Below are 55672 nucleotides of genomic sequence, written 5' to 3'. Positions count from 1 at the left end.
TGGACCTGGGCGATCCGCCGCGGAACTGGTCGTTGAATATTTCGAGTGATAGCGGGCCATTGTAGCCGGTTGCGGCGACCGCGCGCATGAAGTCGACCACCGGCAGGTCACCTTCACCCGGCATGTTCCGGAAGTGGCGGCTCCAATACAGCAGATCCATGTCGATGCGCGGAGCGTCGGCAAGCTGAACGATGAAGATGCGATCGCCCGGTATCGCGCGGATCGTCTCTACATCCACCCGTCGAGCCAGAGTGTGAAAAGAGTCGAGAATCAGCCCAACGTTCGGATGGCTGGCGCGCCTGACGATCTCCCAAGCGTCGCGATGATCGTTGATGTGCCGCCCCCAGGCGAGCGCCTCGTAACCGACCCGCAGGCCTCGTTTCGCTGCCAACTCGCCGAGCGCCTGAAAATCTTCGGCCGATCGATCTATCCCGCCAAGGGAAACGGGCGAGGCGTTGGAGCAGACAAGCATGAGGTCAGTGCCCAGTTCGCACATCAGATCGAACTTGCGGTCCGCCCGGTCGAAGGCTCGCGAACGGTGCGGTTCCGGCATTCCCTCGAAATCGCGGAAGGGCTGGAACAGGGTTATCTCGAGCCCGTGATCCCGGATCATCCGCCCGACTTCGGCGGGGCTTCCGTCATAGGCGAGGAAATCGTTCTCGAAAATCTCGATACCATCGAAACCAGCCGCGGCGATGGCAGCGAGCTTCTCGCGCAAACTGCCACTGATCGACACGGTGGCGATGGAGGTCTTCAAGGCCTTGGCTCCCTTGATCCCTCAGCAAGAAGGTCCGCCATCGCACGAACCGCGACACCATAGCCGCGCGGTCCCAACCCGGCGATGACTGCCGTCGCGACCTTAGACACGAAGGAATTGTGATAGTGGACCTCGCGCTTATGGATGTTTGAGATGTGGAGTTCGAGGATTGGGCCGGAGAACATCTTCAGTGCGTCGAGAATCGCAATCGACGTGAACGAAAAGCCCGCGGGATTGATAATGATGCCGGCTCCTTCGTCGATTGCCTCATGAATCCAATTTATGATCTCGCCTTCGACGTTCGACTGATGGAAGCGCACGGGCATGTCGCCCGCGGCGTCCATACACATGGTCTCAATCTCGGCGAGCGTCGTCGTGCCGTAGATTTCCGGCTCACGCTTGCCGAGCCGGTTCAGGTTCGGACCGTTGATCACATAGATAGGCTTTGTCACGACGGCTCCTATGCTTCGATCAGCCTTGGTAGCCCAGCAACCGGGGCAGCCAGAGCACGAGTTCTGGAAAAAAGGTGATTAGCGCCAGCGATGCGATCATGGCCCACAGGAACGGCAGCACGTCGCGGACGATGTCCTTCAGCGGCACCTCGGCGATTCTCGTCATGATGAACAGCAGCAGGCCATATGGCGGTGTCACCAGGCCCAACATGATGTTGACGACCACCATCACGCCAAAATGCACCATATCGATGCCAAGCGCGTGCGCTGTCGGAATGAGCACCGGTATCACGACCAGCAGAATGGTTGTTCCTTCCAGCACGCAGCCCAACAGCAGGAGCAGGATATTGACGAGGACGAGGAAGCCGCCAGGCGACAGATCCCAGCTTGTGAGAACGGCCTTGATGGACTCCGGGATGTTCTCGACGGTCACTACATAATTAAACACCAAGGCGCCGGCGATCAGCATGCCGATCGAGGCAGTGGTTCGCGCGCTGGCCAACACGGAACGGTAGAAGTCGGCGAAGCTGACACTGCGATAAAGCACGACGGAGATGACCAGCGCATAAGCTGCAGCGACGGCCGCGGCCTCGGTCGGCGTCGTGACGCCGGTGTAGATGCCGCCAAGCAGGACGACCGGCATCATCAGCGATGGGAAAGCACGCCAGGTGATGCCTGGCAGTTTGCGCAGCGGCGTTGGCGCCTCGACAGGAAAGTTGTTACGCCGCGCCTGATACGCCACGATCGCCATCTGCGATGCGGCCATAAGAAGGCCGGGGATGACACCGCCGAGGAACAGGTAGCCGATCGAGGCATCGGATACGAGCGCATAGATAACCATGGGAATCGACGGCGGGATGATCGGGCCGATAACAGCGGTAGCGGCCGTGAGGGCGGCGGCGTAACTCGGCGTGTATTTGCCGTCCTTGGTCATCATCATCTGCATCATCTTGCCGGTGCCGGCGGCATCGGCGATGGCTGATCCGGACATGCCCGCAAAAATGATGCTCTGGACGATGTTGACGTGAGCGAGACCGCCGCGGAATCTGCCGACCACGGCATCGCAGAAACGCAGGAGGCGCTCGGTCATGGAGCCGATATTCATCAGCTCTGCGGCCAGGATGAACAGCGGCACGGCGAGGATGATGTAGTTGTTGTACATGCCGTTCAGGAGCTGCTCGGCCGCCGTTCCCATATCGAGCCCTGCCAGCAGCAGATAGAGGATCGAGCCAGCGATCATCGAGTGCCCGATCGGCAGTCCAAGGAAAGCAAGCGCGGTGATTGCGACGAGCGAAATCGAGAATGGACTGGCAAGGTTCATACGCCGGACCCCGCCTTGGTGGGGTCGAACGCCTTTGGCGCCTTGCCGAACAGTGCCTGCCAGGAAAGCCAGAGGTAGCGGACGATTACAGCGACGACGAAGATGATGTAGATCGAGAACAGCCAGTCGAAGCGGATTTTCAGGTAGGCCGTCTTTTCCACCTTCATGAACGTCACGAAGTCGAGCACCGCGGGAAACGAGATCGCGTAGAGGACGATCAGCGAGGCCGTCGCGATGAGGAACATGATGCGGCGGAGACGCGGTGGAGCAGATGCATAGAAGAGGTCGAAGCGGATCTCCTCCTCCTCGCGCACGACGAAGGCGGCACCCCATAGGACCAGCCAGATCCACAGGATGACGCTGATTTCGTTCGTCCAGCCGATCGGCAGGTTGAGCAGGTAGCGAAAGACGATCTGCAACAGGAAGGCGGCAAACATTGCGGCCAGCATGGCGGCGAGCACGTTCTCGGCACGGCGGTATAGCCAGCGGCCAAGATTTTGGAGCGAAGGGTTCACGTGGGCTTCTCCGCCTCTGAAAGCCATTCCGGAAACCAGGATATGCGGCGGGCATTTCCTTCCCGCCGCATATCCTGCCTAAAGGCCGTTGATCTTGTCGACCATCCCGGCCGGCCAATCCTTGGCGAAATCTGACGACAGGTATTTCTCCTGAGCGTATTTGCGGAACGCGGCGATGTCGGGCTCGTAGAGCTTGAGCCCCTTGCTCTTGAACAGCTCGACCAGCTCCTTTTCGCGCGCTAGATGTTTCTGCGTGCTGAACTCGACGGCGGCGTCGGCGGCGGCCTGAAACTTCGCCTGTTTCTCGGCGCCCATGTCGTCCCACACCTTTTTCGACACGGTCAGCAGGTCGAAGCCGACCAGGTGCGAGGTCAGCACGATCTGCGACATGACCTCGTAAAACTTCATGTTTTCGACGTTCGGCAGCGGGTTATCCTGGCCATCGATCGCTCCGGTCTGCAGGCCGGTGTAGACTTCGGCATAGGCCATGGCGACCGGATTGGCCCCAAGTGCTGTACCAAGGAACTGCCAGGCGTCGCCGCCGGGCATGCGCAGCTTGATGCCCGCCATGTCGGCCGGTGTGGTGATCTTCTTGTCCGGCTTGAGGCCAATCTGCCGGGCGCCAAAATAGGTCGGCCCAAGCACGCGCACTCCGAGCTGGTCTTCAGTCATTTTCTTCATCTGTGCGCCTAAATCGCTGGCGAAGAAGGTTTTCAGGTGGGCAGCGTCGCGGAACAGGTAAGCGGCGGTTACGATCGACCATTCGGGGATCTGCTTGGAGATGTCCTGCGGCGCGATGTTGCCCATCTCAAGATTGCCGCGCTGCAGAGCCACAAGCTCGGTGCCCTGCTTGAACAGATTGCCGCCGTAGTAGCCCTCAAAGACGAAATCGTCCTTGATCGCGGCGGCGAACATTTTCATCATCTCGGCGCGAATGTCCTGTTCGGAAAACACCGCCGAAAAGCGCAGTTTCGGCTTGTCCTGTGCGAGCGCCGGAAAGGCGGCCGTTGTGGCAAGCAGGCCTGCTCCGACAAGGAACTCGCGGCGTGTGGCATTGATAGTCATGGTCTTCCTCCCTGTTACCTATACAAATCCTTTGCCGGGCGGCGCGCAATCCGGCCTTTCCCGTTAGATTGGGGGCTCGCTTCCGAAGGCGGCAAAAGCTTCCTTCATCCGTTTCACGTCAGGTCCAAGCCCGGTGAAAAGTTCAAAGGCCCGCACGGCCTGGAACACGGCCATGCCTTCGCCGCTAAGCGTGCGGCAGCCCCGCCGCCGCGCCTCCCTGAGCAGCTCCGTTTCAAGCGGGAAGTAGACGATGTCGGCGACCCAACATTCGGGCCGCAGCATATCGGCCTCGATCGGGATGCCCGGCAGCTTTGCCATTCCAACGGGCGTCGCGTTGACAATGCCGTCCGCATGGCTGGAGGCTTTGGCGAGGTCGGATACGACCACGACCTGTTGTGCACCGTCGACCGGCCGAAGCCGTGATGCCAGCGCCTCAGCCCGATCCATCTGCACATCGCTCACAAGAAGCTTTTCCACGCCACTTTCCAACAAAGCTTGGGCTACGGCGGCGCCGGCGCCTCCAGCGCCCAGGAGCAGCACCTCTGCACGCTTCTCACCGGCCATTCCGCGGCGAAAACTCTCCTTGAACCCCCACATGTCGGTGTTGTGGCCTATGCGCCGGCCGCGCCGGAACACGACGGTGTTGACCGAGCCAAGGATCTCAGCCGCCCCGGAAAGCTCGTCGAGCAGCGGGATGATTTCCTGCTTGTAGGGGAACGTGACGTTGAAGCCGGTGAAGCCGAAATGCCCGGCAAAGCTAACGAGTTCGTCCAAAGGAGGGGCAATCTCGCCCATCATCTCTGTATCGAGGAGCGTATAGACGTAGGAGAGTCCGTGGGCGCGGCCTTCCGCCTCATGCATCGCAGGCGTCCGGGAAAGCTGAATCCCATGCCCGAGCAAGCCGACCAATATGCGGCGCGAACTGGGAGACATCTCCCAATTCTCGGCAATGGTGGTGGCGGCCGTCGGGGCCAAACGATCCTCCCAAATCGAACGAAGCGAATTTTGTACCAATCAGTTAATTACGTCAACAGCTTTGTACCATTCCGTTAATTTGCGTAGAGTGAGTGCCGATGCCACGGTTGCGGAGGAGCTGACATGAGTGAAGCCATGGTACTGAACGAGAAGGCGGCGGGTGGACGCAGCGGCTGGAAGCAGGATCCCGCCGGCGTTCAGAAGAACATATTGGCGGTGGCGATGACCGAGTTTGCCGCAAACGGGCTGTCTGGCGCCCGCATCGACGAGATCGCAGCAAAAACACACACGTCGAAGCGGATGATTTACTACTACTTCGGCGACAAGGAACGGCTCTACGGCCGGGTGCTTGAGGAAGCGTATCGGCAGGTCCGAACTGGCGAGCAGGAGCTGGAGCTTGATCACCTGCCGCCGATCGAGGCGCTCAAGCGGCTAGCCGAGTTCACCTTCGATCATCACAGCCGCCATCCGGATTTCATCAGGATCGTGATGATCGAAAACATCCACCATGGCGCATACCTCGAACAGTCCGATCTAATCAGACTCTTGAATGCAGGAGCGATTCAAAAACTTGAAGCGATTTGCCGTCGCGGGCGCGCGGACGGCCTGTTCCGCGAAGATGTTTCTCCCCTCGAACTGCACTGGCACATCAGTGCGTCGAGCTTTTTCAATGTCTCGAACCGCGCCACATTCTCGCGCATTTTTGGCAGCTCGCTATACACCGAGGACGGGCAGCGTTCACTCAGAGATCATTTGGTGGAAATGGTGGTCGGTCTTGCGCTCAAACGACGCGAGCATCCAAGGCGAGGCACTCGTGGACCAGCGTGAGCCTGCCGTGGCGAGAAACAACCTCCACTGATGGCGCAACTAATTTAGCGTGGCGATGGGAAAACCCCGGCATTAGGTGACAAACGCCACCACTGCCTTCCAACTATTTGATAGGAAATGGTTTTTGGGCTGGCATTGACGACGCGCAGCACGGTGTTCCACGCACTCAATCTGAGCTTCAAGGAGATGGTGATGGCCATCTGGTTCTCGGTGAACTCGGTCAAGGGCAAGGCTGCGCTGCAGCTCTCCCGCGAGATAGGTCCGTCAAACGAAGAAGAAATCCTCGATGCGCTGTTTCGCACCGAGCAGCACAGGCAGTATCTGTCTTTCCATGTCCTCGATGGAGAAGCGGGCCGATTGGGTCGAGACATTGATCGCCGCCACGGTCCGGCCGGTGCGGTCGTCGATCGGCACGGCGATCGAGCGCAGGCCCAGTTCAAGTTCTTCGTCAACGATGGCAAAGCCGTCCGCCTTCGCCTTGTGAATGGCCTCGGCCAGCAATCGTCTTTTGACAATCGTTTTCGGTGTTCTTCTTTCGATTTTTGCTTGGTCTAGGAAGGTTTCGAGGTCATTAGGCGCCAGGCTTGAAAGCAGGACCCGTCCCATCGACGTACAATGTGCCGGCAACTTGGTGCCGACATCGAGCGACACGCTGAGGATGCGGCGGCCGGGAATCCGGGCGACATAGACGACGTCCTCACCCGACGGGATCGCCGCCGAACAGGCTTCGTTCAACTGCGCCGCGACTTCGCGCATGATGGGCGCTGCGAAGGTCCATATCGATGAGCCGCCAAGCCACGTGCGGGCGACGGTCAGCAAGCGCGGCGACAGCGAAAACAGACGGCCGGCCTGCGTCGCGTAGCCGGCGGCGGCCAGCGTCAGCAGGAAGCGGCGCGCACCGGCACGGGTCAGCCCCGCTTCCTCCGCCATCTCGGTCAGCGTCATGCCGGCCGGGTGCCGGGCCAGTATCTCCATGACCGCAAGCCCGCGTTCGAGCGAGCCGACATGGTCGCGGGAAGCGGCCTCGCCGTCCATGTGGCCTCCTGAATGGCGGCGCTGCCAGATTGACTTTGCGCCAGAACTCGTCCTAGAAAGTATCACATGTAAAACATAAGTTCGCAATACGAACTTTCGAGCTTTGGAGCCTAGGTGATGGTCAAATTCCTGTCGCTCAGTGAGGCCGTGGCGGAGAATTTGAACGATGGCGACACCGTCGCCTTCGAGGGCTTCACCCATCTGATCCCGACGGCGGCGGCGCATGAAGCAATCCGCCAGGGGTTTCGCGAGCTCACGCTGATCCGCATGACGCCGGATCTGATCTACGACCAGATGATCGGCATGGGCATGGCCAGGAAGATCGTCTTTTCCTATGTCGGCAATCCCGGCGTTGGGCTGTTGCGACGCGCCCGCGACGCCATCGAGAACGGTTTTCCGCGAGAGATCGAGATCGAGGAACACAGCCATGCCGGCATGGCCAATGCCTATGAGGCGGGTGCGGCCGGCCTGCCATGTGCCGTGTTCCGCGGCTATCGCGGCGCCGGGCTGGCGGCGGTCAACCCGAACATCAAATCGGTCACTTGCCCGTTCACCGGCGAGGTCCTTGCCGCCGTTCCCGCGATTAAGCCCGACGTCACCTTCATCCATGCGCAGAAGGCCGACAGGAAAGGCAATGTGCTGGTCGAGGGCATTATCGGCATCCAGAAGGAGGCGGTTCTGGCGGCAAAGCGCGCCGTGGTGAGTGTCGAGGAAGTGGTCGACAGTTTCGACGATCTGCATCCCAATTTGACCGTGCTGCCGAACTGGACGATCGCCGCCATCGCCGTCGTGCCGGGCGGGTCGCACCCGTCCTACACGCATGGCTACTATGTTCGCGACAACGCCGCCTATCTCGAATGGGACGACATTGCCGCCGACCGCGACCGTTTCCAGGCGTGGATGCAGAAGAACGTCATCGACAAGAGCGCCGACGATTTCGCCGCCCGCGTCGAACATTTGAGGACAGCGGCATGAGCGAAGGTCAAAATCCTCTCGGTTTCACGCCCAACGAAATGATGACGATTGCCGCCAGCCGGGCGCTGAAGAACGACGATGTCTGCTTCGTCGGCATCGGTGCGCCATCGGCCGCCTGCAACGTCGCGCGGCTAACGCATGCGCCCGACATCACGCTGATCTACGAGAGCGGCACGATCGGCACCGCTCCGCAAGTGCTGCCGCTGTCGATCGGCGACGGCGAGCTGTGCGACACCGCGGTCACCACCGTCTCGGTGCCGGAGATGTTCCGCTACTGGCTGCAGGGCGGCCGCATCTCGATCGGCTTCCTCGGTGCTGCCCAACTTGACAAGTACGGCAACATCAACACCACGGTCATCGGCGACTATTTTGCGCCCAAGACCCGGCTTCCGGGCGGTGGCGGCGCGCCGGAGATCGCCACCTCGTCGAAGGAGGTCTACATCACCATGGCGCAGAGCAGGCGCGGCATGGTCGAGAAGATCGATTTCTTTACCTCCCTCGGCCATGGCGAGGGCGGCGATCATCGAAAACGTCTCGGCATCGACACCGCAGGCCCGACGCTGCTGATCACCGACCTCGCCATCTGGAAGCCGGATCCGGCAACCAAGGAATTCACGGTGGTGTCGCTGCATCCCGGCGTCTCCCGCGAGCAGGTGCAGGCGACCTGCGGCTGGACGGTGAAATTCACTGACGCGCTCAAGGAAACGCCGTCGCCGACCGAGCTCGAACTGAAGACGTTGCGCGACCTGCAGGCCCGTACCAAGGCCGCGCATGAAGGGACCGCGAAAGGGGAGGCTGCATAGATGGCCGAGGCCTATATCTGCGACTACATCCGCACGCCGATCGGCCGCTTTGGGGGGGCGTTGTCCTCGGTCCGCGCCGACGATCTCGGGGCGATACCCCTGAGGGCGCTAGTCGAGCGCAATCCTGGCATCGACTGGGCCGCGGTCGATGACGTCATCTATGGCTGCGCCAATCAGGCCGGCGAGGACAACCGCAATGTGGCGCGCATGGCGCTGCTGCTGGCCGGTCTGCCCAAGGAGATTTCGGGCTCGACCGTCAACCGTCTCTGTGGTTCGGGCATGGATGCCGTCGTCATCGCCGCGCGCGCCATCAAGGCGGGCGAGGCGGAGCTGATGATATCAGGCGGCGTCGAATCGATGAGCCGCGCCCCTTTCGTCATGCCCAAGGCGGAGACGGCCTTTTCGCGCACTGCCGAGATCTATGACACCACGATCGGCTGGCGTTTCGTCAACCCGCTGATGAAGAAGCAGTACGGCATCGATTCGATGCCGGAGACCGGCGAGAATGTGGCGGAAGAGTTCGCCGTCTCCCGCACTGACCAGGACGCCTTTGCCGTGCGCAGCCAGGACAAGGCGGTCGCCGCGCAAGCCAATGGCCGGCTGGCGAAGGAAATCACTCCCGTAACGATCCCGCAGCGCAAGGGCGATCCGGTGGTTGTCAGCAAGGATGAGCATCCTCGCGCGGGCACGACCATTGAAGCGCTGGCGAAACTGCCGACGCCGTTCCGGCAAGGCGGCACGGTCACGGCCGGCAACGCGTCGGGCGTCAATGACGGTGCCGCGGCGCTGATCGTCGCCTCGCAAGACGCCGTGAAGAAATACGGCCTGACGCCGATCGCCCGCATCCTCGGCGGTGCGGCTGCCGGCGTGGCGCCGCGCATCATGGGCATCGGCCCTGTGCCGGCGACGCAGAAGCTGTGCGCGCGGCTCGGTCTGAAGCCGGCAGACTTCGACGTCATCGAGCTCAACGAAGCCTTTGCTTCCCAAGGCATCGCCGTGCTCCGTCAACTCGGCATTGCCGAGGACGCGGCGCACGTCAACCCGAATGGCGGCGCCATTGCGCTCGGCCATCCGCTCGGCATGTCGGGTGCGCGCATATCAGGCACTGCGGCGCTGGAACTTCGCGAACGCGGCGGCCGCTATGCGCTCGCCACCATGTGCATCGGAGTCGGCCAGGGCATCGCCGTGGCGCTGGAAAGGGTGTGAGAGCCGCTGCCTTTCAGTACGGCAGGCCGACATAATTCTCGGCCAGCGCGGTCGATGCGGCCTCAGAATGCACGAGATAGTCGAGTTCGGCTTCCTGGATCCGCTGGCCGAATTCGCCGGTTTCGGGAAAGCGGTGCAGTATGGTCGTCATCCACCAGGAAAAGCGCACCGCCTTCCAGACCCGCGCCAACGCCTTGACCGAATAGGCTTCGATGCCGATGCGCGATTTCTCGGCATAGAACTCGCGCAAACCGGCAAACAAATAGCGCACGTCGCTGGCAGCGAGGTTGAGGCCCTTGGCTCCGGTCGGCGGCACGATGTGAGCGGCGTCGCCGACCAGGAAAAGCCGGCCGAAACGCAGCGGCTCGGCAACGAAGGAACGCAGCGGCGCGATCGATTTCTCGAAGGACGGCCCGGTAACCACAGCTGCCGCCGTTTGCGCCGGCAAGCGGCGGCGCAGTTCGTCCCAGAACCGGTCGTCCGGCCAGGCGTCGACATGATCGTCAAGCGGACATTGCACATAGTAGCGGCTGCGGTGCGTCGACCGCATCGAGCACAGCGCAAAACCCCGCTCATGATTGGCGTAGACCAACTCGCGGTCGGCAGGCGGCACTTCGGCCAGCACGCCCAGCCAGCCGAACGGATACTGCCGCTCGAAGGTCTTCAGCGCGCGCTCGGGTACTGACTTGCGGCTGATACCATGATAGCCGTCGCAGCCGGCGATGAAGTCGCAGTCGATGCGGTGGGTGACGCCGTCCCTTTCGTAAGTGACGAAAGGTGCACCGCCATCGAAATCGTGGAGCGCAACGTTCGATGCTTCGTAGACGGTGGCAAGCCCCGCCGCCTCGCGCCTGTCCATCAGGTCATGCGTCACTTCGGTCTGGCCATAGACGGTGACATGCCTGCCGCCGGTCAGCGCCGCCAGATCGATGCGGTGCAGTCGGCCACCGAAGGCAAGCGAGATGCCCGCATGCGAAAGTCCCTCGGCGTGCAGCCTTGCGGCGGCGCCCGCCTCCTCGAGCAGCTCGACGGTGCCTTGTTCGAGCACGCCGGCGCGCACGCGGCCAAGGACGTGGTCGCGGCTCGAACGCTCGAGGATGACTGTCTCCACGCCGATTCCGGCCAGAAGCTGTCCAAGCAGAAGGCCGGACGGTCCCGAACCGACAACGACGACCTGGGTGCGCATTAGCGTCCGAGACTTTCGATCTGCCCGGCCAGTTCGGCGGCGAGCCGCAGCGAGGCGGCCGTCGCCACAACCATCTGCGGCAGCAGAAGCCATTCGAGTGTCCAGGCCGCTCCCGACCTTTCCAGCTCGTGCACCACCGCCTGATGTATGCCGCAGAGCTGGGTGGCGTTGAAGCGGGCAAGCGCCACCAGGGCTTCTGCCTTCACCGGATTCTGCTTGTGCGGCATGGCGGACGAGCCGCCGCCACCCGAAAGCTCGATCTCCGCGCCGTCTTGCGCCATCAACGCAATGTCTTGCCCGAACTTGCCGAGACTGCCAGCCACCAACGACAGCCAGCTGGCAAAGTCGGCCAGCGTATCGCGTTGGCTATGCCATTGCGGCGCATCGCCAAGGCCGAGCCGAGCAGCAAGTGCGGCGCGCACTGCCTGCGCCTTGTCGCCCAATCTGTCCAGCGTACCGGCGGCACCGCCGAACTGCACCGCGAGCAGGCGCCCGGATTGCTCCGATAATCTTTCCTGGTGCCGTTGCAGCGGCGCCCGCCACGCAGTTACGCGATCTGACACCTGGATGGGGATCGCTGGCTGCATCCGTGTCATTCCGGTCAGCGCCCTGCCGCCGAAGCGCTGTTCGAGCGCTGCAAACCGCACGATGTTTTCGGTCAAGAGCAGACCGAGATGCTCGACGACCGGTTTCAGCCGAAGCACCAATGCCGTGTCGATGACATCCTGGCTGGTTGCCCCGAAATGAACGGAAGCGCCGTGCGGTTCGGCGACGGCCGCTCGAATCTGGCGTACCAGTTCCGGGACCATGACGCCGTCCTTCGCCACGCCTGCACGAAGCAAGGCTGTGTCTGGCCTGAACGAGGATAGCGTCGACACGATCGCCGCTGCCGCGTCCTTCGCGATGGCTCCGCTCTCGGCTTCCGCTTCCACCAACGCGCCCTCAAAGGCCAGCATCGCAGCGATTTCCGCTTCGACTGAAAAATGTCGCGCAGTCTCCTCGTCGCCGAGAAGGCTGGAAAGCAGCGGATGGTCGAAGGGCGATATGGTCATGTCAGCTGTCGAAGAAGACTGTCTCCTTGTCGCCCTGGAGATGGACGTCGAAGACGTAAGCGTCACCCTTGCGCTCGGCGATCAGCGTCGGCACCCGGACCCGGTGCTCGATGCGCGCGAGGATCGGGTCCTGCGCATTGGCCTTGGCCTCGTCGGCAAAAAACAGCCGGGTGTGCAAGCCGATATTGATGCCGCGCGCGACGATCCAGAGACTGATATGTGGCGCCATCAGGCGCCCGTCGCCGAACGGCACACAGCCAGGCTTGATCGTCTCGAACACGCACAGGCCCGTCTCCATGTCGCTCGGGCAGCGGCCCCAGCCGACAAAGTCCGGATCGGCCGTGCCGCGCAATTCGGCCGGTGAATTGTAAAGCCCGTCTGCATCCGCCTGCCAGATCTCGACCAGTGCGTCCTTGAGCGGCGTGCCGGTGCCGTCGAGCACCCGGATCTTGAGGCCGATCCGCTCACCCCTGGTCCGCTCGTTAACCATCGACGTGCCAAGGTCGCTCGGAATTACGCCACCGATGCCGCAGAAATTGGGTGTCAGCCCAATATGCACATAGGGTCCGGCGGTCTGCGATGGACTTTCCTTGAGCCGGTCGAGCGACTGCGTCATCAATTGCCCTCCAGCCTGTTTTCGAACAGCGACGAGCGTCGCCCGCGCAGCACGATGTCGAACTTGTAGGCGCGCGCATCCATCGGGACCGTCGCCTGCATGTCGAGCGCGGCGATCAGCGTTTTTATGGCTGCCTTGTCGGGAATGCCGCGCACGATCGGGCAGTGCCAGATCAGTGGGTCGCCTTCGAAATACATCTGTGTGATCAGCCGCTGCGCGAAGCCGCGGCCGAACACCGAGAAATGGATGTGCGAGGGCCGCCAGTCATTGGGCCCGTTCGGCCAGGGATAGGGCCCAGGTTTGACAGTGCGGAACGCATAGCCCCCGTCCTCGCCGGTGATGGTGCGGCCGCAGCCGCCGAAATTCGGGTCGAGCGCCGCCAGATAACCGTCCTTCTTGTGGCGATAGCGGCCACCGGCATTGGCCTGCCAGAATTCGAGCAGAACGCCGGGAACACCACGACGGCGCTCGTCGAGCACTCGTCCGTAGACGATGATGCGCTCGCCGATAGCGCTCTCGCCCGGCCTGGCGAAATTGTGGATCAGATCATTGTCGAGCGCGCCGAGCATGGCATGTCCGAACACCGGGCCGGTGATTTCCGACAGCGTGTTGTCGAACGACAGCAACGCCTTCTGCGGCGAGCGCAGCACCGATGTCTTGTAGTCCGGCGTCAGTGCGGGCGGGTGCCATGTCCGGTCGCGCTGGAAGAAGGCGCCGGTCTCCGGCGCGCGGTTCGATCCAAGATCAGCGGTCATCGGCACCTTCGCCTCCATCCATCTCCGATAATACGTCCTTGGCGATCTTGAAGGCGCGATTGGCCGCCGGCACGCCGGCATAGATCGCGACATGCAGGAACGCTTCGCAGATGTCGTCGCGCGTAGCACCAGTGTTGGCGGTGGCGCGCACATGCAGAGCGACCTCTTCGTCGTGGCCAAGGGCGGCCAGCAGCGCCAGGGTCACGATCGAGCGCTCGCGCTTCGTCCAGCCCGGGCGCGCCCACACGGTTCCCCATGCGGCCTCGGTGATCAGATGCTGGAACGGCCCGTCGAAATCGGTGGCGGCATCCTCGGCCCGGTCGACATGCGGATCGCCGAGCACGGAGCGCCTGACCGTCAGACCGGCTCGATATCTGGTTGCGTTGTCGGGAGCTTCATCCATGAGTTTGCTTTCCGGTGGGAAGTGACGCGACAAAATCGCGGATCAGGGCGGTCAGCGCCGCGGGCTGCTCGACGCAGGGGATGTGTCCGGCATCGCGGACGATCTCGAAGCGCGCACCGGGGATAAGGTCAGCCAGCGAGCGGACGAGATCGGGAGGCGTCGAACCGTCCTGGTCGCCGACGACGCAGAGCGTGGGGACGGCGATGCGCCGCGCGATGTCGGTGAAATCCGCGTCGCGAACCGCCGCGCATGTCCCGATGTAACCGGCGAGCGCTTGCCGGGTCAGCATGTTGCGACAGCCTGCAAGTTCGGCCGAGCGTGTGGAATGGAAGCCCGGGGTGAACCACACTTTGAGCACGTCTTCGGCGACAGCCTGGATGCCTTTTGCTTCGACCGTCGCGATGCGCGCGTTCCAACTGTCAGCGGTACCGATCTTGTGGGCCGTATCGCACAGGATCAGGGCGTCGACGATTTCGGGACGCCGGGTATACAGCCCCTGCGCGATCATGCCGCCGACCGACAGGCCGCAGAGCACGACGTTCTTGAAGCTGAAATGATCGATAAGGCCGGACAGGTCGTCGACGTGATCGTCGATCGAGCGGATGCCGCTGCCAATATCGGAGAGCCCATGACCGCGCTTGTCGTAAGCAAGCATGGGCATTTCGCCGCTCAAAGCAGACCAGACCTCCTCCCAGATCCGGAAGTCGGTACCAAGCGAATTGATGAACACGATCGGATGCGCACCGCCTGTCGCCGGCCCGTGGCGATGATGCAGCGTGACGCCGCCGATGCTGACGAATGGCACGATTTCGATCCTCCATCTTCACATTGCACTAGGTGTTTGGTTCGGTAAAATGATATTTTGCGGCATTTCATTAACTCATAGGTTATGAAAACCATGACCGAAGGCCGTATCCGGCTCCGACATCTCCAGGCATTCCTCGAAGTGGCGCGTCAACGCAGTGTGGCAAGGGCGGCGGACACTCTGCACGTCAGCCCGCCGGCAGTGACCAAGACGTTGCGTGAGTTGGAAGAGGCGCTCGGCGTCGCTATCGTCGAGCGCGATGGCCGCGGTATCCGAGTGACCCGGCTGGGCGAAATCTTCCTAGGTCATGCTGGCACGGCGATCACCGCGCTGAAGCGCGGGGTCGATTCCGTCAGGCAGGACGGGGCAATCAACCGCCACCCTGTCCGCATTGGCGCGCTGCCGACGGTGTCGGCACGCGTGATGCCGCTCGCCATGAACCTGTTCCTCAAGGAGGACACAGGTGCTGCCATCAAGATCGTCACTGGCGAGAATGCGGTGCTGCTCGAACAATTGCGCGCCGGCGCGCTCGATCTCGTCGTCGGGCGGCTTGCGGCGCCGGAAAACATGACGGGATTCTTCTTCGAGCATCTCTATTCCGAACAGGTGCTGTTCGTGGTGCGGGCGGGACACCCGCTGCTCCAGCCGGGCCAGGACGTGTTCGCGCGGCTCGACGAGTTCCCGGTGCTGATGCCGACGCGGGAATCGGTCATCCGTCCCTTCGTCGATCGCTTGTTCATCACCAATGGCATGACGGCGCCGGCAACGGAGATCGAAACCGTCTCGGATTCCTTCGGCCGCGCCTTCATGCGGCAAAGCAACGCCGTCTGGATCATTTCGGCCGGCGTCATCGCCAACGAGATCAGCAGCGGCGCGTTCGTCGCCTTGCCAGTGAACACCGTCGAAACCGAGGGACCGGTCGGCCTGACGATGCGTACTGACACAACCCCCTCACGGGCCTTCACCATCCTACTCCAGACCATCCGAGAGGCGGCCAGCCAAAGCGCCTGAGCCGGTGGGGGCGCGGTTTCAGCGCGGGTGACAGACCGGCGCGGTCCAGCAGCCTGCCAGGAAACCAGTAAGGCGGGATGGGAGCGCTGCGCGCTCCAGCGATAGTGACGGCGCAGCGGCAGCGGTGAGGAAGGCGCATCGTCAACGATATCCCGGCTGTCCTGATGACGGATTAGCGAGCCCGGCAAGTCCAGGCTGCGCTCTTAAGGAGAATGGGAAGCCGGGAGCCGAACGCCACTATGTGACCGAAGCCGGAAAGAAGAACGGCATCAGGGTCACGATTGGAGAATGGTTCAGAGCCGCAGGACAGGAAAAGCCTGTCCTGCGGACGGGTGAGATTTAACCGATCAGCCGCCAGGCCGATCAAAACACAACCGAACCCAGGGAAACAACCGGCAAAAGCGCCGATTCCGCCCTTGAGTTCTTTCATTGGAGACCCGTCATGGATGAAGCTGTCTCTGCAGCGGACGCCAACCGCACGTTCTCCCTCATCCTGCGCGGTGTTCGCGAAGGGCATAGCTATGTCGTCACAAGCCACGGCCGGCCTGTAGCGCGCATCGTTCCTGCTGGTGAGCATGTGAACGTCGCCAGTGGCACGCGGGCAGCTCTCTTGGCCCGGCTTGAGACGCAGGCTGTCGTGAATGTCGGTCGCTGGACGCGCGATGAGCTGTACGAGGATGAACGGTGAAGGTTGCGTCGCGCAGATCGTTACCAAGTTGCGCGCCCTGCCTGGGCACAGATTCTGGCCCGACGATATGAGCCTGGTCGGCTCAGGCGACATCGATGCTGCGAAAATCCTGACCCCGGCACAGATTACCGATACCTATCTTCTCGCGCTCGCTAAGGCGCATACTTCGACCGCAAGCTGTAGGCGGCGGCCGTGAAGGCCGAAGTCTGCACTGCATCTGATCCCCGCAAGGTAGAGACTGCAGATTATTCACTCATATTTTGAAGCGCGTCGTGCTTGACGATTTCGATGCTGCGCAGGTTGAGCAGGCGGATGACGCCCTTGTCCTTCAGCCGGGTGAAGACCCGCGATACGGTCTCGATGGTGAGGCCGAGATAGTCGCCGATATCCATGCGCGACATCGGTAGTTCGACCTGCCGCAATCCACCTTGCCGCTCCGCCATGTCGACCAGGAATGCGGCGACGCGTTCGATGGCGTTCTGGCGGCCGAGCACCAGGAGGTGTTCCTGAGCCCTTGTCAGTCCCTTGAGCGCCAGGGGCAGCAATTGATGCGACATGTCAGCCCCGGCGGCGAAGCGGAAGACGCGCACACCGGTGGCACTGATCGCTTCGGCGAAGAAATGATGCGTGGTGCCGGCTTCGAAGCCGAAGGTCTCTCCAGCCAGATGGAAGGCGCTTATCTGCCGGCGGCCGTCGGCAAGCAGGCGGTAGACGCGGACGGCGCCGAACTCGACCTGGTAGAAGGCGCCGGCCTTTTCGCCCTGGGCATAGATTTCGGCAGCGGCGGGAAAGAAGCTGACCGGTTGCAGCGGCGCGGTGTCGAATGCCGCCGGCTGGCTCGGCTGGGCGGCATGCGAGGGCAGGGCAATCCTCGAGGTCGTGTAGGCGTGCATGGCTGTTTTCCCAATTGGTCCGTGACACAGCAATCGCGCGGATCGGCGGATCGCGAAATTCGGTTATGTCCCTACGGGAAACTACCTAGACCTCGACCGGGCGGCCCCAGGGCCGCTGATATCGGCAGGGTGATATCCGGGGCCTTCGGCAAATATACGCGCGGTGGGTCCAGCGGTTCAGGATCATGCGAAATGGGTTTGACTCAAGACAAGGAAGGCAATCGAATTTTGAGCGAGACGTCGACTTCGCAAGAAGTGTCTGGCGACTGGCTCGCATGCCCGGCGTGCGCATGGTCGAAGACCGCATGACAATCGCCTGCTAATGTATTGGACACCAAAGGGAGGTGGATCGATGATCCGCCTCCGTTTGCAGTAGTGGGAAATGTCATGAAGGCGATGGTGCTCGAAAGCGTCGGCGCTCCTTTGAAGCCGGTCGACAGGCCTGATCCCATACCCGGTGCTGGTGAGATCAGGCTGAAGATCGAGGCATGCGCGGTCTGCCGGACCGACCTGCATGTCGTTGACGGTGATCTGCCTCATCCAAAACTGCCGCTCGTCCCAGGTCATGAAATTGTTGGCATCATTGATTTGGTTGGTGAAGGCGTCGCGCGGTCCCGGCTCGGTCGGAGAGTAGGGGTGCCTTGGCTTGGGCACACTTGCGGCAGCTGTCGCTATTGCGCCGCGGGCACTGAAAACCTGTGCGATCAGCCACTGTTCACCGGCTATACACGCGATGGCGGCTTCGCCAGCCATGTTGTCGCCGACGAACGTTTTGCCTTCGATCTGGATGCGGACGCCGATCCCATATCGCTGGCGCCGCTGCTGTGCGCCGGCCTCATCGGCTGGCGGTGCCTGAAGAAGGCCGGCAACGGCAAGCTGCTCGGGATCTATGGCTTCGGCGCTGCCGCACATATCGTCGCCCAGGTCGCGATCTGGCAAGGTCGTGAGATTTTCGCGTTCACGCGTCCAGGCGATAGAGAAGCTCAAGAATTTGCACGCTCGCTCGGCGCAAAGTGGGCCGGCGGCTCGGACGAACGTCCAGCCGAACTGCTCGACGTTGCGATCATCTTCGCTCCTGTCGGCGATCTGGTGCCGACTGCGCTGCGTGCTGTGCGCAAAGGCGGCCGGGTGGTGTGCGGTGGCATTCACATGAGCGACATACCGGCGATGCCCTATGGATTGCTTTGGGGGGAACGGGAATTGGTGTCGGTTGCAAACCTTACACGCCGCGACGCGGAAGAATTCTTTCCCATTGCCAAGCGTGCGCAGGTTCGCACGCACACAAAGGCCTATCCGCTGGAACAGGCCAATCAGGCGTTGGACGATCTACGCGCCGGCAGACTCAAAGGCGCCGCGGTCCTGGTCCCGTCATTGGGCACCTAATTCGGCATCGACCCCACCGAGACCATCGGCAAAAGCGCGAAGCTACAGTGACCTGATCTTCGCCGTCTTCGTCTGCGCATGGACTTCTCAAGGAGCCCCAACAAGCATCCTGATCAGACGCCGTTCGCGCCTGCACAGTGTCAATCGGCGTGCGGTCTCCGCCGCCCCGATCGGCACGATAAGCCATCGAAATCTAAGGTGGGTGGGGTCACGCTATGGTGCCGGCTCAAACCACTATAGTTCACGGCTTGCTTTCGGCTCGGTTCCTTCAAAACCCGGACCCTGAAAGCTCACAGCTAGCCGGCGCCACAGCAAGCTCACTTTCCCGCGGCGTCCTTGGCAATCTCGTCCAGCAGATCGTTCACATCGTCGCGCCCCATGCCGTCGGGCAGCCTGCGAAAGCCGATGGTCACTTCACCTGGCTTTTCCTCAGTTTCGTAGCCGAAAAGGATGTAGGGGCAGTAAGCGATGTTGCCGATGTCGGCCTCCATGGCCCTGCGTGAAATGACTGCGGAGCAGAACTGGATGAACTCGGCGTTGCGGTAAAGCGGCTTCGCGCCGCCGACGTCTTCGGAGGTCCGTTTCAGCATTTCGCCAATACGGCCTCGGTAGTCGACGACATAGCCGCGGTTGACGACGCCGTCCTCGAGGTCGCCCATGACGTCGGTGAATTCGGCGGACACCGTGTAGGTCGTGACATCCGCCTGTGCAGCAGCGGACACGAGCCCGAACCATGCCGATGCGAGGATCGTTGCTGATTGTAGAAAGCGTTTCATCGGCGTCCTCCCTGTCCGCCGGGCATTGTGCGCCGGCAGCCTTGTAATGCTAGCGTATGTCGCACAAATATGCAAAAATCTCTATGTATATCCCGCTGGCCAGGAATCGCGAAAAAATGTCCCCCATTGCGACCAATGCTCACGCTGTCGATCGTCGGAAGTTCCTGTCTGGTGTGGCAGCAGCTTTGCTCGCAGCGCCCCTGTCCGCTCTCGCAACCAGACGGTCTTCGGCCATCGGACACATTTCGCTGGGCGATGGCGACCTCACCGTGGTCAGCGACGGGTTCATGCAGCTTCCGGTCGGCTTCTCTTTCCCAGGCGCCCCACAAGATGATCTTAAGATGCTCCTGTCGGACGCCGGCCTGTCGGCGGACACCCTGAAAAACGATTGCAACATCACTTTGCTGCGGCGTGGCGACCGGCTTGCCATCTTCGACGTCGGCGCGGGTTCGAACTTTGTGCCCACCACGGGTAAACTGCTGAAGAACCTTGCCGAGACCGGCATTGAGCCAAAGGACGTCACCGATGTTATCTTCACGCACGCTCATCCGGACCATCTCTGGGGCCTCGTAGACGAGTTCGACGAACTGGTCTTCTCCAATGCCCGGTATCAGATCAGCGCGGGCGAGTGGGATTTCTGGTCTTCACCCAAGGCAGTGGAGGTCATGCCCGAGGATCGCAAAGCCTTCGCCGTCGGCGCTCGAAACAGGTTTGCTGCGATCGAAGACGTTGTCAGCTTCTTCAAGCCGGGCGACGAGATATTTCCGGGTGTGGAAGCGGTGGACACGCAGGGCCATACGCCGGGGCACGTCTCCTTCGCCGTGCACGGTGGCACCGAGCCGGTGCTGATTGTGGGCGACGCCATCGTCAATGTCGCGATATCACTTGCACGCCCTGACTGGCCGATGGCAAGCGACCAGGACCCGCAGGCAGGAGCAAGGACGCGTTCTTGGCTTCTGGACCGTATTGCGACAGAGAAGATGCGGCTGATCGCGTTTCATTTTCCGCATCCCGCCTCTGGCCTGATCGAGCGAAAGGACAACACCTATCGCTTCGTCCCGGCATGAACGCTACTCGGCGGGCTCGCGCCTGAATTCCCGGAATGCAGCAAAGGGCGAGCCCTCTATCAGGTAGGCAAGCCCCATCCGCGCGCCAATTCCAATCGAAACGAGAACCACCGGAGCCGAGATCGCCAACGCCGAGACGGCGCTCACGCCCTGCCCAATGGTGCAGCCCATCGCGAAAACGCCGCCCACACCCATGAGAAATCCTCCGGCCAGATGGCGGCCCAATTCCCGCGCGTCGTCGCAGGCCTCCCAGCGCACATCCTTTCGTCCAAAGGCACAGGCTGCTGCTCCAAGAACCACGCCGACCACAAGTCCGACACCGTAATCGGGGAATTCGCCGGTGAAGGTAATGAGCTGGAGGATGGTGTCGGCGACCGGCACGACGAAGGAACCGGCCTCGATTTGCACGGGCTCGAAGGCGTGACGCGCGGCATAGGTTGTGGCAGCCCAGCCGAATGCAATCGCTGCGCCGATGATCGTGCCGACCGCGATACTGCCCCATTTCGATCGATACCCCCCGTCGCGGAAGACCCACCAGAGCATGCCCAGTGCGACCAACAACGCTACGAGCCAACGGACGTCGGCTCCCACGGCGGCGGAGGCGATTGATGCAAGCGACTGGCCACCAATCCCCGACATGTCGATGCCGAGGCTGTCGACGATCGGCACCCGCGCTTGCGCGATCAGACCCTTCTGCGCCGCCAGCGCCGATACACCGAGCATCGAGAGCACCACAATCGAGCGCAGACTTCCGCCTCCGGTGCGGACAAGCGCACCAAAGCCGCATGTGCCGACTAATGCCATGCCAAAGCCGAAGGCGAGCCCACCGAGCACGTAGCCGGTCCAGACGAAATCCGACGCGAGATAGAAACTCGCGCCGATATCGGCGTAACCGGCGGCAGCCAGGATCTGCGTCAGGGCAAGGGCCACTGCCGCGGCCAAAACCCAGGTTCGCAGGCCAGCACTATCGCCCGCATACCAGTGGCGTTCCAGCGCCGACATGGTGCAGAAATGCTCCCGCCGCGCGAAATAGCCCATCACCGCCCCGGCGGCGAGCCCGGCGAGCGGCAAGAACCATGGCGAGGTCGCCAGTTCCATTGTCTCCTCCCTGGCGCAATAGCCTTCCAGCTACTCCACGCCGGTAACCGAAGCGGCGCGATCGCCGCGTTGCCCCGGACTCCTCACCGGAGCGCAAAACAGATCGTAAAGCGCCCCGATGACCGAAGCCACTTCACGGCTCGCTATCGAGTAATAAATGGCGCGACCGTCGCGGCGCGTGTTCACCAGACCATCTAATCGAAGCCTGGCGAGTTGCTGCGACACCGTCGCCTGCGGCATGCGCATGATGTCCTCGAGCTCCGAGACGGATCGCTCACCTTCTGCCAGCAGGCAAAGGATAAGAAGGCGGCTCTCATGCGACAACGCCTTGAGCAGATCGCTTGCCTTGCGGGCCTGCTCCAGCAGCTCGTTAAAATCGGCAGGCGATTGGCTTTCACTGAGTTTTGGAAGCATCATCTATCAATTCGTATTCTCTTGCGGCAGATTTGCGAGAAGCTCGCCGACACGATACCAGAAAAACACATCGCCTACATAGCCGCGCAGCCTGCCGACTTCCGTACCTTCATGAAGGAGCACGAAGGTCGGCGTGAAGCGTTCCCTGTGAATGCCCGCCAGGTCCTGTGGCCACGGTTCGGTAATGTCCACCCGGCGAAGCGGCGCTCGGCGCCCTTCGGCTGTCTTGGCCCACGCCGGCGCAATTTCGGCATCGAAACGGGCGCACCAGACGCAGCCCGGCTGCTCCATCATCAGCAACTCGGCGGCCTCGGCCTTGACAGTCACTCGCGCCAGCGCCATGGCGCCAATCGCGGCCGCGACAATGCGCGCCATGTTCGATCTCCAATCCATCATTTGCAATATATATAAAAATCTGAATATTACCAGCGGAGCGGTGGCCGGAGGATGGCGCCCTGTCAACGGCAGCGGTGGTGGGCTCGAAAATGCTGGATATCAGTCTCGGCGGCGCGTTCCTGGCGGGGCTTTTGTCCTTCGTGTCGCCCTGCGTGCTGCCGATCGTTCCCCCCTATCTTGCCTGGCTGGCGGGTGTCAGCTTCGAGCAGCTTCGCGCGGAACAGCCCAACGCGGCTCAGCGCCAGCGTGTCGTTTTCGCCGCGCTGACCTTCGTGCTCGGTTTCAGCACGGTTTTTGTCGCCCTTGGCGCGACAGCGAGCGTCATCGGCCGGGCGATCGCACAGTATTTTGACGTGCTGTCGGTCGTCGCCGGGGTCATCATCATACTTATGGGGCTGCATTTCCTTGGGGTTTTCCGTCTCGCGCTGCTCTATCGCGAGGCGCGGGTGCAGATTGTCCGCAGGCCAGCGGGATTTCTAGGCGCCTACGTCATCGGACTAGCCTTCGCTTTCGGCTGGACCCCTTGCGCTGGACCCGTGCTGGCGGCAATCCTTTTCGTGGCTGGATCGGAAGGAACGGCGGCGCAAGGCGCCCTTTTGCTCGCCCTCTACTCATCTGGAATCGGGCTTCCGTTCCTGCTGGCCGCGCTGTTTGCCAGCCGTTTCCTGAACTGGGCCGCCAGGCTCAAGCGGCACATGCGCAAGGTCGAGATGGCGATGGGAGCGCTATTGGTCGTTACCGGCGTGCTGTTCATAACAGGACAGATGTCGACGATGGCCTATTGGCTGCTCGAGACATTTCCGGCGTTCCAATCGGTAGGGTAGGAGGACAAAATGCTAAGGATCGTGCTTCTGTTTCTGGCACTTGGCTGGAACCCGGTGGCTGGCGCCGCGGAAATGGGCGACGACGGCCTTCACAAGGAGGACTGGTTTTCGATCACTTTCCGCGACGTCGCCGAGGACATTGTCGCCGCAAAGGGGGAGGGCAAGCGCCTCGTCATTATCTTCGAGCAGCGCGGGTGCATCTACTGCCGCGAAATGCACGAGAAGCTCCTCGCCGATCCCGAGGTGCGCGACTTCATCAAGGCGAATTTCAAGGTTGTCCAGTACAATATGTTCGGCGACGAGGAAGTGACCGATCTCGACGGCGAAATGCTCACGGAAAAGACTGCCGCACGCAAATGGGGGTACGTCTTCACGCCGACGATCGTGTTCCTGCCGGAAGAAGCGCCGCAGCACGTAAGCGTTCGCGACGCCGCCGTCGCCACGATGCCAGGCGCCTTCGGCAAATGGACCTTTCTCAACATGTTCCGCTGGGTGCACGAGAAGGGCTACCAAAAAGATGAGCATTTTCAGACCTATCACGCCCGCGTCATTCAGGAGATGCGGGCTGCGGGGCGCCTGGATGCAGAATGAATCGCGTTGTGCATCGCGACATATTCAAAAAATCATATTTTTCGATTGATCGCGAGCGAAACTGTGAGTAACAGTGCTCTCGGAGGCGGCCGGCTGATCGGCCGAATGAAGTGGAGGAACCGCAGGCATGAGGCTGACAGGGGTGGCAACCTTGGTCACGGCGGTCTGTTTCGGTTGGGCCGCCGAGGCCGCCGAAGTGGCACCGGATCAGGTTAAGTTCGAAGACAACATGGTTGCGGCCTCGCTCACCGATGCGCCGGGCAACCCGGAGGAGGGGGTCAAGGTGTTCGTCAATCGGGGCCTTGGCAATTGCCTTGCCTGTCATGTGGTCAAGTCGCTCAGCAAGGAACAGTTCCACGGAAACGTTGCGCCGGCCCTCGATGGCGCAGCGAGCCGCTGGAAGATGGAAGAGCTTAGGGCCATCGTCGCGGATTCAAAGAAGGTCTTCGGCGAGCAGACCGTCATGCCCGGGTTCTACTCGTTGGAAATCGGGGACAATGTACGCAAGGATCTGGTGGGCAAGCCCATCCTGACCGCGCAACAGGTCGAGGACGTCGTCGCCTACCTGGCGACACTCAAGGAATAGCTCCGGCTAAGTTTAGGAGACATCGATGAAACTCGATAGAAGACAGGCTCTTGTGTTGACCGGCAGCGCCGCGTTCATCGCAATGGCGGGACTTGGCGTAGGCCCTGCGGCCGCCGCTGCGGAAGATACCGAGAAAAAGATCATGGATTTCACCGGCGGCAAGGCGCCCGAGTCAGGCAAGATCTCCCTGACCGCACCGGAAATCGCCGAGAACGGCAACACTGTTCCCATCACGGTCGAGGTGGAGAGCGCCATGACCGGTGATGACATGGTTCAGTCGGTTCTTATCCTTGCCGACGGAAATCCCAACCCGGAAGTCGCAACGTTCAATTTTACCGCACTGAGTGGGACCGCGGCTGCCACCACCCGCATGCGCCTTGCCAAGACGCAGAGTGTGATCGCCGTCGCCAAGATGGCGGACGGTTCCGTGTTCATGGACAAGAAGGAAGTCAAGGTCACCATCGGCGGCTGCGGCGGCTGAGGTCACGAGGAGTGTAAGAACATGGCAACATCAAAGCCACGCGTCAAAGTTCCAAAGACGGCAAGTGCCGGCGAGACGGTCGTCATCAAGACGCTGATCAGCCACGAAATGGAGTCTGGCCAGCGCAAGGACAAGGACGGCAACGTCATTCCGCGCAAGATCATCAACAGGTTCACCTGCGAGTTCAACGGCCAGCCGGTGTTCTCTTGCGATATCGATCCGGCGATCTCGGCCAACCCCTATTTCGAGTTCAGCGCCAAGGTGCCGGAGAGCGGGACGTTCAAGTTCACCTGGGTGGACGACGACGGCTCGACCTACACCGACGAGCAGAAGATCGAAGTGAAGTGATCGGGGCGGCGGGGGGAGCGCCACCGATTCCGCAATAAAGGTGGGAGGAGGCAGGTCTTGAAAAGAATTGTTTTGGCGGCTTTGGCAGCCGTGGCGGCGATGTCCGGTTCTGCTTTCACCGCGGCGGCGGACCCCGTCGACGACAAGCTGGTGATAGACGACAAGGAGATGATCATCCGGGCGCCTGCGCCGGAAGGGCACCCCTTCGAGGAAGTGATGTCTGGCTGGCTCTTCCGCGAAGCGGAAACACGCGCCACCGAGGCGGATTCCTTTGCCAACCCCGGCATGCTTGCAGTGGAGCAGGGTGAGGAGATCTGGAATACCGTGGAAGGGTCGGCGGGCAAGTCCTGCGCTTCCTGCCACAACGATGCTGCCGAGAGCATGAAGTCGGCCGGAGCGAGCTTTCCGAAATGGGATCCGGACTCGAAGAAGCCGATCAATGTCGAGCTGCAGATCGACAAATGCCGGGTCAAGAACATGGGCGCCGAGCCCTATAAGTTCGATGCGCCCGAGCAGGTGGCGCTTACCACATACATCAAGCATCAGTCGTTGGGCCAGCCGGTGAAGCTCGACCTGGCCTCAGGCGAGATGCAAAGTTGGTTCGACAAGGGCAAGGACAATTACTACAACCGAACTGGCCAGCTGAATTTCTCGTGCTCGTCTTGCCACGAGGCGAGCATGGGGAAGTACATTCGCGCCGATCATCTGAGCCAGGGACAGGCCAACGGCTTTCCGACCTACCGCTTCAATACGGGCGGTATGGTCTCGCTACACAACCGGTTCCGCGGCTGTATCCGAGATACGCGCGCTGAAATGCCGAAGGCCTTTTCCGATGAGCTGATGGCGCTGGAAGTCTATGTGACCTGGCGCGGCACCGGCCTGTCCGTCGAGACCCCAGCTGTAAGGCAGTAAATCTTTGCGGTGCCTTCGGGTACCGCCTGCACCCGAAACGGTGTTCGGATCCGGCTCTCGAGGCGCGGCGGCACCCTTGCGTATTGGAGGTAGGCATATGCTTTCCCGTCGCGAATTTCTTATGGCTACCGCCGCCCTGTCGGCAATTACCGGTCCGGGACTGGTCGGCAAATGGTCCCGCGCGGCAGCGCAGCAGGCGTTGAGCGAAGACGTCCTGCTCGAGTTCGAGCCGTTCGGCAATCTGACGCTGGTCCACATCACCGACATCCATGCGCAACTGATGCCGGTCTATTTCCGCGAGCCTTCAATCAATTTGGGCGCTGGCGCGGCAGCGGGCCTGCCGCCACATGTCAGCGGGTCCGATTTCCTCAAGCTCTATAAAATCGAGCCGGGATCGCCCCACGCTTATACGCTGACGTCGGAGGATTTTGCCGCCCTTGCCAAGACCTACGGCAAGATGGGTGGCCTCGACCGGATCGCGACGATCATCAAGCGCATCCGCTCAGCGCGCGGCGATAACATGCTGCTGCTGGACGGCGGCGACACCTGGCAAGGCAGCTATACCTCGCTTAAGACCAAAGGCCAGGACATGGTCGATGCGTTCAACGCGCTCGCACCCGACGCCATGACCGGCCACTGGGAATTCACCTATGGCGCCGATCGCGTGCAGGAGATCATTGAGGGGCTTTCCTTTCCGTTCCTCGGCGGCAACATCTACGATGCCGAATGGAACGAACCGGCGTTCGACGCCTACAAAATGTTCGAAAAAGGCGGAGTGAAGATCGCCGTCCTTGGCCAGGCCTTTCCGTATACGCCCATCGCCAATCCGCGCTGGATGTTCCCCAACTGGTCATTCGGCATCCGTGAAGAAGATGTTGCCAAGAACGTCGAGTCGGCTCGCGCCGAAGGTGCGGAATTGGTGGTTCTACTCTCACACAATGGCTTCGATGTCGACCGCGCGATGGCATCCCGCATTGAGGGGATCGATGTCATCTTAACTGGTCATACACACGACGCACTTCCCGAGCCGGTTCTGGTTGGTAAGACGCTGCTGATCGCCTCGGGCTCTCACGGTAAGTTCTTGTCACGGCTTGATCTGGACGTCCGTGGTGGTGAGGTGAAGGGCTTCCGCCACCGGCTGATTCCGGTATTCTCCGACGTGATCACGCCCGATGCCGACATGACCAAGCTCGTGGCCGATCTGCGGGCGCCTTACGAGGCGGAGCTGAAGCGGGAACTGGCAACGACGCAAGGGCTGCTCTACCGCCGCGGCAACTTCAACGGCACATTCGATGATCTGATCTGTCAGGCGCTGCTTGAAGTGCGGGAAGCTGACATCGCGCTCTCCCCCGGCTTCAGGTGGGGCACCTCGGTGCTGCCGGGACAGGCGATTACAGTGGAGGATCTACACAACGCCTGCGCGATGACCTACCCTGCAGCCTATCGCTCGACGATGACGGGGCAGATGCTCAAGGACATCCTCGAGGACGTTGCTGACAACCTGTTCAACAAGGACCCCTATTACCAGCAGGGTGGCGACATGGTTCGCGTCGGCGGCATGGGCTACGCCATTGATCCCGAAGGCGCCATGGGGTCGCGTGTCTCGAAGATGACGCTGCTGAAGACGGGCGAGGCGATCGATTCTGCCAAGGAATATGCCGTCGCCGGTTGGGCTTCGGTGAATGAGGCCACTGAAGGGCCGCCGATCTGGGAGGTCGTCGAAACCTATCTGACGAGCCACAAGGTGGTAACGCCGGAAGAGAACCGTTCCGTTGAAATCATCGGCTAGGCAATAAGGTGCACTGTCCGGTTGCATGCCGGGGCATGCCCTGATACATAGAAAAATTCATATATATCTACCAATGCGGTTCGCGGAGGAACGCATGACAGACCGAACGGAATCTCAAGCCTCGTCGCGGAGGCAATTCCTCAAATCCAGCCTGCTGGGCGGGGTAGCGATTGCGGGGGCGGCAGCGAGCGGTCGTGCCGCGGCAGCGGGCGAGCCGCTAATCACCGAAGTTCAGGAGTGGAACCAGTACCCAGGAGAGGGCGTAGGCACGCGACCGTACGGCCAGCCGTCGCAGTTCGAGCAGCACGTCGTGCGCAAGACAGTTCCCTGGCTCACCGCCGATGCGATCTCCTCCGTCAGCTTCACTCCGCTTCACGAGCTTGACGGTATCATCACACCCAGCGGCCTTTGTTTCGAGCGGCATCACGGCGGTATCGCCGAGATCAATTCGACCGATCATCGCCTGATGATCAATGGTCTGGTTGAGAAGCAGCTGGTCTTCACCATGGCCGACCTAAAGCGCTTCCCACGGGAAAACCGTGTCTACTTCCTCGAATGCGCCGCCAACTCCGGCATGGAATGGCGCGGGGCCCAGCTCAACGGCGTCCAGTTCACGCATGGCATGCTCCACTGCGTGATGCACACGGGCGTGAGGCTGAAGCATCTGCTTGATGAAGCGGGCCTGCGAACCTCCGGAAAGTGGATCCTCGCGGAAGGCGCCGACGCCTCGGCGATGACACGGTCAATTCCGATCGAGAAAGCTCTCGACGACTGCATCGTCGCTTTCGCAATGAACGGTGAGGCGCTTCGGCCGGAACAGGGTTATCCGCTGCGTCTCGTCGTTCCTGGCTGGGAAGGCAATATGTGGGTCAAATGGCTGCGCCGCCTCGAAGTCGGCGATCAGCCTTGGCAGCAGCGCGAAGAGACGTCGAAGTACACCGATCTCCTGCCGAACGGAAAGGCACGCCGCTTCACCTTCTCCATGGACGTGAAATCGGTGATCACCAATCCCAGCCCCCAGTCACCGATCACGCACGGCAAGGGTCACACGGTGCTTACCGGACTTGCCTGGTCGGGAGCTGGCGCTATCAGCCGGGTCGACATCTCAATTGACGGCGGTCGCAACTGGAAGACGGCGCGTCTCGATGGACCGAGTTTCTCCAAGGCGCTGCACCGCTTCTACCATGAGTTCGATTGGGACGGCTCCGAACTCTTCCTGCAGTCGCGCGCGATGGATGATCAAGGCTTCATCCAGCCCACCAAGGATGAGCTGCGGTCCGTGCGTGGTGCGAACTCGATCTATCACAACAATGGGATCCAGACCTGGCATGTCGGAAAAGACGGAGTGGTCGAGAATGTCGAAATATCGTGAGGTTCTCGCCGCCGGCCTGCTTGGCCTTCTGGCATCGGCTGGTTCCGCCTCGCCGCAAGATGCGGCTGCTGGTGAAAAGGTTTTTGCCAAATGCAAAGCATGTCACGCAGTCGGTGGCGGCGCTAAACATCGCGTAGGCCCACATCTGAACGGTCTCATCGGCCGCACTGCGGGCACTGCGGAGGGTTTTAGGTACTCGCCGGCGATGATGAAGGCGGGCGAGGGGGGCCTCGTCTGGAGCGAAGGAACGCTCAAGCCCTATCTCGTCGACCCAAAAAAGATCGTCAAAGGTACCAAGATGGCCTTCGCCGGCCTGAAGCAAGACGCCGATGTGGCGAATGTGATCGCCTATCTCGCGTCCTTCTCGCAGGGCGGAGCCGAAAAGAAGGCGCAAGCCGCTCCCGCTGCCGCGCAGCCGCCCTCGCAGGAAAAGACCGCATCCACCAAACCCATGGTACCGGCTCCGGCGCAACAGCCGGGTGTCGCGGTCGAACCGGCGGAGCAGACAATTGAACAAGTGTCCTCTTCATCGGCCGAGCAGCCCGTCGCGGCAGCGGCGAAGAGCGCTGGGGCGCAACCGTCGCAAGCCGTTGGCGATGGCGTTGTCCTAAAGCTCGGCCGCACGGCGACCGAGGACGAAATCGCCGCATGGGACATCGATGTCCGTCCTGACGGCGTCGGCCTGCCCGTCGGGCATGGGACGGTCAGCCAAGGCGAACAGATATTCGACGAGAAGTGCGCGTCCTGCCACGGCGACTTCGGCGAAGCCGTCGGGCGCTGGCCGGTTCTTGCCGGTGGCCAAGGCACGCTGCAGAACGACAGGCCGGAGAAAACAATCGGCTCCTACTGGCCGTATCTTTCGACGGTCTATGACTATGTTCGGCGGGCAATGCCGTTCACCAACCCACGCTCGTTGTCGAACGACGAGGTCTACGCGCTTACTGCTTATGTCCTGTACCTGAACGATGTCGTGCAAGACGACACGTTCGAGCTCTCGAATGAGAACTTCACGGCTGTGCGTCTTCCCAATGAGGCGAATTTTACCCAGGATGATCGCCTGTCAGAGCCGCACTATGCCAACAGGAGAGACCCTTGCATGTCGAGTTGCGTCCCTGGCAAGGCGCAGATCACCACGCATGCGGCCGTACTTGACGTCACGCCGGAGGATGCCGGGACGGACGACAGCGAAGCGCCCGCCGCCGGCATAGAATGACCGGCCTTGGCGCCAGGAAACGTCACTCGGCCGGAACGAAGGGTGTGCTTTCGCGCGCTTCACGCCCGCCGTCAATAACTCGGTCGGCGACAGCTGCGGCAACTACCATTGACAGAATCGCAACGAGCGGGGTTACGGCAAGCACGGAACCGCCGGTAAATCCCGCGCCGATCGTGCACCCCGCGGCGAGGATACCGCCGAATCCCATGAGTGTGGAACCGGCGGCATAGCGAAGGATGGACGGAGTTCCCGGTTCCGAGAAGGTGGCGATCCGGAATTGCCGGGTGAACACCGACGCAAGCAAAGCGCCGACGACTGCTCCCAAAAGAAGACCCTGGTCCATACCCAGGCCGCCTTCGCTACCGAACCAGAACGAAGAGGTTGTCGCGAGCGGCCTTATGAAGGAGAGGCTTTCTGCTTGGATCGGCTCAAATACCTGTGTTGAAAGCTGATAAGTGAAATACCAGCCTGCGGCTACCGTCGCTCCGACGCCGATTCCGCCGGCCAGCCGCCAAACCGGCGTTCTCGTCCACATCGCTTGTACCAAGGCGGCCAAGAAGGCTAGGCCGCCGACAATTACTCCCGCGGACTGACTGAGCCCAAGATGGGCCAAGAGCTCGTTTCCGCCGATATCGGCCGTGTTGACAATCCCACTGACGCCTTCGCGCACGGGAACGAGAAATCCGCTGTAAGTTGCCAGGCCGACAGCCGCGATAACGACGACGCAGAAGAAGGCGCGAAGGTTGCCCGACGCGCTCAGGACCAGCAGTCGCGATACACATCCGCGCGCCAGCACCATGCCGACACCGAAAAGCAGACCGCCGACAGCCGCACCGGAAAGGCTCTGAGGCGTGGCGAAAAACCGCGTCTCGGCCACGTCAACGAGTCCGTAGTAACTCGAAAGCTGGACTGCGAGCAATGCTGTTGCCAGACCCGCCAGCCAAGTGGCCAGCGCTACACCGTCGCGCTTTTGCGTCAGGTCCAGAACAGCCGATCGGGTGCAAAAGCTGCTGCGTTGCGCAAGGAAACCGAACGTCATCCCCAGCAACGCTCCGCCTGCAACGGCGGTGCCGGGCTCGCCCACCGCATCGATGAGGGGCACAAGATCCATCCAAAATACCTCGGCCAGTTCTCACGGATTTTACCGACACACGCCTTCCCCCGCCTGGTCAGCGGTTCCATGCTTCTGGCGAGCCAAGCAAAACCTTGCCTTCGCAGCGCGAACACGAAGAAAGGTATTCCTTTGAGGTAGCGATCGAGGATTGGCCAATAGTCCTGTCGGAATCCAGTTGGCGGAAAGGCCTCAGATGCGCTTTACTGCCTCGGCCAGCATATCGCGGACCTGGCCCGCGACGCGGGTGAGTTCCTGGTTGTCGATCGCGGCCATGGAAGCCACGGGGTCGATAGCGCTCACCTCCACCGCATCCGAGACTTGTCGGACGATGACGTTGCAGGGCAGCATGGCTCCCACTCGCGGTTCCATTGCAATGGCCTGATGGGCCATCTTCGGATTGCAGGCGCCCAATATGAGATAGGGATCCATGTCGACGTCTAGCTTCTTCTTCATTGTCGCCTTTACGTCGATTTCAGTCAGCACGCCGAAACCCTGATCCGCCAGCGCCGCGCGGGTCCTGTCGACGACGTCATCGAAGCTGGCGCTGTCGAACTTGCGGTTGATGGTGTAAGTCATGGAAACTCCTGTTTTACCGATCAACGACAGGATGCGGAAAGCGTTCCCAAGGTGTGTAGGAACGCTCACAGCGTCGCTATTATGTTCGAGCTTGCTGTGACCTGATCCTCGCCGTCTTCGTCTGCGGATCGCAATAGATGCCGTAGAGCGTCTGCAGGATACGCTCGACCTCGACCGAAGCCAGCCGATAGTAAACCTGCTGGGCATCGCGACGGGTATCGACCAGCTTCAGCGCCCGCAGCTTCGCCAATTGCTGCGAGAGCGCCGACTGGTTCATCGCGACCAGTTCCGCCAGTTCGTTGACACTCGTCTCGCCTTCCAGCAGATGGCACAGGATCATCAGGCGCTTCTCGTTGGCCATCGCCGCGAGCAGTTCGGACGCTTCGCGCGCCATCTCGTCCAATTCAGTGAGTTTTATATTGCGCATATGAACACATTATCATATTAAGAGTTACAAACAATATTAGTGTGACGCTGGCGCCTGTCAAGCCGATGGATCGATACCGCACGGCAGATCCAGGCAGCACGCTTGTTTGACACGCGTCAATTCGCAGCCGGCCGGATTGGCGCAGGATTGGACAAGGCGGCGTTGGAAACAGGAGTGTCGGCTTCGCGTTGCAAACGACGCCGCAAAGGAGGAAAGAGCATGGCGCATGTAGTCGTCTTGGGTGCCGGACTGGGAGGCACCATCATGGCCTATGAGCTTCGCGACGAGTTGGCGAAGGAACATAAGATTTCGGTCGTCAACAACGGCAGCCACTACTCGTTCGTGCCATCCAATCCCTGGGTTGCCGTCGGCTGGCGCGAAAAAGAGGCGGTCGAAGTCGACCTCGCTCCCGTCTTGGCGCGCCGCGGCATTGCATTTCATCCGCAAGGAGCCAGGCGCATTCATCCGGGCGATCGCGCCATCGAACTCAATGACGGGGGTAGGGTGTCATACGACTATCTGGTGATCGCGACGGGCCCCGAACTCGCCTTCGACGAGATCGACGGCCTCGGCCCGGAGCACAACACGCAATCGGTCTGCCATATCGATCACGCCCTCAAGGCGAAGGCGGCCTTCGACGCGCTCGTTGCCAAGCCGGGCCCGGTCGTCATCGGCGCGGTCCAGGGCGCTTCATGCTTCGGGCCGGCCTACGAATTCACCTTCATCCTCGACAAGGCGCTGCGTGACGCCAAGGTGCGTGATCGCGTTCCCATGACCTTCGTCACCTCGGAACCCTATATCGGTCATCTCGGTCTCGACGGCGTCGGCGACACCAAGGGCCTGCTCGAGAGCGAGATGCGCCAGCACCACATCAAGTGGATCTGCAACGCCAAGGTCGACAAGGTCGAGCCGGGCAAGATGTTCGTGTCGGAGATCGCAGAAGACGGTTCGGTCAAGCAGGCGCACGAACTGCCGCAAGTCTATGCGATGATGCTGCCGGCATTCCGCGGCGTGGAGGCGGTGCGCGCCATCGAAGGCCTCACCAACCCGCGCGGCTTCATCCTCGTCGACAAGCACCAGCGCAATCCTGCCTTCCCCGAGATATTCGCGGTTGGCGTCTGCGTCGCCATTCCGCCTGTCGGCAAGACGCCGGTTCCGGTGGGCGTCCCGAAGACCGGCTTCATGATCGAATCCATGGTCACGGCGACGGCCCGCAACATCGGCCGGCTGGTGAAGGGGATGCAACCCGACGCACAGGGAACATGGAACGCGGTCTGCCTCGCCGATTTCGGCGATTCCGGCGTTGCCTTCGTGGCGCAGCCGCAAATTCCGCCGCGCAACGTCAACTGGTCATCCTCCGGCAAATGGGTGCACACCGCCAAGGTCGGTTTCGAGAAGTATTTCCTCCACAAGATTAGGTCAGGAAAGTCCGAGCCCTTCTATGAACGCCTGGCGCTGCAGGTGCTCGGCATCGACAAGCTCAAGGAAATCAAGATCGAGGCGGACACGGGCGCGCCCGGTGCCTGATGATCGAGACCAGCAGGCGCAGCCGGCTTTTCGCTTAACGGTGACGGGCGGGGCTGGAACGGCCGGCAGCGGCGGACGACGAAATCGATACCGCCTCTTGCGGCGAGCGGAAGCATTATTATATTTAGATATGATCATATACAAATGGAGATGACAATGTCACTTGACCGTTCCGTTCTTGCGTTCGCAGGCTTCATGGTACTGCTGTCCGTCGTGCTCACCGTCTGGGTTTCGCCGCTGTTTGTCTGGCTGACGGTCTTCGTCGGACTCAACATGCTGCAGTCAGCGTTCACCGGCTTCTGCCCGGCGGCGATGATCTTCCGCAAGCTCGGCATCAAGCCGGGATGCGCATTCTAGGAGCAGCAGAATGCGCACGTTCCTCTTCCTCGGCGCGCTGCTGGCGTGCTCACCGGCCTTGGCCGGCACGCTCACGCTCGCACCGACGACGGTGACCGAATGGAAGGCGGTCTATGGCCGGGTCGAGGCGCGCAACACCATTCCGGCGCGCGCGCGCATCGGCGGCCTCATCGTCGATCTGGCCGTCACCGAAGGCGATCTGGTCAAGGCGGGCGAGAAGATCGCGACTGTCCAGGACGACAAGATCGCCTTTCAGGTCGCGGCGCTGGACGCTCAGCTTCGCGCCCTGCAGGCGCAGCTGGCGACAGCGCAGTCGGAACTCGCCCGCGGCCAGACGCTGGTCGGCAGGGGCGTCGTGACCGTGCAGCGGGTCGATCAGCTCAGGACCGAAGTCGACGTCGCGCGCAACCAGCTTGCCGCGACCGAGGCGCAGCGTTCGGTGATCGTGCAGCAGGGAGCCGAAGGAGATGTTTTCGCGCCCGGCGACGGACGCGTGCTGACCGTGCCGGTCACGCGCGGCGCCGTGGTGATGGCCGGTGAGGTGGTGGCGACCATCGGCGGTGGCGGTGTGTTCCTGCGGCTGGCCGTTCCGGAGCGGTATGCGGCGACACTGAAGCAGGATGCGGCCATCCGCATCAATGCCAATGGCACGGAACTGGCCGGCCGCCTCGCCAAGATCTATCCGCAGATCGACAATGGCCGCGTCATCGCCGATGTCGAGGTCGACAATCTCGATACAGATTTCATCGACGCCCGGGTGCTGGTCCAATTGCCGGTGGCTGAACGTTCGGCACTGCTGGTGCCTGCAGCGGCGATCGAGACCCGATCGGGGATAGATTTCGTCCGCACTGTTGCCGCCGGCGTTGAAGCCGAGCGGGCAGTGGTCACTGGCGAACGGATGGCGCGCGCCAACGGCGACTATGTCGAGATCCTGACCGGTCTCGCACCCGGCGATGTCGTGGTCACGCCATGAAAGGTCCTGCTGCCTTCAAAGGTCCTGCTACCTTCGGTATTGCGGGCGGACTGACCCGGGCGTTCATCGCCTCGCCGCTCACGCCGCTGTTTCTGGTTGCCGCCTTCGCCTTCGGGCTGGTGGCTCTGCTCACGCTGCCGCGCGAGGAAGAGCCGCAGATATCGGTGCCGATGGTCGACATCTTCGTCCGGGCCGACGGCCTGAAGGCCGAGGATGCCGTCAAGCTGGTTACCGAACCGCTGGAGACGATCGTCAAGGGCATAGACGGTGTCGAGCACGTCTATTCGCAAAGCCGCGACGACCAGGTGATGGTCACCGCTCGCTTTGTCGTCGGCACGTCGTCGGACGCCGCGGTGCTGCGCGTCCACGACAAGGTCCGCGCCAATATGGACCGCATTCCCGTCGGCGTGCCCGAGCCGCTGATCGTCGGACGCGGCATCGACGATGTCGCGATCGTCACGCTGACGCTGTCACCAAAACCGGAAACAGCTGGCCGCCTGACGGCGAACGACCTGACCCGCATCGCGCGCGAGCTGCGCACCGAGATCGCCAAGATCGACAATGTCGGGCTGACCTATCTGGTCGGCGACACCGGAGAGATCATCCGCGTTGCGCCGAACCCGGAAAAGCTTGCTCTCTACGGCGTGACACTGCAGCAGCTTGCGGCAAAGGCTTCCGGTGCGAACAAGGCCTTTCCGGTGGGGCGCGTGCGCAATACGGGCGAGCAGATCGACATCGTGGCGGGCGAGACATTGGGCTCGCCGGACCAGATCGGCAACCTGCTGCTGACCTCGCGCGACAGCCGCCCTGTCTACGTCCGCGACGTGGCCGATGTCGCCTTTGCGACCGATACCAGCGACGTGCTTGTCTCGACGCTTACAAGGTCCGCGACGGGGGTGACGCGCGTGCCGTCGGTGACCGTCGCCGTCGCCAAACGCGCCGGTTCCAACGCGGTGTCGGTCGCCGAGGCGATCCTGCACCGGGTCGAGATGCTGAAAGGCAGCCTGATCCCCGGCGACCTGTCGGTCGAGGTCACGCGGGACTACGGCGAGACGGCGAACGAGAAGGCCAACGAGCTGCTCTATCATCTCGGGCTGGCGACGATCTCGATCATTGTTCTGGTCTGGGTCGCCATAGGCCGGCGCGAGGCCATGGTGGTCGCCATCGTCATTCCCGTCACCATCCTGCTCACGCTGTTTGCCTCTCGCGTCATGGGCTATACGCTGAACCGCGTCTCGCTGTTCGCGCTGATCTTTTCCATCGGCATCCTCGTCGACGATGCGATCGTGGTGATCGAGAACATCTCCAGGCACTGGGCAATGGGTGACGGACGCGATCGACGGCAAGCGGCGATCGAGGCGGTGGCGGAAGTCGGCAACCCGACGATCGTCGCCACTTTGACCGTGGTCGCCGCGCTGCTGCCGATGCTGTTCGTCTCGGGAATGATGGGTCCCTATATGAGCCCGATCCCGGCCAATGCGTCGGCGGCGATGATCTTTTCCTTCTTCGTCGCGGTGATGGTGACGCCGTGGCTGATGCTGAAGTTCGCCGGACGGGCGCAGGCGCATGCCCATGCGGATCAAGCCGGCGGTGGCATGCTGGGCCGCGTCTACACCGCCGTCGCCCGGCCCATACTGTCGTCGAAGACGGCGAGTTGGGCATTCCTGCTTGCGATCGGCGTGCTCACGCTTGGCTCGCTGGCCCTGTTCTACACCCAGGATGTCACGGTCAAACTGCTGCCCTTCGACAACAAGTCCGAACTCTCGGTGACCATCGACCTGCCGGAAGGATCTTCCGTCGAGGCGACCGACGCGGTGGCGCAGGCGGTCGCCAGCAAGGTTCTCGAGCTGAGCGAGGTGCGATCGGTCCAGACGCATGCCGGAACCGCGGCGCCCTTCAATTTCAACGGGCTTGTGCGACACTCCTTCCTGCGCAGCGAGCCGCAGCAGGGCGATGTTGCGCTCAATCTTTCGCCGAAATCGGAACGCACCCGTTCGAGCCACGATATCGCGCTGGACATTCGCCAACGCATCGCATCGATCGCCGTTCCCGCCGGCACCAGCCTGAAGGTCGTCGAGCCGCCACCGGGGCCGCCCGTGATGGCCACACTGCTGGCCGAGATCTACGGGCCTGATGGCGAGACGCGACGCCAGGTTGCCGCAAAGGTCGAAGCGGCGTTCCGTTCGGTTCCGTTCATCGTCGATGTCGACAATTCCTATGGACAGCCGGCACGCCGGCTGCGCACCACGATTTCCACCGACGATGCCGAGTTCTTCCATGTCGAGGAAAGCGACGTGTTCAACACGATCGCCATCCTTAATGGTGGCGAGACCGTCGGCTATTCGCATCGCGGCGGCGGTCGCCAGCCGATACCGATCCGCATCGAGCGGCCGAAAGGCGAGAGGACGCTGGACGAGCGGTTCCTGACCACGCCCATTCCGGCAAATGTGCTCCCCGGCGACCGCGGCGTGGTCGAACTGGGGGATGTCGTGCGGGTCGCCGAGGAACGCGCCTCCTTTCTGGTGTTCCGCCACAATGGCCGCGCCGCCGAAATGGTGACGGCCGAACTTGCCGGCAGCTTCGAGGCGCCGCTCTATGGGATGCTTGCTGTCAGCCAGGCAATCGACGCGCAGGACTGGACAGGATTGCAGAAGCCTTCGATCTTGCTGCATGGCCAGCCGGAGGACGAAAGCAAGCCGACGCTGCTGTGGGATGGCGAATGGGAAGTCACCTGGGTGACTTTCCGCGACATGGGCGCGGCATTCGGCGTCGCGCTGCTCGGCATCTACATCCTGGTCGTCGCCCAGTTCGGTTCGTTCAAGGTGCCGCTGGTGATCCTGACGCCGATCCCGCTGACCTTCATCGGCATCCTCGGTGGGCACTGGCTGTTCGGCGCGCCGTTCTCGGCCACGTCGATGATAGGGTTTATCGCGCTGGCGGGCATCATCGTGCGCAATTCGATCCTGCTGGTCGACTTCATCCGGCATGCCGCCTCGCCGGACAGGCCCTTGCAAGAAGTGTTGATCAAAGCTGGCGCCATAAGATTCAAGCCGATCCTGCTCACCGCGCTGGCCGCCATGATCGGCGCGGCGGTGATCCTCACCGATCCGATCTTCCAGGGGCTGGCGATTTCGCTGCTGTTCGGCCTCGCGTCCTCGACCTTGCTGACGGTGCTGGTCATCCCGGCGATCTATCGGGTTCTGAGGACGTGATCGTGGCGGTTGGGCTCGAGACTCAATCAGTTCGGCGCAATCAGATGCCGTCCGGTAGCGATTGAACGGGTTTGGCCGGCAACAACTGCTTAGCCGCGCCAGAATTCGATGAATGGGACCGCAGCGCCAGCTTCAAACCACGTGCCGCGTTCGCCTCTGACAATCTCGACGGCGTCATCAAGCTTGCCGATCGCGGCAGGCTTGCCTGTCGCGTTAGCGAACTCGATTGCGGCGCCGACCTTTGGCCCCATGGAGCCAGCCGGAAAATCCCGTCCCGATATCTCCGTCGAGGTAACCCGCCGCAGTGGGCGGGCGGCGGCGGTTCCGTAATCGACATAGACTGCGTCGACGTCGGTCAGCATGAGCAGCATGTCGGCCTTCAATTGGCGCGCCAGAAGCGAACTCGCCAGGTCCTTGTCGATGACGGCCTCCACACCGCAAAGACTGCCGTCATCGCGCGCGATCGCTGGGACCCCGCCGCCGCCCGTGCAAATGACGATGACGCCACGTTCGACAAGGAACGAGATGACAGATGCTTCCATGATTTCCAGCGGCCTGGGTGACGGCACGACGCGGCGCCATCTGTCGCCATCCGGCGCGATCTGCCAGCCGCGTTCCGAAGCAAGCCGGCGGGCGGTTGCCTCGTCGTAGACCGGGCCGATCGGCTTCGTCGGATGGGCGAAAGCCGGATCGTGCGGGTCTACCTTCACTTGCGTCAACAAAGTGGCGAACAGCTTCTGCTTGAGGAGATTGTTGAGCTCCTGCTCGATCACATAACCGATCATGCCGGCGCTTTCGGCGCCGAGCACGTCGAGTGGAAACGCGCCACCGTCCGAGGCCGCCTGCAGGGCGAGCAGGCCAACCTGCGGGCCGTTGCCGTGCGTGATCACGATCGAGTGCCCTTCGCCAACCAGATCCGCCAATACAGCCGCGGCACGCACGATGTTGGCGCGCTGGTTTTCGGCCGTCATCGGTTCTGCACGGCGCAGCAGCGCGTTCCCGCCGAGCGCAACGATGATGAGCATCTCAATTGCCGATCGTGGCGACGAGCAGGGCCTTGATCGTATGCATGCGGTTTTCGGCCTGGTCGAAGACGATCGAGGCATCCGATTCGAATACCTCGTCGGTAACCTCCATGCAGTCGATGCCGTATTCCCGGGCGATGAAGGCACCGATCTCTGTATCGGTGTCGTGGAACGCCGGCAGGCAATGCATGAATTTGACGTGAGGGTTGCCGGCGGCAGCCATCACTTCGCTGGTGACCCGGTAGGGCGTCAACAGGCGAATGCGCTCGGCCCAGCCGGACTTGTCCTCGCCCATCGACATCCAGACGTCGGTGTAGACGAAGTCGGCGTCTTGGACGCAGCCCTTCAAATCTTCGTCCAGCCTGAAGCGGCCGCCGCTATGTTGCGCCAGTTCCCTGATATGGGCGCAAAATTCCTCATCCGGCCAAAGTTCCTTGGGTGAGGCGATGCGCATGTCGATGCCGACCTTGGCCGCCCCGAGCGCCAGCGACAGCGCGACATTGTCGCGCCCCTCGCCGACGAAGGTGACGGTCATGTCCGAAAGATGCTTGTGCGTATACTCGCGCATGGTCATGAAATCGGCGAGGATCTGCGTCGGATGCGCCTCGTCGGTGAGGCCGTTGTAAACAGGCACGCCGGCATGCGCGGCAAGCAGTTCGGCCTGATGCTGGGCAAAGCCGCGATACTCGATCGCGTCGTACATCCGGCCGAGCACGCGGGCGGTGTCCTTCATGGATTCCTTGTGGCCGATATGGCTGCCGCTGGGGCCGAAATAGGTGACATGGGCGCCTTGGTCATAGGCTGCTACCTCGAACCCTGTCCTTGTGCGTGTCGAATCCTTCTCGAAGATCAGCGCGATATTTTTCCGGGCAAGACGCGGTATCTCGTGCCCGGCGAGCTTGGCGGCCTTGAGGTCGGCGGCCAGCTTCAGAAGAAATCGGATTTCGTTGGCCGTGAGATCGTCCAGGGTGAGGACGGAGCGACCGTGAAGATTGATCGACATGGGATTTCCTTTCAGGTCAAATCGGGTCACGGACAATCGGGCAGGTCATGCAGTGCCCGCCGCCGCGGCCGCGGCTGAGTTCGGCGCCCTCGACCGTGATCACTTCAACACCGGCACGGCGTAGAAGCGTATTGGTGTAGACATTGCGGTCGTAGCCGATGACCACGCCGGGCTCGACCGCAACGACGTTGTTGCCGTCATCCCATTGCTCGCGCTCCGCCTCGTAACGGTCGCCGCCAGTGGCGATGATCCGCAGCGATTTCAACCCGAGCGCTTCGGCAACCACTGCCGTGAACGGCTGGGTTTCTTCCGTGATCTCGACGGATGCCGCTCCATCACCCGGTCGCAGTGAGAAGCTGCGCAGCCGGTCGACCACCGGCGGGTACAGGGTGACCAGGTCGCGGTCGCAGAAGGTGAAGACGGTGTCGAGATGCATGAAACTGCGGTCTCTAGGCATAAGCGCCGCGATCACGCGGGTCGCCTCACCGGCCGCGAACAGGCTGCGGGCTAGGCCGCCCACGGCTTGCGGCGTGGTGCGTTCTCCCATGCCGACAAGAACCGTCCCGCCGCCGATCGGCATGACGTCTCCGCCTTCCAGGCTGATGCCCGTTCCCGGATCCGGCGAAACGAAGGGGGTGCCGCTGTCGCGAAAGCGGGGATGGAAGCGGTACACGGCTTCGACATTGGCGGCTTCCGGGCGCCTGGCGGGCCAGTACATGGCGTTGACCGAGACCGAGCCGTAGATCCAGCAGGAACTGTCGCGGGTGAAAAGCTGGTTCGGCAGCGGCGGAAGCACGAAATCCTGGGGCGCACGCGTCCTTCCGGTGAGTCCCCGAGGTTCGAAAGGCAGCTCCGCGCGGGCAATGCCGCCGATAAGATAGGCGGCCAGCTGCTGCGAAGACATCTCGTCGAGCCATCCCCGCATCTCGTCGACCATGTCGAGCCCGACGACGCCGGAATGAATTCTGCGGTCGAGAAGCCAGTCGCGGGCCTTGATGAGGCCCATGGTCTCGGCCAGCAGTTCCCCGAACGAATGTACCAGCACCCCGCGTTCGCGCAGCGCGTCGACGAAGACATCATGCTCTTGACGTGCCTTCTTCACCCAGAGCACGTCATCGAACAGCAACGCCTTGCAATTGTCCGGTGTCAGCCTTTGCAGGCTGAGATCGGGTCGGTGCACCAGCACCTCGCGGAGTCGTCCGACTTCAGAAAAGGTGCCGAGCCGGGTCGTGGTGATAGGGGCGTTCATAGCGGGCTGATGCTCCCGTTCCAGATGAGATAGGCGGCGGCGACACCGGCGGCGACAAGTGCTGCGGCGACCGCCGCTTCTGCGGGGTGGAACACGCGCTGGTTGGTTTCGCGACGTGCCCAGACGTAGAAGACGATGCCCGGCGCATACAGGATCGCGCACATGAACAGGTAGGCGGGTCCCGCCGCATAGACGAGCCACAGCCCGTAGACCGTCGCCAGCAGCCCGGCGAAAAGAGGGCCGCCGCGCTGCTCGCCGCCCTTATAACTCTCTCCAGTCAGCGCGAGCTTGGCCGCATAGGCTCCGGAAAAGATGTAGGGCACCAGGATCGCCGCCGATGCGATGTAGAACAACGCCTGGTAGGTGCTTTGCGCGAAGAGCGTGATCACCAGGAATGCCTGGACGAGCAGGTTGGTGATCAGGAGCGAGGTCGACGGCACGCCGCGTTCGCTCTCCTGGCCGAAGAATTTCGGCATCGTCCCGTCCTTGGCGGCGACATGCGGAATTTCGGCGGCAAGCAGCGTCCAGCTCAGAAAGGCGCCGACCACCGACACGACAAGCGCGATATTGATGAGGATGGCGCCCCAGGGCCCGACAACCGCCTCCAGGACACCGGCCATGGAGGGGTTCTTCAGCGCGGCGAGCTCAGGCTGGCTCAGGATGCCGAGCGACAGCAGCGAGACCAGCCCGTAGAGCGCGAGGCAGGTGAAGAAGCCAAGTACCGTTGCCATGGCGATGTCCTTGCGGTGCTCGGCACGGCCGGAGAATACGCTGGCGCTCTCGATGCCGATGAACACCCACAACGTCACCATCATCGTGCTCTTCACCTGTGCGGTAATCGAGCCAAGGTCGGCGTTGCCAAGCCCGCTGAAGTCGAGAGACCAGACATCCAGCTTGAAGGCGACTGCGACGACCCCGACGAACAGGACGATCGGAGCGATCTTGGCCACCGTGACAATGACGTTGACGATTGCTGCCTGCCGGATGCCTGCGAGGACCAGGGCGTGGACCAGCCACAGCAGGATCGATGCGCCGAGCACGGCCTGCCAGGTGTTTCCGTCGCCGAAGGCCGGAAAGAAATAGGACAGGGCGCTGAACACGATCACCGCGTAGGAGACGTTGCCGACCCATGCGCTGATCCAGTAGCCCCAGGCGCTGTTGAAGCCGATGAAGGGACCGAACCCGGCCTTGGCGTAGGCGTAGGGACCCGCGTCGAGTGCCGGCTTGCGGGTTGCAAGCGATTGGTAGACGAAGACGAGCGCCAGCATGCCAACGGCAGTGATGGCCCAGCCAATCAGGATGGCAAGAGGACCGGCACCGGCCGCCATATTCTGCGGCAGGCTGAACACGCCGGAGCCGACCATCGAGCCGATCACCAATGCGGTGAGGGAACCTACTCGAAGCTTCGTCGCTGCTGCGGCCGTTACTTTCCCGATAGGGACATTTATTCCGGCCGTCGTCATGGATGCTCTCCTGAGTTTGAAGATCTCGATGGAAGGCAATGAACAGGAAAAAGCGGCGGGCAACTTTGATGCGGGTCAAACCGATTTTGTTGCGTAGCGATTGTGCTTTATGAGCAGCACAAAGAGACTTCGCAGCCCGACCTGAATCGTGAACCGGAGAGCGGCATGCCCCGCCTGTTCCGCGCCCTCGGCACAGGCCTTCGCAAGGCCGCGGCAGAGCCGGTCCGGAGAAGGGTCGTGATACCCGACCACAACCAGGATGCGTCGCGAAGCTGCTCCGAGGCGTCTTGTCTCGAGTACTAAGGCCGTTCGACCCGTGCCACCTGATAGGTGTGCATGGCGCCGTTGCGTTCGATCGACACGTATTCACCGGTCACGAAGCGTTCGTCGCCGAGATGGAAACCGATCTCGTCGTCGCGGTCGCCTTCTGCATAGTCGAAATACCACTGTCCGCCGGGCTTGCGCCTCAGCCGGCCGATCAGGTCTTCTTCCCCGGTGCGAAACCGACGAACGCGGCAGGAAGCCCTGTGCGATTTCCACTCGTCCGCATCGATCCGGCCATCGCTCGTCAACGGAGCGAGCACGTCGTAGCCCTCCTCGCGATCCCCGCCCGGGCGGTCCTTCTCGCGGGCAAGCAACAGCCGGACATGCCGGAATTTAGGGGTAAGATCATTCAGATTGGTCATGGCGAACTCCTTTTGACGGAGTTTCATAGCGCGGCGACCATACTTGGCCTTGATCCGCATCAAAGGGGTTGGGATGTCTCGGCGCTGTCAGAAGTTCAGCGGCAGCAACATCGCGATATAGCCGGCGCCTGCGGCGATCAGGGTTGCGCCGGCCAGCGGCAACCAGAACCTGACCGGGCCGGCAAATACCGCCAGCGACAGGCGGCCGACCGCGTTTGCCGCCAGCGCCGCGAGCACCGCCTGGCCCACGGTCTCGATCGGGATCGATTGCTTGACCAAGCGTAACGCGCTGAGCACCGAGACGTCGACATCGAATGTGCCTGCAAGCGTCGAGCTTGCCAGCAAGCCGCGCCCGCCGAATTGAGCAGCCAATGCAGCGCTCGCGGTGGCGACAACCGCAAAGAGCAGGGCAAACAGCAGCAACGGGCCTAATTCGAACGGATTGCGTGCCAGTGCGCCACCTTTGGCATCACCGCCGGCACGGGCTAACAGGAATGCTCCGCAGGCTGCGAAGACAAGCGACGCGGCAATCGCTGGAATGCCGACCGCAGCGAACACGCTTGGCTCGACGATCAGTACGACAGCGCAAACGCGCAGCACCGACACCGTGGCAGCCAGCGAAGCAGCGCCCGCAAGCGGCCGTGGATTGCTCGCCGATGCGGCGTTGCGGGCAAGCGCCATGGTCACGGCGGTGGACGAGACGATGGCACCTGCAAGCGAGCTGACGAGCAGACCGCGCGTGGTTCCCAGGACGCGAACGGCGACGTAGCCCGCGAACGATATCGACGCCATCAGCACCGTGAGGAACCAGACCTCCCACGGATTGAAACCGCCCCACGGATCCATCGTCCGATTTGGCAGCAAGGGCAAAACGATCGCGGTCATCACCGCTAGGATCAGCGCCGAACGCAGTTCGACCCAGGTCAGTCGCTTCAAGAGGCCGTGCAGGACCTCTCGACTGGCAAGGACCGCTGCGAGTGCTGCCCCTCCGGCAGCCGCGGCCCGATAATCGCCGGCGACGGAAAGCGCACCGAGCGTGAACACGCCAAGGCCCGCTATCACTGCTGTAACGCTGAAATCCTCATCATGGGCAGCCTCGCGCGCCTTGTACCAGGCGAAGATTGCCGCAAAGGCGATGAAGCCGCCGACCAGCACGGAAACTGCGTCGAGCACATCGGCCAGCGCTGCGAGAATGCCGCCGAGCAGGCCGGATATGCCGAACGTTCGAATTCCGGCCGTCCGGCTGTGAGCGGGCGCGTCCCGCTCCTGCCAGCCACGCTCCAGTCCGACGAGGAGGCCTATTGCCAGGGCCAGTCCGAGCCGAGCGATGAGCGGATCCATGGTGTGGCTGCTTTCAGCTTGCGGCCATCGGCAGGTGGTCGCGAACCCACCTGACGATCTGGCCCGCCGTCATTGCGCCGGATGTGCGCGCAAGCTCGCGTCCGCCATGGAAGAGGATCATGGTCGGGATGCCGCGAATGCCGAGCCTGGATGCTATAGCTTGCTCGTTGTCGGAATTGAGCTTGATCAGGCGGACATGCGGCTCCAGTTCGATTGCTGCCGCCTCATATGCTGGCGCCATCATCTTGCAGGGGCCGCACCAAGGTGCCCAGACGTCGACGACAACGGGGAGGCTGCTTCGCTTGACCTGGCGATCGAAGGTCTGTGCGTCGACGTCTTCGGGATGACCCGAGAACAGCTTGATGCCGCACTTTCCGCATTTCGCGTCCCCGGCATTGCGTGCTGGTGGCAGGCGATTGACCCCACCGCATTTACCGCAAACCACCAGATTTTCCTGCACCATGGCCATTCACCCATTCGTATCATCAATTATGCGCGTTCGGGACGCCCATCGCCAAGAGCGCGCAACGCGTTGAGGATAACCGCTATGTCGATGCCCTCCTGAAGCAATGCTCCCGCCACAGGCGTGATCTGCCCCATGGCCGCCGCAGCCATTGCCGCGGCTGAGAGTGCCAGCCCGGCGATGATGCTTTGCAGGGCGATCATGCGGGTGCGCCGCGCAATCCGAACCGCATCGGCGACCGGCTGCAGCCTATCGGTCAGTACGATGACGTCCGCGGCCTCCGAGGATGCACTGGCACCGCGCGCCCCCATGGCGACACCGACCGTTGCGGCCGCTAGCGCGGGGGCATCGTTTATGCCGTCGCCGACCATCATCGTTGGTGCCAACGCTTTCTCGGCCTCGACCGCCGCCACTTTCTCGGCAGGCATCGCATCTGCGACGATGGTATCGAGGGCGAGCAGGGCGGAAACACGCTTCGCCGCCACGCCATCGTCGCCTGTAAGCATGACCATACGTGTGATGCCGGCCGAGCGCAGGTTGCGGAGTGTATCATGGGCATCCAAGCGTAGAGCGTCCCCGAATGTGAATATACCGGCAAGTCGCCCATCGAGCGCCACAAAAACCCTGAGCACTGGCTCGTCGCGGTATCGCTTTTCACCGCTTTCCGTCCAACGAGGCAGCGGCTTGTCGGCCAGCACGAGTGCTCGCGATCCCGCCGCGATCGATACCTTGTCGACCCGGCCTTTCAGGCCGGCACCGCGATATTCGTGAACATTGCATGGATGCGACAACACCAGATTTCGGCCACGGGCAGCCCGAATGATCGAGTCGGCGAGCACATGGTGCGAGGCCTGTTCCAGCGATGCCAAAAGCTGCAATAGGGTGTTGGCGTCACCGCCCGGTGCAGCATCGATTTCGATAAGCTCGGCACCGCCAACGGTCAGGGTGCCCGTCTTGTCGAAAATCGCGGTCCGAACTTGAGCGAGGGCCTCCAGAGCCGCACTGCCTTTCATCAGAATGCCGGCCCGCGCGGCGCGCGACACCCCGCCGATGAAGGCAACGGGAGCCGCGAGGATGAGAGGGCAAGGTGTTGCGACCACCAGCACGGCCAGCGCTCGGATCGGATCGCCGGAGGCGTACCAGGCGGTGCCGGCAACCAACAAAGTGGCTGGCAGCAGGAACAAGGCAAAGCGGTCGGCCATGCGGATGAACGGTGCTTTCGCGGTCTGCGCCGCAGCGACCATACGCAAGATCGCAGCATAGGTGCTTTGTTCGGCCAAGGCCGAAGCGCGCATGCTGAAGGATTCTCCGGCATTGAGGGTGCCGCTGCGTAGCATATCACCCGCGCGCCGCCGTTCCGTCAACGGCTCGCCAGTTACCGCTGACTCGTCGAGAGAGGCCAAAGCATCGAGCAGTATCCCATCGACAGGCAGCAGTTCGCCGGCGCGCACCAGAAGTTCGTCGCCGACGGCAACCTGGTCCACGGAAATCGTTTCTGTTCCCTGTGTCGATTTGCGGTGCGCGACACGCGGCGACCGGTCGGTCAATGCCTTGAGATTCCGCTCCGCCCGGCCACGGGCAAAATCCTCGAGCACCGTGCCACCGGCATACATGATCGCCACCACCACCGCAGCCAGCGGCTGGTCGAGCAACAGTGCCGCGGACATTGATACCAGCGCAATCGCATCGACGCCGAAGCGGCCGATCCAGAAATCGCGCAATATGGAAATGGCGAGCGCCACCATCACGGGCAAGGTCGCCGCCGTCCAGATTGAGCCGGCCTGAATGGAGTCATAGCCGGTTCGCCAGACGCCGGCTCCAACGGCCAGACCCAGCACGGCGATGGCCAGCAATGCGCGTCGCAGGGCCGACTCGTTCATGCGATACCTTTCGATTCTGATCGGTGCCTGCCTGAAATCCGAATTTCGTGAGCGCTGACGTGGCTTCGAGCTTGCGCAACCGCTAGTCGGGATCGCCGGAAGAGGCTTTGATCCAACGCAATGAACGGGCAAGATCGCTTGGCGATTATTACCACGAACGGGAGACCAGAGGGTGACCATCCGAAATCTCGAATATGCGGTCGGCCCGAAGTCGGTTGCCGTCTTTGGCGCGTCCGTGCGTGACGGTTCCGTCGGCCGAGTCGTTTTCGACAACATCGTGAATGGCGGCTTCGAAGGCGAGATCTGGCCGGTCAACCCGAAATATTCGCAAGTGGCTGGTCGGCCCTGCTATGCGAAGGCCGCCGACCTGCCGGGCATTCCCGACCTCGGCGTCATCGTGACGCCGCCGGAGACGGTTCCCGGCATTGTGCGCGAACTCGGTGAAAAGGGCACACGGGCGGCGGTCGTCATCACCGCCGGCCTGACACGCGAGAACGGATTGCGCCAGGCGATGCTCGATGCTGCCAAGCCCACTCTTTTGCGCATCATCGGTCCCAATACGCTTGGACTGATGATCCCGCCTGTAAAGCTCAACGCCGGATTCGCGCATATGGCAGCCAGGCCCGGCAACATCGCGCTGCTGTCGCAATCCGGCGCCATCGCCACATCGCTGATCGATTGGGCGGCGGACAACAATGTCGGCTTCTCCCAGATCGTCTCGCTGGGCGACATGGCCGATGTCGATGTGGGAGACTGCCTCGATATGCTGGCGGGCGATGGGCGGACGCGGGCCATCGTGATGTATCTCGAAACCATAACCAATCCACGCAAATTCATGTCGGCGGCACGGGCGGCGGCGCGCATCAAGCCGGTCATCGCGATCAAGTCGGGCCGGCACGAGCAGTCGGCGAAAGCCGCGGCGACCCACACAGGCGCACTGTCGGGCGCCGACAGGGTCATCGAGGCAGCACTGCTGCGCGCCGGCATCCTGCGCGTCAAGGGACTGGCCGAGTTGTTCGATGCCGCTGAAACGACCGCCCGTTTTGCTCCGCTCGAACGAGCCCGTGTCGGCATTGTGACCAACGGCGGCGGTGCCGGCGTGCTCGCCGTCGATCAGCTCATCGACTGCAAGGGCGAACTGGCCGCGTTTTCACCGGGAACCGTGGCACGTCTGGACGCCGTGCTGCCGCCGACCTGGTCGCATGCCAATCCGGCCGACATCATTGGCGATGCCCCGCCCGAGCGCTACAAGGCCGCGGTTGAAGCCGTCGCGGCCGATCCGGGAACCGACGTCGTTCTCGTGATGAACTGCCCAACCGGGCTTGGCTCACCGCTGGCTGCGGCGAGAGCGGTCGCCGAACTCACCAGAGAAGGCAAAATCCGCCAGAAACCGGTGCTGACCTGCTGGCTTGGGGAGCACACTGCGCGCGACGGGCGGCGGATCCTGCAGGATGCCGGCGTGGCCAGTTTCGAGACGCCTGCCGACGCGTCAACCGCGATCTCCTATCTGAGCGATTGGTCACGAGCCCAGCGGTCGCTGATGCGCACGCCGTCGAGCCGCAGCGAGGACACGATCAGCGATCGTGAAGCCGTGCTTGCCATATTCAGGCAGGTCGCCGCGGAGGGCCGACGAATGCTGACCGAGCCCGAGGCCAAGGCGGTGATCTCCGCCTATGGCATTCCGGTGCCCGAGACCGTTGTCGTCAAAACCGCTGACGAAGCGGAAAAGGCTGCAGGCCGGCTGTTGAAGGGGGCGCAACAGGTCGTCGTAAAGCTGCTGTCGAAGGCGATCTCGCACAAGTCCGACATCGGCGGCGTGGTGCTCAACCTGGCGACTGCCGCCGCGGTCGGCGAGGCCGCCCGATCAATCGAGGCGCGCGTGCGCAAGCAAGCTCCGCAAGCCACTATCGAAGGCTATGCCGTCCAACCCATGATCGCGCGAAAACAGGCGCAGGAGCTCATCCTTGGCGTGGGTCACGATCCGATCTTCGGTCCGGCCATCCTGTTCGGTGCGGGTGGCGTCGCGGTCGAGGTGATGGACGATACGGCGATGGCGTTGCCGCCGCTCGACGATGTGCTTGCGGGCGACCTGATCGAGCAGACGCGTATCGGCCGCCTGCTTGCCGGGTTCCGCGATCGCAAGCCGGCGGATCGTGGGGCAATCGTCACGGCGCTCAATGGGGTGTCGCAGATGATCGTCGACTTTCCGTGCGTCGTCTCGTTGGACATCAATCCATTGCTGGCCGACGCCGACGGCGTCATCGCGCTCGATGCCCGCATCGAGATCGAGCCGGAGCGCGTGGAGGAGCAGGGACCCAACCCCGCGCTCGCGATCAGGCCCTACCCGTCAGGTTGGGAAAGGGAGTTTTCGGCAGACGGTGGTCACTATCACATCCGCCCGATCAAGCCGGCCGATATTGCGCTCTATCCGCAGTTCCTCGCCAGCATTTCGCCGGACGATCTGCGCCTGCGTTTCCTGTCGCCACGCAAGCACTTCCCGGATCAGATGCTGAAACGGCTTACCCAGCTCGACTATGACCGCGACATGGCGTTCGTCGCGCTGGAAGCGAGCAGCGGCGCGCTAGCAGGTGTCAGCCGCCTCTCCTGCAATCCGGACCGCACTGTCGCCGAATACGCCCTGCTCGTGCGCACGGACCTGCAGGGCCATGGTCTGGGCTGGGAACTGCTCAGCCAGATCGTCGACTATGCAAAGGCGGACGGGATCGGTCGGATCGAAGGCATGGTGCTCAGCGAAAACACCAGAATGCTGGCCATGTGCCGCGAATTCGGGTTTTCGATTGCGCACCATCCCAGCCAGTCAGGCCTGTCGCTGGCGACGCTGGACATCGGTTGAAGCCTGAAGCGCGCAGCGAACCGTTGCGCACCCTCGGGGTCAGGCCCTAGGGCAGGCTTTGGGGCGACACGTATTATCGCCGTCAGGATGCTGTCTTGAGCGGATCGCCCTGTGCGGAAGCAGAAGCGGCCGCGTCCGAAAAGTCCGCCAACTCTGCCGCGATGTCGGCGAGCTTTCGATCGGCGTCGACCTTGCGCCAGGCGGACGGGGCGGCGTTTCGCTGCAATTGCCGCGACAGGATGTCGACCGTTGCGTCGGAGGGACCGCCGCTGCGCTCGCTGACCCGTCGCCAAAGAACGAGCGGATCCGCCTCCAGCCAGAATCCGGCGAAAGCGACGGCTCTATCGCTTGCCGCCTTTTCGATTCGGTTGCGATCGGCCGGCCTGTCGAATACGGCGTCGGCGACCACCGAACCGCCCTCGGAAAGGATCAGGCCGGCGCGCCATGTCATTTCGCCGTAGACGCGATCGGACACCTCCGGTCGGTAGGCCCTGTCCGGCAATCTCGTTTCGGCCGGCACCCCGTGCATGGCTTTGCGGATGCGGTCGCTTTCGACAATGCGCGCACCCGGCGGCGCGCCGACATGTGCGGCGAGTGCCTCGGCGACGCTCGTCTTGCCGGAGCCGCTCAGGCCTCCGATTGCGATCAGCCGGGGCAGCCTTGCCTGGAGAAGCGTTCGGGTGAGCTCGAAATAGGATCTGGCCTCGGCAGTCAGCCCGCCGGAATCGGCACTGCCTTCCTCGATCTGGGTTGCGATGACGTGCGCGCGCACCGCGGCCCGCACTGCCATGAAAAGGGGCAGCAGGATGAAGCCGTCCTCGTCGTCTGCTTCGTCGAGGTAGCGGTTCATCACCAGATTGGCGAGTTCCGGAAAGCCGCGATGCCAAAGGTCCATCAGCAGGAAGGCCAGATCGTAAAGCACGTCGATGCTGGCGATCTGGTCATTGAATTCGATGCAGTCGAAGAGGCGGGGCTCTCCGTCGAAGAGACAGATGTTGCGCAGATGCAGATCGCCGTGACATCGCCGGATCTTGCCGGCTGCCTCCCGCCGGTCGAGCAGTTCGGAATGACGGGCGAGGGCGGTTCGGAAGGCTCCGGTGAATGCCTTGATCTCGGCCTTATCGAAAACATGGCTGGTGGCAAAGCCAGCTTCGTTGATGTCGAGCACACCTGCCAGGTTCGAGGATCCGCTGCCGTTGTGGATCACCGGCGCGCCGCGATGATAGCGCACGATCATTCTCGCGACCGCCGTCATCAGCGCAGGCGTCAGTTCGCCGCCGGCTGCCATTCGGTCGAGGAGCTTCGACTGATCGAAACGAACCATTTCGATCGCCGCATCGACCACTTCGCCGCTTCCGTCGAAGGCGAGCTTGCCGCCGGCCTCTCGCGTGATGCGCCGCACACCCAGATAGAGGCCGTGCGCGGTCTTGGAGTTGAGCTCCACCTCCTTTTCGCAAGCGGCGAGCCGCAGGGCCGGGGTCGAGAAGTCGACATAGGGAAGCTCGACGGCTCGCTTGATCTTGTAGGCGCGCCGGCCAACCAGGAAGATACGCGAAATATGGGTCTCGATCGTCTCGACAGGCCCGGTCTCGCCATAAACGGCGGGATCGAGCAGAAATGCGATCGTGGCCTCTTGGTCGTCAACGATCATTGTCTGTCTCCTGTTGGCGTGCGGCCGCGGGCCAAGGGCGATATCAGAAGAAGTTCCGCCACCTGTGTCTATCGCTGCAGCCTCTGGACATAACCGGCCAGTTCGTGAATCCGTTCCGTGGTGACGATTTCTCCGGCGTTTGGCCCATATTTCTTGGCGTCCCCGGGGAGAAATTGGCGGCCCCAGACCGGCATGTCGCGCTCGCCATGCTCCGGTAGGACGTAACGGCCATCAATCACCGCAAAAACGCGCCAATAGGGGAATTCGCCGCCATTTTGTCTGGAGATCTGTGTCAGGTCGGCTGGACGTTTCAGCAATTCATCTCCCAAGGGGCCGTCGCCTTTGCCCTCGGGACCGTGGCAGACCGCGCAGGAGTTCAGATACTCCGCCTCGCCATAGCTCAATTCCTGCGCCGTAGACGCCTGGCAGGTCATGGTTGCGAGAGCTGCCGCGATCAGGAGTTTCATCTGTGTATCCACCGATTGATGGGCTGAAGCCTATAGCGTCGGCACATAGGCACGTTGATACGGATCAAATGATGCGCGGCGACGGTCTTTGACTCAGCGCAAGGAATACGTCGAGCCGTCTCGCTATTGTTGCAACGACGATTTGAATTTGACGCAAAATCAGGAGCAGCCACCATGGCTTTCAAGAAAACGATACTTGCGGTTACCGGACCGAGCCAGGGTGACGGTGATCTCAAACTCGCCGCTGATCTGTGCAACGAAATCGGCGCCCACCTTGCCGTTCTCGTCGTTGTCATTGCTGCGCCGCCACCAGTCGGAGAGTATGCCGCGGTCGTTTCACAAGCCTGGCTCGAGGAGCGTCAGGCCGACGAGAATCTGTTGAAGAAGCGAACGGCTGCTGTGTCAGCTTTTCTCGCCGGCAGAGCGCTTTCGGCCGATGTCTCCAGCGCATATCCGGAAGCCGGCTGGGCAGACGAAACAATCGGCCGCCGTGCCCGCTACGCCGACGTCACGCTGATTGGGCCGGAGTTGCTTGCCGGCGAAACGCTGAAAAGCAAAGTGATCGAAGGCGCGTTGTTTTCTTCGGGAAAGCCCTTGCTTCTCGTCCCCGAGGGCGCGCGCCCGACGCTGAAGCCGAAACGCGTGCTGGTCGCCTGGGACACCCGTCTGGAATCATCGCGTGCCGTCCGCGAATCTCTCGACATGCTGATAGGCGCCGATGAGGTGCACCTCGTCATGGTCGATCCGGTGGAGGACGAATACCATCACGGGGCGGAACCCGGAGCCGATGCCGCTGCCTATCTCGCGCGGCATGGCGTGAAAGTCATTGTCGACCGGCTGCCGAGCTCGAACCATTCAGTCGCCGACGTGCTTCGTCGACACGCCGTCGACATCGCCGCCGACCTGGTGGTGATGGGCGCCTATGGTCATTCCCGGTTGCGCGAGCGCATCCTCGGCGGCGTCACCAAGTCGATGCTTGAAGATCCGTCGATGCCGATCCTTATGGCGCGGTAGCTATCCAAAGACTGAAAACGGCTGGGCCGGAGCGATCTGCTGCCGGCCTTGCTTTTGGAGAATTCGTCACGTGCTGTTCCGCGCGAGGCATCGAACCGGAAAACAGCTACTCGCTTGCTTCCCGGCCAGACACCTGTTCGATGAGGATCCGGTAGAAAACGTGCGGCGTGCTGTCTGAAACCGGAGGTGTGGCCGGCTTGAGAGCGCCAGGCTCCCACCAGTCCGCGTGCTTGCTCAGCACCGACCATGCATGATCGCGCTGAACCTTATGCCCGATCCGATCCGGCAGTTCTTCGTAGCGGCCATCGAGAACCACGCTCCTCCAGCCGCGCCCTTGGCCGCGTTCGTCGACCTGGAACGACACCAGCGGATTGGCCCGCATCCAGTCGATCTTCTTGCCCGGCAAGGAAAACGCATAGAGATGATTGTCTGAATGGGCGTAGTACAGCGGCACGACGTAGGGCTGCCCGTCCTTCGAGCATGCCAAGTGGCCGACACGATTGGCGGCCAGCAATTTCGTACATTCCAAGGTAGAAAGTGTGCGGATCAGCATCGGGGCGAACTCCTATTCTTCGCGACTGCCCAGTTTTGTTGTTTCTCTGGCCGTCGTTGTTTCTCTGGCAGTGCCTGAGGCGCGCTTCTGATTTCGGTGCTGGCTGGCTTTTCGCGACTGGACCGCCTCGTCCATCGCAGCGATGACCTCGTCGTCGGAAAGCTGAGGGAAACATAGATAATGGTAGCCAAGTGCGCGGAACTGTCCAGGCTGACTAAGGCAAACAACGCGGTCGGCTTCCCGAGCCAAATCGGCCAGCGTATCCTGCGGCGAAACAGGAACCGCTACGATGATTTCCCGTGGTGACCGGCGCTTGAGCGCGCGGATCGCGACCTTCATCGTCGTGCCGGTCGCGGCCCCGTCATCCACGATGATCGCGGTCTTCCCGGCGACCGACAAGCGTCTGCATTTGCCCAGATAGGCCGCGCGCCTGCGTTCAACTTCTGGACGCTCTTCATTGATCAACAAGGCAAGATCCGCATTGTCCAGCGAGTAAGCCTCGACAATCTCCCGGTTGAGCACTATGTCGGGTGGATCGCCGTCCACGATCGCGGCGACAGCCAGTTCCGGATTGCCCGGTGCACCGACCTTGCGGACGATGAGCAGGTCGAGAGGCGCTCCGAGGGCTTTGGCCACTTCCACGGCGACAGGAACGCCGCCTCGCGGCAGTGCCAGCACCACGGGCTGGCGCAGTTGGAGCTTGCCCAGTTCGGTGCCGAGCTTCTCTCCAGCTTCCTGCCTGTCTCGGAACATCGATCAGGCCGCCGGCCAGAATTGACGAAGCGACTTCTTCATTGAGTTTCGTACCTGCACGATCTCGCCATGTGATATAGATATATGGCGACCGAGGCGCTTGAACACCGCGTTGAAATCGACTTCGTCATGACCATATTGCTCCTGAATTTGCCCCCTCAGCGCGCCAATCGGCGCGCTGAGGACAACGATCGAGCTGCTTTCACGCGGCCTTGACCGTGATCTTTTTCTCGGCCTTCTGGGCTTCGGCGGTCTTCGGCAGTTTCACCGTCAGCACACCCTTGGCGAAACTCGCGTCGATCTTGTCGGCGTCGACCCCTTCGGGCAGCTGGAACGAACGCTGGAAGGAGCCGTAACGGCGTTCGGACAGATAATAGTCCTTGTCCTTCTCTTCCTTCTCTTCCGTCTTCTCGCCCTTGATCGTCAGCGTCCGGTTGGCGAGTTTGATCTCGACATTCTTTTCGTCGATGCCGGGCAGTTCGGCCGTGATCTC

Annotated in this window: 59 protein-coding genes and 1 pseudogene (1 of these 60 cut by a window edge); 24 read left to right on the top strand and 36 right to left on the bottom strand. The window is 62.2% G+C overall.

All coding sequences use genetic code 11. From position 1 onward, the window contains the following. From IQ26_RS04165 to IQ26_RS04140, 6 genes are all read right to left on the bottom strand, one after another. A protein-coding gene (locus IQ26_RS04165) for a bifunctional sugar phosphate isomerase/epimerase/4-hydroxyphenylpyruvate dioxygenase family protein (protein ID WP_145713962.1) crosses the window boundary here: on the bottom strand, positions 1-757 show its 5' end (the start). 1130 nt of this gene lie to the left of the window's left edge; only the first 757 of its 1887 coding nucleotides appear in the window; the start codon lies at positions 755-757; its stop codon lies beyond the left edge, outside the window. After that, on the bottom strand, positions 754-1209 hold the full coding sequence (locus tag IQ26_RS04160) for a type II 3-dehydroquinate dehydratase (RefSeq protein ID WP_145713959.1): 456 nt from the start codon (positions 1207-1209) through the stop codon (positions 754-756). The genes IQ26_RS04165 and IQ26_RS04160 overlap by 4 nt, the downstream gene beginning before the upstream one ends. Before the next feature lie 19 nt (positions 1210-1228). Beyond that, on the bottom strand, positions 1229-2530 hold the full coding sequence (locus IQ26_RS04155; RefSeq protein WP_145713956.1) for a TRAP transporter large permease: 1302 nt from the start codon (positions 2528-2530) through the stop codon (positions 1229-1231). Then, the gene (locus IQ26_RS04150; RefSeq protein ID WP_240546989.1) at positions 2527-3045 is read right to left on the bottom strand and encodes a TRAP transporter small permease; all 519 of its coding nucleotides are present in this window, start codon (positions 3043-3045) and stop codon (positions 2527-2529) included. Before IQ26_RS04150 ends, IQ26_RS04155 begins: the two co-directional genes overlap by 4 nt. Positions 3046-3123: 78 nt before the next feature. Further along, positions 3124-4110, bottom strand: coding sequence for a TRAP transporter substrate-binding protein DctP (dctP, locus tag IQ26_RS04145; RefSeq protein WP_145713949.1), 987 nt, complete (start codon positions 4108-4110; stop codon positions 3124-3126). Between the two features lie 63 nt (positions 4111-4173). Then, complete coding sequence (locus IQ26_RS04140; protein WP_145714484.1) at positions 4174-5043, bottom strand: shikimate dehydrogenase; 870 nt, start codon at positions 5041-5043, stop codon at positions 4174-4176. A gap of 165 nt (positions 5044-5208) precedes the next feature. On the opposite strand from IQ26_RS04140, the gene IQ26_RS04135 reads away from it, so the two are divergent. Further along, positions 5209-5913, top strand: coding sequence for a TetR/AcrR family transcriptional regulator (locus IQ26_RS04135; protein WP_145713946.1), 705 nt, complete (start codon positions 5209-5211; stop codon positions 5911-5913). Between the two features lie 44 nt (positions 5914-5957). Here IQ26_RS04135 and IQ26_RS39075 read toward each other — a convergent pair whose 3' ends face one another. Further along, positions 5958-6113 (bottom strand): hypothetical protein, encoded by a 156-nt coding sequence (locus IQ26_RS39075; protein ID WP_156090920.1) that lies wholly within the window; start codon positions 6111-6113, stop codon positions 5958-5960. 64 nt (positions 6114-6177) lie between these two features. Beyond that, complete coding sequence (locus IQ26_RS04130; protein WP_145713942.1) at positions 6178-6948, bottom strand: IclR family transcriptional regulator domain-containing protein; 771 nt, start codon at positions 6946-6948, stop codon at positions 6178-6180. 117 nt (positions 6949-7065) lie between these two features. On the opposite strand from IQ26_RS04130, the gene IQ26_RS04125 reads away from it, so the two are divergent. Genes IQ26_RS04125 through pcaF form a run of 3 tightly spaced genes read left to right on the top strand, consistent with a single transcriptional unit; the run spans position 7066 to position 9932 of the window. Then, the gene (locus IQ26_RS04125; RefSeq protein ID WP_145714482.1) at positions 7066-7923 is read left to right on the top strand and encodes a CoA transferase subunit A; all 858 of its coding nucleotides are present in this window, start codon (positions 7066-7068) and stop codon (positions 7921-7923) included. Continuing rightward, entirely contained in the window at positions 7920-8726 is an 807-nt protein-coding gene (locus IQ26_RS04120) for a CoA-transferase subunit beta (protein ID WP_145713939.1), read from the top strand. The genes IQ26_RS04125 and IQ26_RS04120 overlap by 4 nt, the downstream gene beginning before the upstream one ends. Continuing rightward, positions 8727-9932 (top strand): 3-oxoadipyl-CoA thiolase, encoded by a 1206-nt coding sequence (pcaF, locus tag IQ26_RS04115; protein WP_145713935.1) that lies wholly within the window; start codon positions 8727-8729, stop codon positions 9930-9932. A gap of 13 nt (positions 9933-9945) precedes the next feature. On the opposite strand, the gene pobA is transcribed toward pcaF, so the two are convergent. The 6 genes from pobA to pcaD are packed head-to-tail and all read right to left on the bottom strand — an operon-like array spanning position 9946 to position 14749. After that, positions 9946-11118, bottom strand: coding sequence for a 4-hydroxybenzoate 3-monooxygenase (gene pobA, locus IQ26_RS04110; protein ID WP_145713932.1), 1173 nt, complete (start codon positions 11116-11118; stop codon positions 9946-9948). After that, positions 11118-12170, bottom strand: a complete 1053-nt coding sequence (locus IQ26_RS04105; RefSeq protein ID WP_145713928.1) for a 3-carboxy-cis,cis-muconate cycloisomerase — start codon at positions 12168-12170, stop codon at positions 11118-11120. The genes pobA and IQ26_RS04105 overlap by 1 nt, the downstream gene beginning before the upstream one ends. A gap of 1 nt (position 12171) precedes the next feature. Beyond that, the gene (gene pcaG / locus IQ26_RS04100; RefSeq protein WP_145713926.1) at positions 12172-12786 is read right to left on the bottom strand and encodes a protocatechuate 3,4-dioxygenase subunit alpha; all 615 of its coding nucleotides are present in this window, start codon (positions 12784-12786) and stop codon (positions 12172-12174) included. After that, positions 12786-13541, bottom strand: a complete 756-nt coding sequence (gene pcaH / locus IQ26_RS04095; RefSeq protein ID WP_145713922.1) for a protocatechuate 3,4-dioxygenase subunit beta — start codon at positions 13539-13541, stop codon at positions 12786-12788. Before pcaH ends, pcaG begins: the two co-directional genes overlap by 1 nt. Beyond that, positions 13531-13944, bottom strand: coding sequence for a 4-carboxymuconolactone decarboxylase (gene pcaC / locus IQ26_RS04090; RefSeq protein ID WP_145713919.1), 414 nt, complete (start codon positions 13942-13944; stop codon positions 13531-13533). The genes pcaH and pcaC overlap by 11 nt, the downstream gene beginning before the upstream one ends. Further along, positions 13937-14749, bottom strand: a complete 813-nt coding sequence (pcaD, locus tag IQ26_RS04085) for a 3-oxoadipate enol-lactonase (RefSeq protein WP_145713917.1) — start codon at positions 14747-14749, stop codon at positions 13937-13939. The genes pcaC and pcaD overlap by 8 nt, the downstream gene beginning before the upstream one ends. Before the next feature lie 93 nt (positions 14750-14842). On the opposite strand from pcaD, the gene pcaQ reads away from it, so the two are divergent. After that, entirely contained in the window at positions 14843-15760 is a 918-nt protein-coding gene (gene pcaQ / locus IQ26_RS04080) for a pca operon transcription factor PcaQ (protein WP_145713914.1), read from the top strand. A 172-nt stretch (positions 15761-15932) separates the two neighbouring features. On the opposite strand, the gene IQ26_RS04075 is transcribed toward pcaQ, so the two are convergent. Next, positions 15933-16190, bottom strand: coding sequence for a hypothetical protein (locus IQ26_RS04075; RefSeq protein WP_145713909.1), 258 nt, complete (start codon positions 16188-16190; stop codon positions 15933-15935). A gap of 12 nt (positions 16191-16202) precedes the next feature. On the opposite strand from IQ26_RS04075, the gene IQ26_RS04070 reads away from it, so the two are divergent. After that, positions 16203-16448, top strand: a complete 246-nt coding sequence (locus IQ26_RS04070) for a type II toxin-antitoxin system prevent-host-death family antitoxin (protein WP_145713905.1) — start codon at positions 16203-16205, stop codon at positions 16446-16448. Positions 16449-16455: 7 nt separating this feature from the next. Further along, positions 16456-16605: pseudogene (locus tag IQ26_RS04065) on the top strand (TA system VapC family ribonuclease toxin); the annotation flags it as partial. Positions 16606-16693: 88 nt separating this feature from the next. Here IQ26_RS04065 and IQ26_RS04060 read toward each other — a convergent pair. Then, positions 16694-17341: a helix-turn-helix domain-containing protein gene (locus IQ26_RS04060; protein ID WP_145713902.1), complete on the bottom strand. Its 648-nt coding sequence runs from the start codon at positions 17339-17341 to the stop codon at positions 16694-16696. 387 nt (positions 17342-17728) lie between these two features. Between IQ26_RS04060 and IQ26_RS04055 the strand changes: the two genes are divergently transcribed. Next, a complete protein-coding gene (locus IQ26_RS04055) occupies positions 17729-18724 on the top strand; it encodes a zinc-dependent alcohol dehydrogenase family protein (protein ID WP_145713899.1) in 996 nt (331 codons plus the stop codon). A 317-nt stretch (positions 18725-19041) separates the two neighbouring features. On the opposite strand, the gene IQ26_RS04050 is transcribed toward IQ26_RS04055, so the two are convergent. Then, on the bottom strand, positions 19042-19500 hold the full coding sequence (locus IQ26_RS04050) for a DUF302 domain-containing protein (protein WP_145713896.1): 459 nt from the start codon (positions 19498-19500) through the stop codon (positions 19042-19044). A gap of 83 nt (positions 19501-19583) precedes the next feature. On the opposite strand from IQ26_RS04050, the gene IQ26_RS04045 reads away from it, so the two are divergent. Next, positions 19584-20567 carry an MBL fold metallo-hydrolase gene (locus IQ26_RS04045; protein ID WP_240546988.1) on the top strand — a complete coding sequence of 328 codons (984 nt, stop codon included), beginning with the start codon at positions 19584-19586 and terminating at the stop codon, positions 20565-20567. A 3-nt stretch (positions 20568-20570) separates the two neighbouring features. Here the strand turns inward: IQ26_RS04045 and IQ26_RS04040 are convergent, their stop codons facing one another. From IQ26_RS04040 to IQ26_RS04030, 3 genes are read right to left on the bottom strand one after another with little or no spacing between them, the layout of a single operon-like run. Continuing rightward, positions 20571-21665, bottom strand: coding sequence for a YeeE/YedE family protein (locus tag IQ26_RS04040; RefSeq protein WP_145713894.1), 1095 nt, complete (start codon positions 21663-21665; stop codon positions 20571-20573). 30 nt (positions 21666-21695) lie between these two features. Then, a complete protein-coding gene (locus IQ26_RS04035) occupies positions 21696-22082 on the bottom strand; it encodes an ArsR/SmtB family transcription factor (protein ID WP_145713891.1) in 387 nt (128 codons plus the stop codon). A gap of 3 nt (positions 22083-22085) precedes the next feature. Then, positions 22086-22454, bottom strand: a complete 369-nt coding sequence (locus IQ26_RS04030) for a thioredoxin domain-containing protein (RefSeq protein ID WP_167522661.1) — start codon at positions 22452-22454, stop codon at positions 22086-22088. A gap of 110 nt (positions 22455-22564) precedes the next feature. On the opposite strand from IQ26_RS04030, the gene IQ26_RS04025 reads away from it, so the two are divergent. From IQ26_RS04025 to IQ26_RS03985, 9 genes are all read left to right on the top strand, one after another. Next, positions 22565-23299, top strand: a complete 735-nt coding sequence (locus IQ26_RS04025; protein ID WP_145713888.1) for a cytochrome c biogenesis CcdA family protein — start codon at positions 22565-22567, stop codon at positions 23297-23299. A gap of 9 nt (positions 23300-23308) precedes the next feature. Continuing rightward, positions 23309-23890 carry a SoxW family protein gene (locus IQ26_RS04020; RefSeq protein WP_145713885.1) on the top strand — a complete coding sequence of 194 codons (582 nt, stop codon included), beginning with the start codon at positions 23309-23311 and terminating at the stop codon, positions 23888-23890. A 127-nt stretch (positions 23891-24017) separates the two neighbouring features. Beyond that, positions 24018-24476 carry a sulfur oxidation c-type cytochrome SoxX gene (gene soxX / locus IQ26_RS04015; protein ID WP_145713882.1) on the top strand — a complete coding sequence of 153 codons (459 nt, stop codon included), beginning with the start codon at positions 24018-24020 and terminating at the stop codon, positions 24474-24476. A 25-nt stretch (positions 24477-24501) separates the two neighbouring features. Beyond that, on the top strand, positions 24502-24957 hold the full coding sequence (gene soxY / locus IQ26_RS04010) for a thiosulfate oxidation carrier protein SoxY (RefSeq protein ID WP_145713879.1): 456 nt from the start codon (positions 24502-24504) through the stop codon (positions 24955-24957). 21 nt (positions 24958-24978) lie between these two features. Beyond that, the gene (gene soxZ, locus IQ26_RS04005; protein WP_145713876.1) at positions 24979-25305 is read left to right on the top strand and encodes a thiosulfate oxidation carrier complex protein SoxZ; all 327 of its coding nucleotides are present in this window, start codon (positions 24979-24981) and stop codon (positions 25303-25305) included. Positions 25306-25404: 99 nt separating this feature from the next. Beyond that, positions 25405-26217: a sulfur oxidation c-type cytochrome SoxA gene (gene soxA / locus IQ26_RS04000; protein ID WP_145714476.1), complete on the top strand. Its 813-nt coding sequence runs from the start codon at positions 25405-25407 to the stop codon at positions 26215-26217. 97 nt (positions 26218-26314) lie between these two features. Continuing rightward, positions 26315-28006, top strand: a complete 1692-nt coding sequence (soxB, locus tag IQ26_RS03995) for a thiosulfohydrolase SoxB (protein ID WP_145713873.1) — start codon at positions 26315-26317, stop codon at positions 28004-28006. A 94-nt stretch (positions 28007-28100) separates the two neighbouring features. Then, the gene (soxC, locus tag IQ26_RS03990) at positions 28101-29378 is read left to right on the top strand and encodes a sulfite dehydrogenase (protein ID WP_145713870.1); all 1278 of its coding nucleotides are present in this window, start codon (positions 28101-28103) and stop codon (positions 29376-29378) included. Next, the gene (locus tag IQ26_RS03985) at positions 29362-30591 is read left to right on the top strand and encodes a c-type cytochrome (protein ID WP_145713866.1); all 1230 of its coding nucleotides are present in this window, start codon (positions 29362-29364) and stop codon (positions 30589-30591) included. Before soxC ends, IQ26_RS03985 begins: the two co-directional genes overlap by 17 nt. Positions 30592-30613: 22 nt before the next feature. On the opposite strand, the gene IQ26_RS03980 is transcribed toward IQ26_RS03985, so the two are convergent. The 3 genes from IQ26_RS03980 to IQ26_RS03970 form a co-directional block, all read right to left on the bottom strand. Next, entirely contained in the window at positions 30614-31702 is a 1089-nt protein-coding gene (locus IQ26_RS03980; RefSeq protein WP_145713863.1) for a YeeE/YedE family protein, read from the bottom strand. A 192-nt stretch (positions 31703-31894) separates the two neighbouring features. Next, positions 31895-32281 (bottom strand): DUF302 domain-containing protein, encoded by a 387-nt coding sequence (locus IQ26_RS03975; protein ID WP_145713859.1) that lies wholly within the window; start codon positions 32279-32281, stop codon positions 31895-31897. A 79-nt stretch (positions 32282-32360) separates the two neighbouring features. Beyond that, positions 32361-32708, bottom strand: a complete 348-nt coding sequence (locus tag IQ26_RS03970; protein WP_145713856.1) for an ArsR/SmtB family transcription factor — start codon at positions 32706-32708, stop codon at positions 32361-32363. A 219-nt stretch (positions 32709-32927) separates the two neighbouring features. Here IQ26_RS03970 and IQ26_RS03965 point away from each other — a divergent pair, with 219 nt between their 5' ends. From IQ26_RS03965 to IQ26_RS03950, 4 genes are all read left to right on the top strand, one after another. Further along, positions 32928-34235, top strand: coding sequence for an NAD(P)/FAD-dependent oxidoreductase (locus tag IQ26_RS03965; RefSeq protein WP_145713853.1), 1308 nt, complete (start codon positions 32928-32930; stop codon positions 34233-34235). 156 nt (positions 34236-34391) lie between these two features. Continuing rightward, complete coding sequence (locus IQ26_RS03960) at positions 34392-34592, top strand: YgaP family membrane protein (protein WP_126040209.1); 201 nt, start codon at positions 34392-34394, stop codon at positions 34590-34592. Between the two features lie 10 nt (positions 34593-34602). Beyond that, on the top strand, positions 34603-35565 hold the full coding sequence (locus IQ26_RS03955; RefSeq protein WP_145713850.1) for an efflux RND transporter periplasmic adaptor subunit: 963 nt from the start codon (positions 34603-34605) through the stop codon (positions 35563-35565). Next, on the top strand, positions 35562-38777 hold the full coding sequence (locus IQ26_RS03950; protein ID WP_145713847.1) for an efflux RND transporter permease subunit: 3216 nt from the start codon (positions 35562-35564) through the stop codon (positions 38775-38777). Before IQ26_RS03955 ends, IQ26_RS03950 begins: the two co-directional genes overlap by 4 nt. A gap of 89 nt (positions 38778-38866) precedes the next feature. On the opposite strand, the gene arcC is transcribed toward IQ26_RS03950, so the two are convergent. The 8 genes from arcC to IQ26_RS03905 form a co-directional block, all read right to left on the bottom strand. Then, entirely contained in the window at positions 38867-39802 is a 936-nt protein-coding gene (gene arcC, locus IQ26_RS03945; protein WP_145713844.1) for a carbamate kinase, read from the bottom strand. 1 nt (position 39803) lies between these two features. Then, positions 39804-40805, bottom strand: coding sequence for an ornithine carbamoyltransferase (gene argF / locus IQ26_RS03940; protein WP_145713841.1), 1002 nt, complete (start codon positions 40803-40805; stop codon positions 39804-39806). A 16-nt stretch (positions 40806-40821) separates the two neighbouring features. Next, on the bottom strand, positions 40822-42054 hold the full coding sequence (locus tag IQ26_RS03935; protein ID WP_145713838.1) for an arginine deiminase: 1233 nt from the start codon (positions 42052-42054) through the stop codon (positions 40822-40824). Next, positions 42051-43517, bottom strand: a complete 1467-nt coding sequence (gene arcD, locus IQ26_RS03930) for an arginine-ornithine antiporter (protein WP_145713835.1) — start codon at positions 43515-43517, stop codon at positions 42051-42053. The genes IQ26_RS03935 and arcD overlap by 4 nt, the downstream gene beginning before the upstream one ends. A 299-nt stretch (positions 43518-43816) precedes the next feature. Then, positions 43817-44203: a hypothetical protein gene (locus IQ26_RS03920; RefSeq protein WP_145713832.1), complete on the bottom strand. Its 387-nt coding sequence runs from the start codon at positions 44201-44203 to the stop codon at positions 43817-43819. An 87-nt stretch (positions 44204-44290) separates the two neighbouring features. Beyond that, positions 44291-45544, bottom strand: a complete 1254-nt coding sequence (locus IQ26_RS03915) for an MgtC/SapB family protein (protein ID WP_145713829.1) — start codon at positions 45542-45544, stop codon at positions 44291-44293. 13 nt (positions 45545-45557) lie between these two features. Continuing rightward, positions 45558-46007 (bottom strand): thioredoxin TrxC, encoded by a 450-nt coding sequence (gene trxC / locus IQ26_RS03910; protein WP_208760099.1) that lies wholly within the window; start codon positions 46005-46007, stop codon positions 45558-45560. Between the two features lie 26 nt (positions 46008-46033). Beyond that, complete coding sequence (locus IQ26_RS03905) at positions 46034-47887, bottom strand: heavy metal translocating P-type ATPase (RefSeq protein WP_145713826.1); 1854 nt, start codon at positions 47885-47887, stop codon at positions 46034-46036. Positions 47888-48059: 172 nt separating this feature from the next. Between IQ26_RS03905 and IQ26_RS03900 the strand changes: the two genes are divergently transcribed. Further along, a complete protein-coding gene (locus IQ26_RS03900) occupies positions 48060-50741 on the top strand; it encodes a bifunctional acetate--CoA ligase family protein/GNAT family N-acetyltransferase (protein WP_145713823.1) in 2682 nt (893 codons plus the stop codon). 82 nt (positions 50742-50823) lie between these two features. Here the strand turns inward: IQ26_RS03900 and IQ26_RS03895 are convergent, their stop codons facing one another. Beyond that, complete coding sequence (locus IQ26_RS03895; RefSeq protein ID WP_145713820.1) at positions 50824-52392, bottom strand: bifunctional aminoglycoside phosphotransferase/ATP-binding protein; 1569 nt, start codon at positions 52390-52392, stop codon at positions 50824-50826. Between the two features lie 68 nt (positions 52393-52460). Further along, entirely contained in the window at positions 52461-52859 is a 399-nt protein-coding gene (locus IQ26_RS03890) for a c-type cytochrome (protein WP_145713817.1), read from the bottom strand. Positions 52860-53033: 174 nt separating this feature from the next. Between IQ26_RS03890 and IQ26_RS03885 the strand changes: the two genes are divergently transcribed. After that, on the top strand, positions 53034-53873 hold the full coding sequence (locus IQ26_RS03885; protein ID WP_145713814.1) for a universal stress protein: 840 nt from the start codon (positions 53034-53036) through the stop codon (positions 53871-53873). A 106-nt stretch (positions 53874-53979) separates the two neighbouring features. Here the strand turns inward: IQ26_RS03885 and IQ26_RS03880 are convergent, their stop codons facing one another. The 3 genes from IQ26_RS03880 to IQ26_RS03870 all read right to left on the bottom strand — a co-directional run. Beyond that, positions 53980-54426, bottom strand: a complete 447-nt coding sequence (locus IQ26_RS03880) for a pyridoxamine 5'-phosphate oxidase family protein (RefSeq protein WP_145713811.1) — start codon at positions 54424-54426, stop codon at positions 53980-53982. Between the two features lie 12 nt (positions 54427-54438). Further along, positions 54439-55179, bottom strand: coding sequence for a phosphoribosyltransferase (locus IQ26_RS03875; protein WP_145713808.1), 741 nt, complete (start codon positions 55177-55179; stop codon positions 54439-54441). 202 nt (positions 55180-55381) lie between these two features. Further along, a partial coding sequence (locus IQ26_RS03870; RefSeq protein ID WP_145713805.1) for an Hsp20/alpha crystallin family protein occupies positions 55382-55672 on the bottom strand: 291 nt, incomplete at its 5' end.

This window comes from Mesorhizobium tianshanense, assembly GCF_007830515.1.
Classification (GTDB): Bacteria; Pseudomonadota; Alphaproteobacteria; order Rhizobiales; family Rhizobiaceae; genus Mesorhizobium; species Mesorhizobium tianshanense.
Note: the sequence above shows the minus strand (reverse complement) of the source record. Positions and strands in the feature narration are given on the sequence as shown.

Excerpts from the sequence above, each read along its gene's own strand:
- IQ26_RS04045 (WP_240546988.1), top strand. The coding sequence starts at position 19,584 with ATGTATATCCCGCTGGCCAGGAATCGCGAAAAAATGTCCCCCATTGCG.
- pobA (WP_145713932.1), bottom strand. The coding sequence starts at position 11,118 with ATGCGCACCCAGGTCGTCGTTGTCGGTTCGGGACCGTCCGGCCTTCTG.
- soxY (WP_145713879.1), top strand. The coding sequence starts at position 24,502 with ATGAAACTCGATAGAAGACAGGCTCTTGTGTTGACCGGCAGCGCCGCG.
- IQ26_RS03935 (WP_145713838.1), bottom strand. The coding sequence starts at position 42,054 with ATGAACGCCCCTATCACCACGACCCGGCTCGGCACCTTTTCTGAAGTC.
- soxX (WP_145713882.1), top strand. The coding sequence starts at position 24,018 with ATGAGGCTGACAGGGGTGGCAACCTTGGTCACGGCGGTCTGTTTCGGT.
- IQ26_RS04070 (WP_145713905.1), top strand. The coding sequence starts at position 16,203 with ATGGATGAAGCTGTCTCTGCAGCGGACGCCAACCGCACGTTCTCCCTC.
- pcaC (WP_145713919.1), bottom strand. The coding sequence starts at position 13,944 with ATGGATGAAGCTCCCGACAACGCAACCAGATATCGAGCCGGTCTGACG.
- IQ26_RS03880 (WP_145713811.1), bottom strand. The coding sequence starts at position 54,426 with ATGCTGATCCGCACACTTTCTACCTTGGAATGTACGAAATTGCTGGCC.
- IQ26_RS04130 (WP_145713942.1), bottom strand. The coding sequence starts at position 6,948 with ATGGACGGCGAGGCCGCTTCCCGCGACCATGTCGGCTCGCTCGAACGC.
- IQ26_RS03955 (WP_145713850.1), top strand. The coding sequence starts at position 34,603 with ATGCGCACGTTCCTCTTCCTCGGCGCGCTGCTGGCGTGCTCACCGGCC.
- IQ26_RS03970 (WP_145713856.1), bottom strand. The coding sequence starts at position 32,708 with ATGCGCAATATAAAACTCACTGAATTGGACGAGATGGCGCGCGAAGCG.
- IQ26_RS03985 (WP_145713866.1), top strand. The coding sequence starts at position 29,362 with ATGTCGAAATATCGTGAGGTTCTCGCCGCCGGCCTGCTTGGCCTTCTG.
- IQ26_RS04140 (WP_145714484.1), bottom strand. The coding sequence starts at position 5,043 with ATGTCTCCCAGTTCGCGCCGCATATTGGTCGGCTTGCTCGGGCATGGG.
- IQ26_RS04040 (WP_145713894.1), bottom strand. The coding sequence starts at position 21,665 with ATGGAACTGGCGACCTCGCCATGGTTCTTGCCGCTCGCCGGGCTCGCC.
- IQ26_RS03920 (WP_145713832.1), bottom strand. The coding sequence starts at position 44,203 with ATGACCAATCTGAATGATCTTACCCCTAAATTCCGGCATGTCCGGCTG.
- IQ26_RS03885 (WP_145713814.1), top strand. The coding sequence starts at position 53,034 with ATGGCTTTCAAGAAAACGATACTTGCGGTTACCGGACCGAGCCAGGGT.
- IQ26_RS03960 (WP_126040209.1), top strand. The coding sequence starts at position 34,392 with ATGTCACTTGACCGTTCCGTTCTTGCGTTCGCAGGCTTCATGGTACTG.
- pcaH (WP_145713922.1), bottom strand. The coding sequence starts at position 13,541 with ATGACCGCTGATCTTGGATCGAACCGCGCGCCGGAGACCGGCGCCTTC.
- trxC (WP_208760099.1), bottom strand. The coding sequence starts at position 46,007 with ATGGTGCAGGAAAATCTGGTGGTTTGCGGTAAATGCGGTGGGGTCAAT.
- IQ26_RS04075 (WP_145713909.1), bottom strand. The coding sequence starts at position 16,190 with ATGAAAGAACTCAAGGGCGGAATCGGCGCTTTTGCCGGTTGTTTCCCT.
- IQ26_RS04030 (WP_167522661.1), bottom strand. The coding sequence starts at position 22,454 with ATGGCGCGCATTGTCGCGGCCGCGATTGGCGCCATGGCGCTGGCGCGA.
- IQ26_RS04120 (WP_145713939.1), top strand. The coding sequence starts at position 7,920 with ATGAGCGAAGGTCAAAATCCTCTCGGTTTCACGCCCAACGAAATGATG.
- IQ26_RS04105 (WP_145713928.1), bottom strand. The coding sequence starts at position 12,170 with ATGACCATATCGCCCTTCGACCATCCGCTGCTTTCCAGCCTTCTCGGC.
- IQ26_RS04125 (WP_145714482.1), top strand. The coding sequence starts at position 7,066 with ATGGTCAAATTCCTGTCGCTCAGTGAGGCCGTGGCGGAGAATTTGAAC.
- IQ26_RS03950 (WP_145713847.1), top strand. The coding sequence starts at position 35,562 with ATGAAAGGTCCTGCTGCCTTCAAAGGTCCTGCTACCTTCGGTATTGCG.
- soxZ (WP_145713876.1), top strand. The coding sequence starts at position 24,979 with ATGGCAACATCAAAGCCACGCGTCAAAGTTCCAAAGACGGCAAGTGCC.
- soxB (WP_145713873.1), top strand. The coding sequence starts at position 26,315 with ATGCTTTCCCGTCGCGAATTTCTTATGGCTACCGCCGCCCTGTCGGCA.
- IQ26_RS03965 (WP_145713853.1), top strand. The coding sequence starts at position 32,928 with ATGGCGCATGTAGTCGTCTTGGGTGCCGGACTGGGAGGCACCATCATG.
- IQ26_RS04035 (WP_145713891.1), bottom strand. The coding sequence starts at position 22,082 with ATGATGCTTCCAAAACTCAGTGAAAGCCAATCGCCTGCCGATTTTAAC.
- IQ26_RS03915 (WP_145713829.1), bottom strand. The coding sequence starts at position 45,544 with ATGGATCCGCTCATCGCTCGGCTCGGACTGGCCCTGGCAATAGGCCTC.
- arcD (WP_145713835.1), bottom strand. The coding sequence starts at position 43,517 with ATGACGACGGCCGGAATAAATGTCCCTATCGGGAAAGTAACGGCCGCA.
- pcaF (WP_145713935.1), top strand. The coding sequence starts at position 8,727 with ATGGCCGAGGCCTATATCTGCGACTACATCCGCACGCCGATCGGCCGC.
- IQ26_RS03905 (WP_145713826.1), bottom strand. The coding sequence starts at position 47,887 with ATGAACGAGTCGGCCCTGCGACGCGCATTGCTGGCCATCGCCGTGCTG.
- argF (WP_145713841.1), bottom strand. The coding sequence starts at position 40,805 with ATGTCGATCAATCTTCACGGTCGCTCCGTCCTCACCCTGGACGATCTC.
- IQ26_RS04135 (WP_145713946.1), top strand. The coding sequence starts at position 5,209 with ATGAGTGAAGCCATGGTACTGAACGAGAAGGCGGCGGGTGGACGCAGC.
- IQ26_RS04055 (WP_145713899.1), top strand. The coding sequence starts at position 17,729 with ATGAAGGCGATGGTGCTCGAAAGCGTCGGCGCTCCTTTGAAGCCGGTC.
- soxC (WP_145713870.1), top strand. The coding sequence starts at position 28,101 with ATGACAGACCGAACGGAATCTCAAGCCTCGTCGCGGAGGCAATTCCTC.
- IQ26_RS03895 (WP_145713820.1), bottom strand. The coding sequence starts at position 52,392 with ATGATCGTTGACGACCAAGAGGCCACGATCGCATTTCTGCTCGATCCC.
- IQ26_RS03890 (WP_145713817.1), bottom strand. The coding sequence starts at position 52,859 with ATGAAACTCCTGATCGCGGCAGCTCTCGCAACCATGACCTGCCAGGCG.
- dctP (WP_145713949.1), bottom strand. The coding sequence starts at position 4,110 with ATGACTATCAATGCCACACGCCGCGAGTTCCTTGTCGGAGCAGGCCTG.
- IQ26_RS04050 (WP_145713896.1), bottom strand. The coding sequence starts at position 19,500 with ATGAAACGCTTTCTACAATCAGCAACGATCCTCGCATCGGCATGGTTC.
- arcC (WP_145713844.1), bottom strand. The coding sequence starts at position 39,802 with ATGCTCATCATCGTTGCGCTCGGCGGGAACGCGCTGCTGCGCCGTGCA.
- IQ26_RS03980 (WP_145713863.1), bottom strand. The coding sequence starts at position 31,702 with ATGGATCTTGTGCCCCTCATCGATGCGGTGGGCGAGCCCGGCACCGCC.
- IQ26_RS04060 (WP_145713902.1), bottom strand. The coding sequence starts at position 17,341 with ATGCACGCCTACACGACCTCGAGGATTGCCCTGCCCTCGCATGCCGCC.
- soxA (WP_145714476.1), top strand. The coding sequence starts at position 25,405 with ATGTCCGGTTCTGCTTTCACCGCGGCGGCGGACCCCGTCGACGACAAG.
- IQ26_RS04020 (WP_145713885.1), top strand. The coding sequence starts at position 23,309 with ATGCTAAGGATCGTGCTTCTGTTTCTGGCACTTGGCTGGAACCCGGTG.
- IQ26_RS39075 (WP_156090920.1), bottom strand. The coding sequence starts at position 6,113 with ATGGCCATCACCATCTCCTTGAAGCTCAGATTGAGTGCGTGGAACACC.
- IQ26_RS04155 (WP_145713956.1), bottom strand. The coding sequence starts at position 2,530 with ATGAACCTTGCCAGTCCATTCTCGATTTCGCTCGTCGCAATCACCGCG.
- pcaG (WP_145713926.1), bottom strand. The coding sequence starts at position 12,786 with ATGACGCAGTCGCTCGACCGGCTCAAGGAAAGTCCATCGCAGACCGCC.
- IQ26_RS04025 (WP_145713888.1), top strand. The coding sequence starts at position 22,565 with ATGCTGGATATCAGTCTCGGCGGCGCGTTCCTGGCGGGGCTTTTGTCC.
- IQ26_RS03975 (WP_145713859.1), bottom strand. The coding sequence starts at position 32,281 with ATGACTTACACCATCAACCGCAAGTTCGACAGCGCCAGCTTCGATGAC.
- pcaQ (WP_145713914.1), top strand. The coding sequence starts at position 14,843 with ATGACCGAAGGCCGTATCCGGCTCCGACATCTCCAGGCATTCCTCGAA.
- IQ26_RS03875 (WP_145713808.1), bottom strand. The coding sequence starts at position 55,179 with ATGTTCCGAGACAGGCAGGAAGCTGGAGAGAAGCTCGGCACCGAACTG.